Raw genomic sequence first — 57671 nt, 5'->3', positions numbered from 1 at the left:
GTGCCCGGACAGTGGCCGGGCCAGTTCACCCCGCGGCCGCCGACCGGATTCCTCGGAGGGCGGTCGCCCCACGACACGAGAGGACGACTCCGTCGTGAGACGACACCTTGCCCCAGCCTCTGCCGCGACCGCCGCCGCAGCCTGCCTCGCCTTGCTCCTCGCCCCCGGCGTCCAGGCCGCCGGTGCCGGAGCCCCCGGCGTCCGCGCAGCCGAAGCCGCCTCCGCCGGAAACCCCTACGAGCGTGGTCCCGCGCCGACCACCGCGAGCGTCGAGGCGCTGCGCGGCCCCTACGCCGTCGCCGATACCACCGTCTCCTCCCTCGCCGCCACCGGCTTCGGCGGCGGCACCATCTACTACCCGACCTCCACGAGCGACGGCACCTTCGGAGCCGTGGTCATCTCGCCGGGATTCACCGCCAGCCAGTCCTCGATCGCCTGGCTGGGGCCGCGGCTCGCCTCCCAGGGCTTCGTGGTCTTCACCATCGACACGATCACCACGCTCGACCAGCCCGACAGTCGCGGGCGGCAACTCCTCGCCGCACTCGACCATCTGACCCAGCGCAGCACCGTACGGGGCCGCGTCGACCCGGCCCGGCTGGGCGTCATGGGGCACTCCATGGGAGGCGGCGGGACCCTCGAAGCCGCCAAGAGCCGGCCGTCCCTCAAGGCCGCCGTGCCCCTCACCGGATGGAACACGGACAAGACCTGGCCCGAGATCACCACACCCACGCTCGTCATCGGCGCCGACGGCGACACCATCGCGCCCGTCGCCACCCACTCCGAGCCCTTCTACGAGAGCCTCCCCGCCTCGCTCGACAAGGCGTACCTGGAGCTCAACGGCGCCACGCACTTCACCCCGAACGCCTCGAACACGACGATCGCGAAGTACAGCATCGCGTGGCTGAAGCGCTTCATCGACGACGACACCCGCTACGAACAGTTCCTCTGCCCGCTGCCCCGGCCCAGCCTGACCATCGAGGAGTACCGGGGCAGCTGCCCGCTAGGCTCCTGACACCCTGTGCTCCGTCACAGAGCAGGGTTCCCGGGTCTGGGCCACCGTCCAGACCCGGGAACCTTCCACCGTCCCGTACGGGTCGGTAACGTGGCGGGCGTGAGCGGAACGACGCACGCCGCAACCCCGCGCCGACACCCGCGGCTGTACGACAGGGCGGCCGAACTCGCGGCGGTGGCACGCCTGTCGGCGCGGGTCCACGCGGGAGTCGGCGGTGTTCTGTTCGTCACCGGGGACCCGGGCGAGGGACGCACCGCACTGCTCGCTCGGGCGGTCGACGACTTTGCCGAGATTTCCGATACTCCCGCCGTCGTTGCACCTTCCGGCGTTGCCGCTGTTCCCCTTGTGGGACCGACCGCGGCAGCCGGACCTGACACGGGAGCCGAGACGGGAGGCGAGCCGGGAGCCGAGAGGGGAACCGACCCGAGAGCCGAGCCGAGTGCCGAGCCGGGAGCCGAGCGGGCCTCTCGTACGCGGGCCGAGAAGCCGTCCTGTACGGCCTTCCGTGTCGCCGCGCCGCGGCATCGCGGACCGTGGAGCGGCGCGCGAGCCCTGTTCGCCGCCCTCGCTCCCACCCCGGCGGACGCGCGCCGGGCGCTGCGTCTGGCGCGCGGCGAGAAGGGGCTCGGCCCATCGGTGGCCGAGCTCCTCGCCGGCCGTCCGGCGCTGATCTGTCTCGACGACCTGCACCTGTGGGACGCTCATTCGCGCGCCGCGTTGGCCGCGGCCTGGCGGGACTTCGACCGGCGCCCCTTCGGGCATCCGTCTTCGGGCCGCCCCGAATGGGGCGGGGCGGCCCGCCCCGGCTGGCTCGTCTCGGTCGCTCGTCACCACCGGCTGCCGGACGTACCGGTGGCGGAGACCGTGCGGCTGGGCCGGCTGACGCGGGACGGCGCCAGGGCGTTGCTGGCCGACCTGTGCACGGCCCCACCCCCGCCACCGGTCGTTCAACGCCTGCTCGACGAGTCAGATGGACACCCCGGATTCCTCGTCGCCGTCGCACGGCGCCTCACGGCCGCCCAACTCGCCGGTGTCGCGTCGTTGCCGTCACCGGTGGCCGAAGGCACCGTCCTCACCGAGGTGTACGGCGGTCTGCTCGCTCGTCTGCCCGCGGACTCCCGGCGACTGCTCAGCCTGGTGGCCCTGGTCGCCCTGACGGACCGCACAGGGGATACGGCCGGGTGCACGGCGTACGAGGTCGGCATCGAGTCCGTACGCTCCGGCGCGCGGGCGACCCGTACCCCCGTCGAAGCGCTGGACGGCCTCCTCGCTGACGGTCTGCTGAACCGCACAGGCGACGTCCTGCGCTTCGAGGATCCGTTCCTCGCGCGCGCCGCTCGTCTCTCGGCACCGGCGGGCTGGCGGCGCCGGGTCCGTGCGGCCGAGGGGCCCGGCCCGATGCGTACGGCCGTGGCGACGCGGGCGGCGCTCACGCGGGGCGAGAACCATCGCGCCCACCGCCTCGGCCCCGCCCCCACAACACCCGCACTCGCTGCCCCCGCCACACCAACCACACCCGCATCCGCCCCCGCCGGGCGCGCCCCCGCGCCGGTGGTCCGCGGCCGCTCGCAACTCGTGCGAGGGCTGGCCGTCCTTGCCGGGGGCCCGGTCATGGACGCCTTCGAGGCACTTCTGCAGGCGGCCGAGCAGTTACGGGACCGGGCACCGGTCGAGGCATCCGACGCCCGGTTCCTCGCGATGGAGGCCGCCTGGGCCGCGGGCGATGTCGCCGCCTGTCTGACGGCCCTGGACGTCGGAAAGGAAGCCCGCGGTACGGAGCGGGACTTCGCCGACGGGCTGACCGCCGCCCTGACCGTACGTCTGGACCATGCCCGGCCACCTCTGGCGCGGGTGGTCGCGCGGGACGGCGTGAAGGACGACCCGAGGCTGCTCCTGCGGGCGGGATCGGCAGCACTCGTGCTCGGCGACACCACCGCGGCGACCCGGGTCCACGCCCGTGCGCTGGCCCGGGCCCGCGCGGAGCGCCGTACGTCCCTGCTGCCCCGCGTCCTCGAACACCTCGCCTACGCCGAACTCCGGGGCGGCCGGTACAGCCGGGCGGCGCACACCGCACGGGAGGGGCTGCGGGCGGCGGAGCTGGCGGGGCAGCGGAACGTGGCCGCCCACCAGCACGCCGTCCTGGCCCTGGTGGCCTCGGTAGTCGGCGACGAGCGGGCGGTGGTGGAGCATGCCGGACGGGCTCTTGAGACGGCCCGCCCTCATGGCCTCGTACAGGCCGCGACCCTCGCCGAATGGGCGCTGGCCCGGGGAGAGCTGGGGCGTGGTCTGGCCGCACAGGCCGCGGCGCGGCTTGCTCCGCTCGTCCGGACCGGCCCGAGGGGCGGCCACTTCGCGCTGCGGATGCTGGTCGTGCCCTGCTTCGTGGAAGCGGCCGTCGCGGCCGACCGCCGGGCCGAGGCCGCTGCGGCGGCGGAGGAGTACGCCGTCTGGGCCGTCCAGGGCATCGACAACGCGGCGCCCGCGCAGCTGGCCCGCTGCCGGGCGCTGCTCGCGAAGGGCGAGGAACCGGCGTACTGGTTCGGCGAGGCCGTCCGCAGGCACGACCACTGCGCGAACGACTTCGAACGCGCCCGCACCCTGCTCGCCTACGGAACGTGGCTGAGGCGCCGTAGACGCCCCGGCGTCGCGCGCGGCCCGCTGCGCGACGCTCTCGTCACCTTCGAACGTGCGGCCGCGGAGGGCTGGGCCGAGCACGCACGGTCGGAACTGCGTGCCACCGGCGGCACCGCCGGCGGTGCCGTGGCCCCTGTCGCCTGGGGACGGCTGACACCACAGCAGCAGCGGATCGCCCGCCTCGTCGCGGAGGGCGCCACCAACCGGGAGGTCGCCGACCGCCTGACGCTGAGCCCCCGTACGGTCGACCATCACCTGAGGAACGTCTTCGCCAGGCTGGGCATCCGCTCCCGGGTCGAACTCCCCGGCGTCGTGGGCCAGTGGGACGCCGAAGGGTAGCCGGCCGGGGCGCAGGAGACCGGGGCGACGGTCACCTGCTGCGTGAGGGCCACTGCCTCGAGGCGAAGGCCCCCACGTAGGGTTCGCACGTGGTCAGAGGGCGCCGTTCAGGCCCCACCAGCCGCCGGTGATCTCGTCGCCGACTCGCAGGCCGCCCGTACCGGTTCCCCGGTAGTGGGAGAGCCAGTCGCCGTTCGACGCGAGAAGGTCGGGCCGGCCGTCGGCCGACCAGTCACCGACACCGAGGATCGACTCCATGCCGTTCCAGCCGCCACTGCCGACCAGCGCACGTGCGCCGAGGACGCCGGCCCGGCCCGGGTAGAGCCAGAGTTTGCCGGTGGACTTCTCACGGGCGATCACGTCCTCCCGGCCGTCACGGCTGAAGTCGCCGTGCCGGGTGAGGGCGTCGAGGGCGTTCCAGCCGCCGCTGCCGACCAGACGTCCGGTGTCGTCGCCGGGCAGGAACCACAGGCGGCCGACCGTGTCCCTGACGAGGATGTCCGACCTCCGGTCGGCGTTCATGTCGCCGAACCCGGACAGCTTCGGCGCGGTCGCCGCGTACCAGCCGGGGTAGGGGGTCGTCTCGCACTCCCGCGCGGTACGGACGAGCTTCACCGAGCTGAAGTCGCTGTCCGAGCTGAAGTTGGTGGCGATGGGGTCGGGCTCGATGGTGGTGTAGCCCTGTGAGCGTCCGTAATTCGGGTCGTCGTAGAGACAGGCGATCAGGGACGTGCGGTTGACGACCTTGACGAGCTTGTTGTCCCAGGTGCCCAGCGTCGCCTTGCTCGTGTTCGTCTTGAACATCGAGCCGGTGGCGCGGTCGTCCGGCCAGGCGCAGAAGTAGCCCGACGGACAGTCGCTCACCGCGGCCTGCGCGGGCGCAGTGCCCGCACCGGCCAGAGTGAGCGAGGTGAGCCCCAGCGCGGCGGCCGCGGAGGCCATCAGAGGGCATCGCCACCGGCGACCAGGGCGGCTGGACCCACCTGTTCCGGCTGCCGGCCGTCCACAGTTCGTGGTTGCGCGAGATCCTCGAGAACCTCACACGGCACATGCACGCTGGCCTCTTCCAGCGAACTGCCCAAGGTGTCGGTAGCCGGTCTCCGACTTGCTCCGCAATCGAACGGCGCCAGACAGTGGTGCCTCCCGAAGTGGTGAACATCTGCTGTTCGTTCTCATGAACAAAGCCAGGTGGACATCGAACGCGACGAGATCCACGGCCTCAACGGGCTCCGGATCGATGCGCGGACCGAGCGCGGCATCGAGCTCCGCCGGTCGCGGCGATGGGCATGACGTCTCACATTCCCCGTGGGACTACTGCCCTACATGCACCGGTCGTCCAGAAAGGAGGGCATGACGAAGGCGCGCGCTCATGCGAGATTCAGACGGCCGTGGTACCCCGCCGAAGGCATGGGACTGGGGGTTGTGGACCGTGCGCGGCGCGGCGCGGTTGCCCGACGGTGCCCCGCCCTCGAGTGCTCGATCCGGGCACCTGCGGATCCCGCCCCTTGCCCAGGCTGTGCAGCGGCCACGCCGGACGGCGGCGCCCCCTGCGCAGCCTCGTGCTGCTGAGCGGCCTACCTCAAGCCAATGTGTGGGTCCGGCAGACCCTCTGATGATCAGTCGGTGACGACGACATCCTCGACCGGCGGGGCCTTCGCCTCGACCGGCCTGTCGTAGTGCGAGAACGTGGTCGTCCCCGACACCTCGCCGCCCGTCGTGACGATTTTCAGGAGGTACGGCGGGCCCTCAGCGGCGATGTAGACGGTGGTCGTCTCGCCGTCGCTGCCGACCGGCTTCGCCAGCTTCAGCGCTTTCCGCCCCTCAACGGTGGTCACCTCGCCCTTCGCGGAGTCGTCCTCCCAGCCGTTCTCCAACCAGGTAGAGGTTCTCTTCCCGCCGCAGAGCGCCAGTTCGTCCGGAGCGTCGGGGCCGTCGACGGACGGCTTCGTCCAGCGGCCCCTGAGATCGTCGATCAGGGCCTCCAGGTCCTCCGGGCTCCGGTGCCGCTCCTGCATCCGCAGGAGCGACTCGTCGCGGCGCAGGTACACGTCCTTGTCGTCGATCTTGATCACTTCGGCCGTGCCCGCCGGGCCGTAGGACATCTTGGCGGTGCAGTTGCCCCGGTTGTCGCGGGAGACGTAGCCCTTCATCGGTACCGCCATAGAGAGCACGTCGGTGTGAACGGTCACGGACTTCGCCGCCTCTGTCGCCGTGATCGCCCTGCCGAGAATCCCGGGTCTGGTCAGGTCGCCCAGGAACGGACCGCAGGCGGTCGCGGAGAGAATGACGGGCGCGCAGAGCAGGGCGGTGGCGGGGCGGCGGAGTACGGCGGGCATGGTGACAGTGTCTCCGAGGGGGATGAACGGGGAAAGGGCCCTATAAGACCCCCGGCCCCCGGCCCCCGGCCCCGGCCCCCGTCCCGGCACTGCGTGCTGCGGCGCACGCCCACCGCGGCCGACGACCACGGCCGCGCCGTCGACACCGTGCTCTGCGTGGGGAGGGGCGCCTGTGTCACCGAAGACCAAGACCGGGCCGACCGCCCTCTCTCGTCCCGGGCTCGTCCGATTGGTCGGATCCTCAGGTGGTCGTGCTGGGCGCGGCAGAGCTGAGGTTATGGATGTGTCACCGGACATCCATGAGCCTCAACCCTAGGAGCCATTTGATGCGCCCCATCAGAGCAGCTTGTCTCGGAACGGCCACTGCGCTGGTCGCCCTTCTCGCCGGCGTCCCTGTCGCGGCCACCGCTGCGACCGACACCGAAGCGGCCCGCGCCAAGGACAAAGGCAAGGTCATCACACTCATCGGCCGGCTCGCGGAGCAGTCGCGCTTCCCCGTCAACCCCGGCGGCAGCCCCGCCCAGGGCGATCGGACCGTCTTCCGCTCGACTCTCTTCGACCAGGACGGCAAGCAGGTCGGCGAAACCGGCGGCACGTGCGACACCACCCGCGTCGCCAACGGCGGAGCGGAGGTGTGCATCGTGACCTACACCCTCCCGGGCGGCCAGATCTCGGTGCAGGGGATGGTCTTCGGCCATCTCAACCCGGGCCCTCCCCCCGCGTTCGACAACGGGATCACCGGTGGAACCGGGGAATACGACCGGGCTCGTGGCTCGGTCCACGCCGAGACGATCGCTCCGGGTACGAGGCGCTTCACGATCGACCTCGACTGAAAGACGGGCGCCACCGGGCCCGTTCAGGGTGGCATGAGGGAGGGACATGTCTTCGTGGTGAGCTTGTCTCCCCGCGCCCGCCAGTGGCCTCCCGTGGTGAGCCGGGAGGGAGACGCGGCCGTGGACTGCCGCGGGCGACGCCGAGCGGGGCCGGTGGCCGGGGCCGGTGGCCAGGTTTGCAGGGGAGCGGTGCGGATGGCCACGTGCCGTTCACCCTGCCACCCTGCCACCGAGCCACCAGGCCGGTCGGGCACGCCAGAGTCGTACACGAACCGGCCTCCGGCATAGTGCGCAGCGGTCAGCGGCGGCCCACAACTCGTTGGTCGTCGTTCGCCCCGGCCCCCGTGAACACCGCAGCCGGACGCGGCGAGCCGGGCGAGCCGGGCTGTCTGGGTGAGACCGTCTGCAAGCGGGCGATCGATCCCGTGCTGGTTGAGGATCACCGCTCCAGACGGAGCGCGAGGTCCTCGGTCGCTTCGCTGCCCAGCGGGAACGGCATGTGGCCGATGATGGGTCCGGCCACGACCGCAGCCCCGGTGACCGGTTCGAAGCCGTACTCGGCCATGAGACGGCTCGCGCCCGGATTGGGTGTCCGCCCGGCGCCATCGACATGCCAAAGGGTCAGGTCCGTGCCGAGCTTTGTCATCGTGACGTTCTCGGCCCGAAGCAGGCGGCTGATCTCCTGTAGCAGCTCCAGTCCGCGAAACTCCGTCGGTACGCGTTTTACGCGGCCGTTCTTCACGAGGAGCAGACCGCTCGCTCCCCGGCGGTCCGGTGTCGTCCGGGCGGGGGCGGACCAGCCGGCCGGGTACGGCGGCGGCGCGTTGTCCGCGTCGCACGGGATCGGGGCGTGCGGAGCCGGTGATGAAGCCGGCGGCAGGGGGGTACGAGGTCGGCTGAGACTGAGACTGAGCGGCTGAGGAGGCAAGGCTGGGCGCGTGGGTCCGGCTGCGCGCCTCGCGGCTGTGGAGTGAAGTCCAGCAACTCTGCTGCCCGGCGCCCCAGATGGGCCAGTACTGACCCGGGCAGCCATTCCTCGGCCCGGTCCGTAGCGGTGCGCTCGATCACCTGCGCGGGTGTGGGCCGCTGCGCCGGGTCCTTGTTCAGACACGCGCGCACGAGAGCGACGAGTGAATCGGGTACGCCGGTGAGGTCGGCCTCCTCTTCGGCGATCAATGACATTTTCCGCCTGGGCGCGGTCCTCGTCTACGCCGCCACCGGACGCCCTCTCTTCGGCGCAGCGAATCGCCGAGGGTCACGAGGGTGATGGTCTCGAACAGGGCCTGGCCCTCGTCGCGGACGATGCCCAGGCATTGGCGGAATGCTCGTTCGGCACCTGCTGCGTCGCCCGAGCCAAGGAGCAGTGCGCCGAGGGAGTGAAGGTGCGCGACCGGCGGAGGTCCGGTCTCCGAGTGGAGAGCGATCGTGCGCCGTATCGCTGTCAGTCCCTCTTGCATCCGGCCGGCCTGGGTTCAGGCCTGGCTGAAGTTCGCCAGGGATCTGGCGTGTGCCTTGATGTCACCGATCTGCTCGTACAGAGCGGCCCGCCGCTGCGAGGTGGGCGAGGCTGGTCTCGCTGCGGTAGGAGGCTCCGTGTGCCACTCCGAGAAACTGCTCCATCTGGGCTTCACCCCGGAGGTCGCCTGCACGCTGGGCGGCGGCGAGCGCTTCATTGACCGGTTGTCACCGGTACTGGATGGCCCACCAGTTGGCAAGGGTCCAGCCGAAGAGCGTGTCGGCGGTGGGCCAGGCCAGTTCGGGTCGGATGGCGGCGGCGGTTCGGACGGCATTCTGGATGGCGGGCATCTCCGCGGTGATCCAGGCCGGTGCCTGATCCGTGTCGGTGAACTCCGGCAGTGGAGCGCCGGGGTCCGGAGCGGGGTCGATATGCGCTCTGGTGCGGGTGGCCAAGTCGGCCTGTCGGGTTGCTGCCCGGTACCACGCGATGATCCGCAGCAGACCGGCCTGGCGTACGTCGGGACATTCCTCCTGGCCCGCCCGCTCGGCGGCGAACTCACCCAGAAGTTCGTGGAACCGGTAGGCGCCTGGTGTGGGGCTTTGCAGGAGATGAGTGCTGACGAGGATCTCAAGGAGGCCGAGGGTCTGCTCCATCGGGTGATCGAGGAGGGCAGACGCCGCCTCTGTGGAGAAGGGTTGGGCGGGCCACAGGCCCAGGCGGCGGAAGGCCGCGCCCGCCACCCCCTCGCCGACGACCTGCATCGCGCTCCGCCTGGCGCGGGCTGTCACTCAATGCCTGGTAAATCATCAGGAAGACCTCCATGACATCCAGGTGGTCGAGGGTGAGTGCAGTAAGCCGATGTCCGGCCCGGTTGAGGCGGTCGGCGGTGGCGGGGACTGCTCGTCCGCCGTGGGCCAGACGTGCGCCGACGATCCGCAGTGCGAGAGGCAGTCCGGCGCAGGCCGTGAGGATCTGCTCGGTGGCGGTGCATTCGGCGGCGAGCTGTTCGGGGCCGCAGGTCGCGGCGAGCAGCTGGTGCTGCTCGTCCGCCGCGAAGGGCTGGAGCGTGATGTGGGTGGCCGCGGCCAGACCAGTCAGTCTGTGCCGGCTGGTGACGACTACAGCGCCGGGGCCGCTGCCTCTGAGGAGGGGGGGCGAGCTGTGCGGTGTCGCGGGCGTTGTCCAGGAAGACGAGGACGCGGCGCTCGGCGAGGGTGGCCCGGTACAGGGCGGCCCGGTGGTCGGTGTCTTCGGGCAATGAATGGGCTGGGACACCGAGGTCGGTGAGGAAGCGGGCGAGCAGGTCGTGGGCGGTACGGGGGGCACCTGATCCGAAGCCCCCGTAGATCCGCGTAGAGCTGCCCATCGGGGAACGAGCCTCGGATGCCGTGAGCGGCGTGGAGGGCAAGGGTGGTCTTACCGATACCACCCATGCCCGAGATGACGACGACCGAGGGCAGGCCGTCGGCCCCGGACGTCAGCAGACGCTCGCGCAGGGCGGCGAGTTCCCCGTACCTGCCGGTGAAGTCCCCGATGTCACGGGGGATCTGGAACGCTGTCTCGCGGACGAGCTCCGAATCCGCGGCTGCATCGCCGGGGTGGGTGGCATTCGGCTGGTGTGAGGCTGTCGGCTGAGGATCCAGTGCGGGCGAGCTGCCCCGGGCGGCGCGAGGTGAAGCCGGGGCGAGCACCTTGCGGAAGACTTGCTGGGTGGCCGGGGCGGGGTCGACGCCGAGTTCGTCTGCCAGGGAACGGCGCAGGCTGTGGTACGCGGTGATGGCGTCGGCGGTGCGCTCGCCCTGGTGCAGAGCTGTGATCAGCTGACGGTGGAACGGCTCGCGCAGCGGATGCGTGGCGGCATAGTGGGCGATGTCGGCGGTGACCTCTCGGTGGCGGTCTGTGCGGAGGTGAGCCTCGAACCGCATCTCAACTGCCTGCAGATGCTGCTCGACAAGGTGCGCGACCTCCGGCGCACCGTGAAGGGAAGGAAACTCGGCCACCGGCCGGCCACGCCACAGGGACAGTGCCGCGGCGCTCTCCTTCTCGACGGTCTCCCAGTCACGCGCGCGCAGGATGTCCTGAGCACATACGAGGTGCGTGCTGAAGACCTCCGCATCAAGTTCGCCGGGGCAGAGCCGAAGGGAGTAGGAACCCCGGTTCCTCTGCAGCCTGCGGCTCTCTGGGCCGAGCAAAGATCGCAATCGTGCGAAAAGGTTGTGCAGCGAGGCGAGCGCAGTTCGGGGCGGATGGTCGCCCCACACAGCGGCCATGAGGCGATCGACCGACTGCGGCATGCCGGGCTGCAGCAGCATAGTGGCCAGCAATACGCCGGCCTTGGGCCCTGGTATCAGCCGCTCCCTAGAGACTCGCTGTTCCAGGCCGGCATGATGCGCACCGCCCCGCCCCCCATCGTCTGGGCGGTGGTACGGGTTGGAACAGCACGAGAGAACGAAGCGCGCTTGCTTGGGTGTTGGGGCTGCTGCAGGGTGCCGTATCCCATCTCCGCGCGCTCGCGGCCACTACGGCCGCGAGCCCACATGTGCTGCTGGTCTCGAAGCCCATCACCAGCGGTGCCGCCGGTAACTGCCGTAACTCATGGAGACGTTGTAGTTCCTGACCGGTGGTGTCCGCCACGGGGCAATGCGTGATCGCCGGCGCGGTGCACCACTCACGTCAGGCGGCTGCATCGTCAGATAGACAGAGGACCACCGCCTGAGCGACAGCGAGCGTCAGTCCCAGGTCACGCTTGGCCGCCCGTACTGCACGCCAGAACAGGCGACCAGACAGGGTCACCGGCTCATCAGCCCGCCGCCGACGCTACACGCATGTGTACGACAACAACACCTGGTACTACTCCGCTGACAGTGTCGGATAGCCAACTCCGCCGAGTGCCCTCCGCGGAGCACACTCGGTAGCTGGAGTCCGTGCGGCCCGAAGGGCGCACCAGGCCAAGCGACTCGTAGTGCCGTCGCCGGGCCAGGCTCCCTTCTGGGCGCACTCACCCATGTCGCGGACCTGACCGGGGAACAGGTCGCGTCCCTCGTGACCGAGCTCATGCGGGCCGACGTGGCCACGGCGAGCAGCCGGTGACCACGCAACTCGTCCTCGGCATCTACCGCTGCCGCGAGATTCCCGCGAGCGGCGGCGTGGGCCGCCGCTCGCGGGACCTCCTGGACCCCTGGGGCAGAGCGACGAGCAAGGTCAGTAAGAGGCTCGGCACCCATGACGGACACCGTGGCAGGTTCGCGACACGACCGGCAACCGAGGTCCCGAACATGCCCCACAGTTCGATACCAGCCACTTTCGCCTACGGGTCGTCCTCTGGTGCGGATGCCTTGACGGGCCGCAGCTCGCCCGACTCTCCGTTTGCGCCGCTGTTCAGGCGCAGGAACAGCAGTAGCAGTAACACATCAGCGCGCCGTAACGGCCGACCTCGAAGGAGTACTCCGTGCCCGCCGGGATGTACATCCAGTCCCCGGCCGTGAGCTCATGGCCGTTGTAGACGATCGATCCGCCCGCGATGAACCGGATGCCGGCACCGCCGTTGTGCGCGTGCGGGGACGCCTTTGCACCCGGTTCGGCGACCGTGATGTAGAGCTGGGACTCACAGGCCATGTACACCGGAAGTTGCCACTTGCGGAACCCCGGCGGGACATTGTCGACTTCGAGAAGCTTGATCGCTTCATCGACCCCCGCGTCCCTTGACGTGATGATGCGGCCTTCGACGTCGAGTCCGCTCTCGCGGACAGCCTTCTTGATCCGCTCCACTCCCTGCTCGAACGTGAGCCTGTTGGGATCGAAGGTCTGCTGTGCCATGGACTTCTCCTTGTGTGCGACGGTCACGGACCATCTCGTGCGTCCGGTCGAAGGAGTGAGTTCCCCGTCTACTCAAGGCCCCACGGCAGCCAGGGAGGTTTCACTGCGACAGCCGCATCGGGGTAACCGTGTGGCGCAGGCGAGTTCCTGGACATACGACGAGGTCCTCGGTACCGGTTCCCGGTCCGCAGGGCCCCATTCCGATCCTCCCCCGTGGCCGGATCAGAACTGGCGTGGCGGGTCTGGTGGCAGGCCTCGCACATGTCGTCGCCCATGCCCTTGAGAGCGAGTCTCCAACGTGCTGTCAGTAGGCGCACATGCCTCCGTGGCTGCCCCAGCAGCCCGAGCGAATGGAGGAGAACGTGTCTGGCTCGCCCGCGGTGGGGACGCGGGCAACCGACGAGTCGGCGACGCCCTTGTTGCCCCACCGGCCCCGCTCGGCTCCAACGCGCTGCTCGGCGACCTGCAGCGCGGCCAGCGGGGCCTCAGCCCCAATGATCTTCTCGATGCTCGGCGTCACGCCGCGCATGCCCAGGATCATCCGCACCGAGACACCGGGGTTTTGCGGCGGAGCGTCCCCGCCGGTCGCGAATCGATGGGACGGCGTCCAGCAGGGGCAGGAGCTGGGGTGACGGCGTGCCGGTTTCCGCCGGTCAGCGTCACAGCGGGCGGGGTTACGTGGCGGTCGACGATCAGGTGGCGCTTGGAGCGGGGACGGGCCGGTCGACGGGCGAGGGGCCGCCGTGATCCCCCTGATCCAGTGAGTAAGCAGACGGCCCGGGCCCATGCAACGACCCGGGACGATTGCTCGCACAGGACAGCGAATGCCTGGATCCCCCCCCGGGCCGTCAAGGCCGCCTCAAAGAGCGGCATCGCTGTCCGTTGCGGGGCTCGCGGTGATGACGCGGGTGCCGGGCTGATGCCGCTGTGTCCCCGGGCCCTTGAGGCCTCTGTCAAGAGCGGCGCAGCCCGGCGCCTCCGTGACCACCGCGAAACCAGCGACGGCTTGCCAGACGTCGATCGGTACGGCGCGCGCTCCAGGGTCGACCGCTTGTTCATCCGCGAGCCCACGAGCTCTGCCGAAAGATCGAGCCCCTGGAGTGCGCTGGTGTCCCGAACGGCTACTGAGATGGCGGACCAACGAGTCCTGGATCAGGGCGCCGCGTGACCCGCATGCGGTCACGGATCCCACTCAGGTCTTCGAGTGCGATGCCGCGGCCTCGGGAACCTCGCACACCGCGATCAGGGAGAACACGCCGTCGTGTCTGCCCTTGGGGGCGAGCTTTCAGGGCGTCCAGCTCGCCTCACTCACCTGCGGCGGTCACGGGCAGCCCGGACCGTTCGGGTTGACGTTGCAGCTCACCTGCCAATTGCTCCAGGAGCCGTTGGTGTAGCGCTCCCGGAACCAGTAGTTGTCGTCGCTGCCGATGGCAGCGATGGTGAAGTTGTAGGGGCTGTCCCGCAGATAGTCGATGTCGATCCCGCTCTTCACCCACCCGCCCATGGATACCCAGCCGTTCCAGGAGCCGTCGGTGTAGGTCCAGTTCGTCCACACCGCATGATCGGCGCCGACGACGAACTCTTCCTTCGTCCCGTCAGGGAACGTCGTGGTCGAGATGCCGTACTCGCAGAAGAACTTCTGGCTCTTGTTCGTGCAGTAGGTCGCCGCCTGCGCCGGCGTCGCCGCGACACCAACCCCGGCGAAGGCGGCCAGGGCCGCAACTGCCGCGAGGGCACTCTTGAGTCTGCGCATATCCATGTTCCTTTGCATAGTGGCGTGATCGTGCCGGGGACGAGGGTGAGCCAACGCCCCGGCGTCCCCGGTGTGTCAATATCCTCGGCCTCTCCTCTAACGCCACGTTGGCGCTTCGCTTACGTCCATGCGGGACGAGTTCTCGGAGCGGTGGTGGTGGGCATGCCCGGGAGGTGGAGGTCGCGCGCCAGATGGGCCGCGAGCAGCACGTCCGCCCCGGACCCGTTCACCTACCGGCGTCTGGACGCGGTCGTGGCCGGCATGGTCGACAGCGCACGCAAGCTGCCCCAGCGCCGCCAGGCCGGGGCAGGGCGCGGCTTGTCGTGCTGGTGGGGGAGTGGGGGGTACGAATGGTCGAGGCGATGGGCGACACCAACCCGCCGGTGACGCCCGTGATCGCCAGAGGCGACCGGATGGTCGTCCCTCAGGCTTCGGAAGCGACGCACGGCTGGTTCACCGCCTACTTCAACGCGGGCGGCAGCCCGATGGAGGGACTGCTGGGCGACCTGTCACTCTCCCAGGCCCCCGGCGAGGGAGTTCCCGCCCGTGCTGGACGCCTCCGGGATGTGAGGATGTTGCCCTGGAGCCGCTGCCGGCCCTTGCCCTCGCGGAACGGATCCAACGCGTGGCCCGAACCGGCGCGGCTAGCACGGGGTGGTCGAGTACCGCCGCCGGATGCGCGCGGCCGTCCTTCATCCAGCAGTTCCGTCCCCTCAGCGCTTGCCTGCGTCACAGCACTGGGCAACAGCGTCGGCGTGGCGTTCCTCCCCGCAGCGCAATCTGACCAAGCGATCTCGAGTCGTGCACTGTCCCGGCAGGGCAACCGGGTCCATGACTCGGTTGAGGCACGTTCCGGGGGCCGGCCCTACGCCGGGTCAGGGGTGTGGTGGGTGGGAGCGGCGTCGGTCGCTTTCGTCGCGGAGGTCTTCGGTGTGGCGGGTCAGGTTGCCGACGCGCGTGGCCAGGTCGGGATGGCGGGTGAGGTGGGTGTGGGTGCGTGCGAGTGGTTCGAGGAGCAGGGTGGGGTCGCTGTCCGCGAGGGCCGCGGCGAGGTCGGCCCGCGCGTTCGGGGGCAGGGTGTCGAGGGCGGTGATCTGTCCGGCGAGTTGGCGCAGGTCGGCGGCATGTGATCGGGCCCAGGCCGTGACGGTGCGCTCGGCGGCTCGGCGGTCGCGGATCGTCTGGACGCGTTGTTCTCCGGTGGTGCCGGGGTTGCCGGGGCGTACGCGGAGGTAGCGGCGTTCGGCGGCCTGGCGGCTGGTGACGCCGAGGGGGTGGGCGAGGTCGGCCCAGCTGGCGCCGGCGTCCCGGGCCGCCTCGATGAATCCGGGTTCCCACGCGGCGAGCTGTTCGCGCAGCTCACGGAGGAGGAGGAGGGCGGCGAGCGCTTCCTCCGAGGAGCCGTGGGGTGTCGGGTCGGTGGCGGTCGCGGACCGGGCTGCCCGTACCGCATCGTCGATCGCGGCCAGGGCGACGAGCGCCGCAGGAAAAGTGACCGGCTGGTCGGCTCCTGTCACAGGATCACGTCCTCTTCATCATGTCATCCATCCGTTGACAGTCGGCTTGTCGTCGTTTCGATGACATGCTACAACGGAGGCAGATGAAGCGCATTGGCAGTCACTGCCTGATCCCACTGGAGGTGTTTCGCGATGTTGATGCGCACCGACCCGTTCCGCGAGCTCGACCGTCTTGCCCAGCAGATGCTGGGGACGACCGGCACCTGGTCACGGCCTTCCGCGGTTCCCATGGACGCCTACCGTGAGGGTGACGTCTACGTCATCGCCCTCGACCTGCCCGGTGTCGCGCTGGACGCGATCGACATCGACGTCGAGCGGAACATGCTGACGGTCAAGGCCGAGCGCCGCCCCGTCGCGAAGGCCGACGACGTGCAGATGGAGCTGTCCGAGCGGCCCCTCGGCGTCTTCTTCCGGCAGCTGATGCTGGCCGACACCCTCGACACCGAGAAGATCACGGCCGACTACGAGGCGGGCGTGCTCACGCTGCGCATCCCGATCGCCGAGCGCGCCAAGCCCCGCAAGATCACCATCGGCCGGGGCGACGACCGCAAGCAGATCAGCGGCTGAACCGCGGTAAAGACCGGGAGCGGAGGGCGGAAGCCTCTCCACCGCCTCCGTCCTCCGCTCCCCGCATCCACGTGTGCAAGGGGGTCGTGATGAGACTGCGATGGCAGACGTTCCTCGACGAGGTCCAGGAGCGCGGCGACTACAACTCGCCGCAGGAGGCCGAACGCGCCGCCCGCACCGTGCTGGCGCTGCTCGGCGCCCATCTGGTCGGTGACGTGCGGGCCGCACTCGCCGCCCGCCTGCCGGAGACCTTCGCCCTGGTGCTCCTCAACCCGCTCCAGGCCACCGAGCCTCTCTCACCGGAACGCTTCGTACGTGCGACGGCTGCCTGGATCGAGGGAGCCACCGAGCGGACCGCGGCCTGGGACGTCAGCGCCGTCCTCAGCGTCGCCGCCGACGCGGCCGGCGAGGAACTGACCGCCCGGATACTCCTGCAGCTCCCACCCGGCTACGACCTCCTCTTCGGCCGGCCGCACCACCCCCGGTGAGCCGGCACCCCTGAAACGTGTTCGCCCCGCCCGGTCCACGGACCGGGCCCGAAGAGAACGGCGATCTCCACCGGCATGACTCTTCAGACCGAGACCACGACAGCCCCCGCCCACGGGAGCATCACCAGCGCGGCGCCCTACTCCCAGATGCTCGAGCGCGTGCGCTACGAGGGCGCCTACCCGACCCTCGAACGCGCCGACGAAGCCGTCCACCACGTCCTTACCGCGCTGGGACGACAGCTCGTCGGCGACGAACGCGTCGACCTCGCCGCCCGCCTCCCCGTCGAGGCCGCCCTCGTCCTCACCGCCCAGGTCCCCGCCGTCACACCCCTCACCGGGTGGGAGTTCGTCAAGGACCTCGCCCAGCGCACCGGCAGCACACCCGCCACCACCCGCTGGAACGTCGGCGCCGTCCTCGCCGCCGTATCCCAGCTCGCCGGACCCGAACTCCTCGACCGCATCATCAACCAGCTCCCCTCCGGCTACGCCCTCCTCTTCGGCAGAGCCGAACTCCACCAGCCCCGGCGCAGGACCACCCCCTTCTGACCCCCCATGCGCCTCGGACCGCGACAGCAGCGACGCAGATTCCGGCTGGCCCATGATCAACACACTCGCCAGAGCGACTTCGCTCACGCGGTGTACTTCTGGTGGCCAGGCGGTGACGGCCCTTCTCGCCCGGTGGCACGACCAGTTGAGGGGACGGGACGACCCGTGAATAGGATCGGCTCTCATGTCGAAGCTTGACGAGCTGCTCGTTGACGTTGCCACGCTGGTGGAGTCCGGGCAGAGCAATCAGATGTCCCTGACGGTGGTCACCGGTGGCGCGGTCATCACCGGCCGGCTGGCGCCCGAAGCGGTGTGGAGGCAGCGGGTCTCGGAGGTCCTGGCGGACTCTGACCGCCTGGGAGAGTTCTCCGCCGTCTTCACCGCACCGACCCGGAGGGACGGGCCGCCCGCGTATCTACACTTCCACATGGCGCGGATCCTTCAGGGCACGGTCGGGATCCCGGAGACGGGCGGGATGTACCGCGTCTCGATCGCGGACGTCAGCGCCTGGACCATGGGCGACTTCAGCTACACCGATCACTGACCCCCCGCCGCGTCCGAACCGTATGCCAGGATCTGGCGAGCGCTGTTCCTGGAGCGCCGGCTCAATCTGTCCGACGCCCACGCCGAGGAATGGGCTGGTCGGGGGCGCCACCGTGCCCTGCCGTCCTGACCCGCTGTGGCAGCGTCTGGCTTCTTCCGAACATCTCGGGCAGGACGCAGACCGCACCTTGCGCCAGCTCCACCTGGCAAGAGAGCCCGGCGTTCGACCCCCGAACCATGCCTGAAACCCCATGCCACGGGGGAGGGGCCTGACCGGCGCACGCGCCGGTCAGGCCCCTCCCCCGTCAAGCCGGTGCCGGCGCCCGCTGATCCCCGGTCAGACGGCCGGGGAGCCGAGCACCGCGGAAGCATGCTGAAGGGGGTCGAGGCCGCGGGCGGGCGCGGTGTTCTGGGGGAGGCTGCGGCAGGTGAAGCCGAGCTTGGCCATGGCGCGGAGGACTTCACCGGCGCTGAAGTCGCGGCGGTCCTGACGGGTGATGACCTGGCCGACCTGCTTGGCGGGGTAGGTGCGGCGGCCGATGATCACGGACTCGCCGCCAGCCGGCTCGGGCTTGACACCCTGCATGGACTGCAGGACGCCGCTCTTGGTGAGGTCGAAGGGGAAGCGGGCGATGACACAGCGCATGATGCCTCACAGGAAGAAGAAGGAGGGAAGGTTCTGCCGTGGTGAGGCAGTTCAGAGGGCCAGGGCGAGGACGCCCAGGGCGCTGCCTTGTTCGTCGATGACGGGCAGCACGTCGAGCCGGCGGTGGCGCATCGCGTGTTCGGCTTCGGCCGTCGTGGTCAGGGGCGAGGTGAACAGCCCGCGGTCGCCGGGTACGGCGCGCAACCGGATCTGGTCGTTGTAGGCGGCGCTGTCGCGGACGGCGGTGAGCTGGGCCCGGGTGACCAACCCGGTGCACAGGCCGTCCTCGTCGCAGACGAGGAGATGCCCGGTGCGCGCACTGGTCATCACGGCCAGGGCCACTTCGACCGTCATGTCATCGCAGACCTGTGGTCCGGCCACCTCCATGACGTCGTTGACCGTCTGGGGCCCAGACCTGGTGTTCACCGAGCTGGGCTGCATCCGGACCAGCGTCACAATATGCCTCCTGCGTAGATGGGCGAGTTTTCGGCGCACGTGGTTCTCAGGCCGCCGCCGCGGCGAAGGCGGGCCGGCGGGCGCCGGCGCGCCGGGCGGCCGAGGCGGTGCCGCGGCGGCCGCGGGAGGAGGATGTGCTGCGCTTGGGGCGCTCGGGCGCCGGTGCCGTGATGGTGACCGGGATGCCGGAGGGGACTTGGGCGCCGGTGATCCGGGTCAGCGCCTCCTCGCCGGAGCGGACCTGGGTGGTCTCGGGCACGATGCCGGCGTCCTGCATGAGACGGTTCATGCCACGGCGCTGCTGGGGCGTGACGAGGGTGACGACGCTGCCGGACTCGCCGGCCCGCGCGGTCCGGCCGCCGCGGTGGAGATAGTCCTTGTGATCGGTCGGCGGGTCCACGTTGACCACGAGGTCGAGGTTGTCGACGTGGATCCCGCGCGCCGCCACGTTCGTGGCGACCAGAACCGTGACGTGCCCGGTTTTGAACTGCGCCAGGGTGCGGGTGCGCTGCGGCTGCGTCTTCCCCCCGTGCAGAGCCGCCGCCCGTACCCCGGAGTTGAGGAGGTCCTGGGTGAGGCGGTCCACGGCGTGCTTGGTGTCCAGGAACATGATCACCCGGCCGTCGCGCGCGGCGATCTCCGTCGTCAGCCGCTGCTTGTCGGCGCCGTGCACGTGCAGGACGTGGTGCTCCATCGTGGTGACCGCGCCCTGGGAGGGGTCCACCGAGTGGACGACGGGGTCGGTGAGGTAGCGGCGGACCAGGAGGTCGACGTTGCGGTCCAGGGTCGCGGAGAACAGCATGCGCTGGCCCTCGGGGCGTACCTGGTTCAGGAGCGCGGTGACCTGCGGCATGAATCCCATGTCGGCCATCTGGTCGGCCTCGTCCAGGACGGTGATCGCGACCTGGCTCAGTCGGCAGTCGCCGCGGTCGATCAGGTCCTTGAGGCGGCCGGGGGTCGCCACGACGACCTCGACGCCGCTCCGCAGCGCGTTCGCCTGACGGCCGATCGGCATGCCGCCGACGACGGTGGCCAGGCGCAGCTTGACGGCGCGGGCGTACGGCGTGAGCGCGTCGGTGACCTGCTGCGCGAGTTCCCGGGTGGGGACCAGGACCAGAGCGAGCGGCTGGCGGGGCTCGGCGAGCTGTCCGGCGGTGCGAGCGAGGAGTGCCAGGCCGAAGGCGAGGGTCTTGCCCGAGCCGGTCCGGCCGCGGCCCAGGACGTCACGGCCCGCCAGCGAGTTCGGCAGCGTCGCGCCCTGGATCGGGAACGGGACGGACACGCCCTGCGCGGTGAGCGCGGCCAGCAGGGTCCTCGGCATGTCGAGATCGGCGAACGCCTCGACGGCGGGCAGCGCCGGAGTGATCGTTTTCGGCAGGGCGAACTCCCCCTGCACCGGGGTGGGCCGCCGGCCCTGACCTCCCGAGCGGCGGGGAGCACCCGAACGGCTCGGGGCGGACGACGCACCGAAGCGGCTGCCCCGGGTCGAACCGGCGGCTGAGCCGAAAGCGGGAGCGCTGGTGCGGCGGGTTCGGGAAGAGCGGCTGTTCGTACGTGTGGGGTTCATAGAGAACCTTCCTTGATACGGCACGTATCGAGGAGTTCCGCAGCGTAAGAGCGGCATGCGGAATCACAGGTACGGACCGAATGGAATTCGAGAAGCGAAAGCGAACGTGGCGCACGGAAAATTCGTGGCGACGCAGGCGGAAAGTAAATGTGCGCGGAAGTGAATCCGGGGCATCGAGGGGTGCGGCTCCGAAGTGGGGGCTGCGTACCTTGAGGTGGTGTTCCGGCAGGAGAAATCACTGCGCGGAAATAGATGCAGCTGGGGCCCGCACCCCGAGGGATGCGGGCCCCAGCTGCAAGATGCGCGTCAGCGTCAGACGGTGACGATGTTCTCGGCCGTCGGGCCCTTCTGGCCCTGCGCGATGTCGAAGGTGACCTTCTGGCCCTCCTGCAGTTCGCGGAAACCCTGGGCGGCGATGTTCGAGAAGTGGGCGAACACGTCAGCGCCGCCACCGTCCTGCTCGATGAAGCCGAAACCCTTTTCCGCGTTGAACCACTTCACGGTGCCGGCAGCCATGTCGTATCTCCTTGGGGCAGTACACCGGCATCCGTACCGTACGGACGCCGTGTCGCCGCGATGATGCCCTGCCCGGAAAATACCGGAAATATAAAGCACTTCCGAGCGGCATGCGGCCGACGGGAGTACTCGAAGTTTTTGGGTACCAAAACTGCAACTGAGATAGACACTAGCACGTCCCCGTAGTCTTTGTGCGTCGAATATTTCCCCTGGGTGTCGCTGGCAAAAACCCTCTACGCGATGGTCGTCAAAATCTCAGGTCGCGAACACAGGTATTCATGCACCGAATGCGGCGTTTCGGGAGAGAGACGGTCGGCAGGTCGGACGGTGACCGGCTGGTGTACGGAGCCGTCGAGGTACTGACGAGTCTCGGGCGGGGAGTGGCCGTCGGCGAGGGTAGAGCGCGGAGCACGAGCATGCGCAGGACCTCGCGGGTGGTGGCGTCCTCGCCTGCGAGGGCGTTGTGCTTGAAGGAGTCGGCCTTCTGCGTCGTATCACCTTTGAGGCCGGTGACCTTCAGGGCCCGTTGGTCCTCGCCCGCTATATCAGCTTCCATCTTGTGGAGACCCGGTGCCGCACTGCCGACTCGACTGGCTGGGCAGCGAGGTGAGCGCCCCAGTTGGCGAAGTCCGCCTACGGGGGTGCTCAGTCACGCCCCTGGGCTCCGGCCCCACGGCCGTATCCCAGCCCTGTTGTATCGCGGCGCTGCTTCCCGCTCCGCGGCCGTATCCCAGCCCTGTTGCACCGGGCGCTGCTTCCCGTGCCACCGCTGTGTTCCGTCGCAGCCCTGACCGCCGGGCGCTGCTGTCTTGGCCTGCTCAGCCATACGCCCCGGCCGTAGCTCCGCCGCCGGTGCCGCCGCGGTCTTCGGCGCACCCTTCCGTGCCTGCTGCCTGCTGCCGGCTGCCGTCGGGTTCGCCCCCCGTGCGGATCTGCCTTCATCCGTTGTCGGTCCATCCGCGAGGGGGCCGGCGTCCCGTCCATGGCCGGGCATCGTTGCCGTAATTCCGGGCCTGGGCGGAACTCACTCTTGCCGCGCTGCGCTGGGCGCGCGCCAGTGACCCGGAGTTCCCGGCCTTGACCGGCCAGTACGGTGTCCAGCCCCCGGATGTGCCTTGCCGGCTTCGGGCGGAAGGTCCTGGTCGTGGCCTGCTCGCTTGCTGGTCTGCTCGGCGGTCTTCAGCGCGGTGCCGAGGAGAGGTGATCACCACTCACCCCGCAATGGCACCAACTGCTGCTATTCGTCCTTTCGTTCGTGCTCGCGGACGCAGGCCGGTAGTAGCCTGATGGGACGAGTCGGTGAGACATGGGGGTGGGGTGTGCAGGCGCCTGGGACGGTCGTGCAGCTCGTTCTGCTCGTCCTTCTGGTGCTGCCCGGGGTCACCTATCAGTTCGTCCGGGAACGCCGCCGTGGGCCGGTGCCCGGTGAGCGTGATCTGGGTGAGCGGGTGCTGCGGGCGATCGTCGCGTCGATCGCACTGGATGCTCTGTACGCCGTGGTGGCGGGGCCGGCGCTGGTTCGCCTGGCTCAAGGCACCGGCGGCGGCTGGGACGGCTTCGTGGAGCGGCCGCGAGTGGTCGGTTTCGTCGCCGTGGTGCTGTTCCTCGTCGTGCCGGCCGTGGCGGCGGCCACTGTTTCCCTGGTGGACCGGCAGCGGCGCAAGGCCCATTTCCTGCCCACGCCCAGCGCCTGGGACCACGCGTTCCGCGACCGCGAACCGTGCTTCGTGCGCGTGCGGCTCAAGGACGGCAACTGGGCGGGCGGCTGGTACGGCGACCGGTCGTATGCCTCCTCCTACCCCCACCCGGCCGAGCTGTACCTGCAATCGGCACGCGTGATGGGTGCCGACGGGTCGTTCGGCGCGCGCGTCCACGGGACGGCGGGCCTGCGGCTGCGGGCAGAAGACTTCGACGTGCTGGAGTTCGTCGAACCCGGAGAACCGGCGGCCGTGCCGGGGGAGGAGCGATAAATGGCGCACGAACCCGAGCTCTCGCCCGAGGAGGCGGCGCTGCTTCAGGAGGCCACGGAACGCGGCTACACCCCGAAACGCACGGTCACCGAACCGGACGAGGCGCCCAGCGGCCCGGCCGGCACCTCGAACGGCAGCGAGGACTGACGCGTGGCTGTTGTCGGGCCCTTGAACGGCAGCGAGGACTGACGCGTGGACGTGGATGGCGGGCCCTCGAGTGGCAGTGAGGACTTACGCGTGGGTGGCGGGCCCGCGAACGGCCTGGCCGAGCGGTTCTGGGAGGCGTTCCACGTGGCCCGGCACAGCGCGGACCCCGCGTCGGTCGAGAAGGCGATCGACCTCGGCCAGGCGCTGCTGGCCGCCGAGGACGGGGCCGAGCGCCGCACGGTCCTGTCGAATCTCGGAGGCCTGCTGCATACCCGCTACCACCAGACCGGTGACTTCGCGTTCCTGCAGGAAGCCGTCCGGGCTGTCACGCAGGCCTACCTCCTGGCGTACGGAAGCCCGGAGGATTCGGCGAGCTACGCCAACAACATCGGCATGCTGCTGCACACCGCGTTCCAACAGAACCAGGACCGCGCAACCCTCGCCGACGCGCTGGAGTGGAGCCGGGCGGCCGTCGAGGAGGAACCGTCTACGAAGAAGGCGTTCTACCTGGGTAACCTCGTTGTCGCGCTGCGGACAGAGTTCACCGTGACACAAGACCTCGCCGCCCTGGCGGAAGCCGCCGAGCACGCGCGGGCCGCCGTCGCATGCTCCCCCGACGACGTGTCCACCGCCAGGAGTCTGCACTTCCTCGCCGTCGTCCTGCGCGACTGGTTCCATGAGACGGGGGAGGGCGGTGTCGTGGAGGAAGCCATCGACGCCGCCCGGCGAGCGGTTCAGCTCACGCCGGCCGGGTCGTCCGACGTGCTCGACCGGCTGAAGAACCTCGCCTACCTTCTCCACGACCGCTACCGGGCTCACGGAGCGCGCGATGATCTGGCCGAACTGCTTCGGGTCCGCCAGACGCTGGTGGCCCACACCCCGGTCACCCATCCATGGCACTCGCAGAACCTCTTGGAGCTGACGGCCACCGAACGGGACTGGGCTGCGCTCACCGGCGAGCCCCCGGCATCGGACTGTGACTGGGAACGCGCCGATTCCGAAGCCGATGTGTGCGGCCGGTACGCCGCTGAGTTCAAGCAGACCCGGGACGTGGCCCGGCTCGACCGGGCGATCGAGCTCGGGCGTTCGGCGGCGGCGGCGACCCCCGTCGGCCATCCCCGTCGGGGCGTGCGGCTGGACCACTTCGCCACGGCGCTGGCCACCCGGGGTGAAGAGTTCGGGGACCACGCCGCGCTCGCGGAGGCCGTCGGCATCGGGCGGGAGGCGGTCGCGTGCACGCCGGCGGGCCATCCGCGGCGGGTCCAGTTCATGGGCAACCTCGCTGTCAACCTGAACGCGTTGTTCCACGCGACGGGAGACCTGGCCCACGTCATGGACGCGATCGACGTCGCCCGCCGCGCCGCCGAGGCCACGGCCGGGCAGGGCGACCACCCGCGTTCGCTCGGGATCCTCGCCGTCGTGCTGCACAACCGGTACCGGGTGACCGGCGAGCTGCAGGTGCTGTCGGAGGCGGTGGACCGTGCGCGGGAGTCCGTCCGTCTCGGCGCGAACCTGGTCGCCCAGCAGGCCCAGCGGCTTTCCAACCTCGGCACCATGCTGTCCGACTGGTTCACCAGGACGGGCGAGGCGAGCGTCCTCGACGAGGCGATCGCCGCCCACCGAGCGGCCGCGGATGTGACGGCGGACGACGACCCGGGCCGGGCCGTGCGGCTCGCCAATCTCGGCGGTGTGCTGGGGACGGCGTACGAGAAGTTCGGCGACCGGAACGCGCTGCGGGACGCGATCGCCGCGCGTCGCGCGTCCGTGGCCGCGACTGCGCAGGACAGCCCGCACTGGCCCGGGTACACCGCAAGCCTGGCCGCCGCGCTCGGCGACTGGTGCACGGACCCCGCCGCAGCCGCAGCCGTCGCGCGACAAGAGCCGCCGGATCCGCACCTCCTTGCCGAGGCGGTCGACCTGGCCCGCAGCGCGGTGCGGAGGCCCGAGCCGGACGCCTATGCGCGGGCGGGTTTGCTGACCCGCGTCGCCAACGTCCTGGCGCTCGGCTTCCGGCACCTCGGCGATGACGACGCGCTGACCGAGGCGCTCGGCTACTACCGGCAAGCCGCGGCGTCTGCCGGATCACCGACGCAGAGCCGGGCGGAAGCGGCGGACCGGTGGGGCGATCTGGCCGCCGAGACCGGGCAGTTCGACGTGGCCGCCGAGGGGTACGCCGCCGCGGTCCGGCTGCTGCCCCGGCTCGCCGGGCGCCGCCTGGGCCGCGAGGACGCCCAGTACTGGCTCGGCCGGTTCGCCGGGCTCGCCGCCGACGCGGCCGCGTGCGCGCTGGCCGCCGGCGACGAGGTGAGCGCGGTGACCCTCCTCGAATCCGGACGCTGCGTCCTGGCCGCCCAGGCACTCGACAGCCGCGGCGATCTCTCCGACCTGCACGAGCGGGCACCCGAGCTGGCCGAACGCTTCCAGACGCTCACCGCGGAGTTCGAAACCGACACCACGAGCGACCGCGTGGCCCTCGCGGACGACCTCGACACGCTGACCGACCGGATCCGCGCACTGCCCGGGATGGAACGGTTCCTGCGGCCCCCGCTGCTCACCGACCTCACCGCGCAGGCGCACGAGGGACCGATCGTGTACGTCAACGTCAGCCGGCACCGGTGCGACGCACTGATCATCACCCCGGACGGGGTCCGCTCACGCGCGCTGGACCGGCTGAGCGAAGAGACCGTGAGTCACCGCGTACGCGCTCTGCACACCGCGTTCACGCAAGCGCGGCCGGCCGCCGAGCAGACGATCCACGACACCCTCGAGTGGCTGTGGGACACCGTCGTGGACCCTGTGCTCGGCGAACTGGGACTGACAGCACAACCAGCGGCGGACGGTCCGTGGCCCAGGATCTGGTGGGCCCCGGTCGGGCCGCTCAGCCTGCTCCCCCTGCACGCGGCCGGCCACCACCGCGACGGCGGACCCGCGCTCCTCGACCGCGCCGTCTCCTCGACGACACCGACGATCCGCGCTCTGGGCCACGCCCGCGCGGCCCGCCGCGACGACCGGAACGAGCCGCGGCTGCTGGTGGTCGCGATGCCGCACACTCCCGACGCCCCGGACCTGCCCGGCGCACAGATCGAAGCCGACCACCTGGCCGCTCTCATACCCGGCGCCACGGTCCTGATCGGCGCGGACGCGACGCGCGACACCGTTCTCGACGCCCTGCCGGCCAGCGGCTGGGCGCACTTCGCCTGCCATGGATACAGCGACCCGGACAACCCGTCGGACAGCCACCTCGCCCTGCACGACCACGACCGCACGCCGTTTCGGGTGCTGGACCTCTCCCGGCTGCGCCTGCGGAACGCAACGTTCGCGTTCCTGTCGGCCTGCGACACGGCCCGCACCACCGCCCGCCTGTCCGACGAGGCGATCCACCCGTTGGCGGCATTCCAGATAGCCGGGTTCTCCCAGGTCGTCGGCACGCTCTGGCGCGTCGACGACGTCGTGGCACCAGCCTTCAGCCAGCGGATCTACAGCGAGCTGACCGCGGACCGATCCGGTGCGTTGTGCGCGTCGGCGGCAGTCCATCACACAGTCAGACAGCTCAGGACGAAGTACCCCAACCTGCCGTCGGTGTGGGCCGCACACGTCCACGCGGGCGCCTGACGACGCGCACTGCGCCGTATCGGAGGCTGCCCCCCCCAGCCGACCCAGCCGACCCGGCCGGCCGCGCCGGCAGCCGCCATCGAGTCGTTGACCGGAGTACGCAAGGACACACCGGACGAGTACGCATCCCTTGCGCCACACCCGTACGGCTTCCGCCGGACGTCCGCCACCGAAGCTGTCACCGGCGGCCTGCCCGTCCACATCGCCGCGCGAACCCTCGGCCCCAAGACGCCGGCGACCACCCAGACATACCGTCTTCCAGAACGACCTGGTGCGGACCTACCGCAGCCTTGGGGACCGGCGCAGGGCTGACCGGCCCCAGGAGGAGTACCGCGAGCCCTCCGACCAGGAGTGGCAGGACTTCCAGCAGCACGTCGACCTACGCAAGGTCTCCCTTGGCGCCGGTGGACGGCCTCACGCCACTCCCCGCAAGCACGAGCACGCCTGCATCCGCTGCCCTGTCCTCCCCATCGCCCCGCCAACGGGGCCGCCTCATCGAGATCACCCAGGACCATCGCGAACACACCCGCGAAGTCCGCGGCAACGGCCGGCTCGGCGAAGCCGAAGGCTCCAGGTCAGTCTCGACACCGCCACCGCCAAGCTCAACAGCCTCAGCCGGGCCCCGGCCCCCGGCCCCCGGCCGACCCCCACTGGTCAACCCCGACTGGTCGACCTCGGCATGCCCGTCTTCACCGGCCCACCCGCCACTCCCACACCCCCAGGAGAGTCCCCGCACGCACCCGAAACGCCTGATCTCGTTCGGCTGCCCGCACCTGCCCGCGGGCCCGGGAGGCAGGCCGGTCCCGCCGGCCGCTGACCGCGTCGAGGGTGAGACCACAAGAGCCGGTGGCGGTCGACGGGCCTGGTCAGCGCCCCGGAATCGCGGTTGTCGACCAGATCACTCCGTTACGGGCAGGCACTCGGCGAGCAGGTCGACGACGTCGCGCCAGGCTCGCTGCGCGTGCCGTGGGTGGTAGCCGACGCCGGGGACCGTGGGGTGGTCGACCGGCGGGTGGTGGAAGGCGTGCAAGGCGCCGCCGTAGACCACGAGCCGCCAGTCGACGCCCGCGGCCTGCATCTCGGCGGTGAACGCGTCCCGTTGCGCGGGCGGCATGATCGGGTCTTCCGACCCGACCCCGGCCCACACCGGGCAGCGAATGCGCGCCGCCTCACCCGGCCGGCCCGTGGTCAGCGCGTTGACTGTCCCGATCGCGCGCAGGTTGACGCCGTCGCGCCCGAGTTCCAGCCCGACGGCGCCCCCGGTGCCGTAGCCGACGGCAGCGATCCGGTCGGGGTCGGTCCGCGGCTCGGCGCGCAACACGTCGAGCGCCGCATGACCGATGGCCCGCATCCGGTCGGGATCAGCGAGCAGCGGCATGCAACGGGCCAGCATCTCCTCGGGATCACCTAAATAGCGCCCGCCGTGAAGGTCGAAGGCAAGCGCCACGTACCCCAGCTCGGCGAGCGCATCGGCCCGGCGGCGCTCGACGTCGCTGAGCCCTGTACCCTCCGGCCCGAGCAGCACCGCGGGCCGGCGATCGACACCGGCCGGAAGCGCGAGATGCCCGATCATCGTCAGACCGTCGGCCGGATACTCGACCGTGTGCGTCGTAATCGTCGTCATGCGACGGGACTGTAGTGATCGTCGAGCCCGGTCGGGCGGCTGTTCCGCCGCTGGCAGAACAGCGCGGGTGTCCCTCTGCGATACGGCGATGGCTCACGATCCGCCACGAACCCCGTTCCTGCGGCAGCGGACTCGGACCACCCGCCCTGGCCGCGGTGCTGGAGGCGGACCTGCCGATACTTCCGCCGGATGCACACCCCGCGCCGGACGAGCAGCCATCGGATATGCCTTCGGGCCTCGGCTGCGATCGGCGGTAGGACGCGGTCGAGGAAGTCCCGGGCGCTCTCGCGGGCGTCGGCGACGGAGGCCGTGGAGCGGGCAGCTGCGACGCTGACGCTCATCGTGTCCATCAGCTTCCCCTGGTCTCTGGCTCGCCTAATGCCCGGTCCGTCCCGGCCGTCCGGTGCGTGTGCCCGGCCTGTGGCGGGCAGCCCGGCGCCGGCCGTCTTCGCGCCGGCCCACGTCTCTGTTCGAGGTCGATTACCTCACCGTCGAACATGCGGAAATCTATGTCGGCCGGAGTAGACATTGGGTGGTGTCGTGGTTATGGTTTCTCTCGTAGCCCAGAGAGACCGCAGGGCCTGGCAGAGACGAACTGCCGGTCAGCAGTACCCGCAGTACAGGTAGTTGCAGTGTGCAGGACGGTGCGGTGGTGGAGTTCCGAAGCCAGGGTTGTTGCAGGACGGCGACGGGACTGACGACCGGACCGGGTGGCCCGCAGTGATCAGGGGCTGCCGTGAGCAGTACCGCAGTGGCAGTACCCGTAGTAAATGCAGTTGGCAGTACCCAGCAGTGAAGTCGGTTGGCAGTACCCCTGGTGAAGGCGTCGGCTGCGGGCGCGCGCACCGGGAAGTTCGGCAGTGGGGTTCTAAGCCGGAGCAGACGCAGGACGGGCGACGGGGCTGGCTGCCGAAGTGGCGCTGTGGGAGGCCACCAGCAGTAACGCAACACCAGCGGTACAAGCAGTTCGCAGTAACAGCAGTACGCAGTTCCCGATTGGTAGTGATTGATCCAGAGGGAAGAACGGAGGAGCCAAGCACCATCAGGATCGCCCGGGCGGAAGTCGTGAGCCCGGGTACCGCAGGACATCGATAGTGAGGTGGTCTCCGGTCAAGCAACCGCGATCCCCGCAGCCCCGACAGCGTTCAGGTCGGGCACGCGGACACAGAAGGCCGGCGCGGCATCAGGGCCGGCAGATGGTGTAGTAGTTCCTTCGGGGCCCGGGTGCCAGTACGGCACCCGGGCCCCTCCACGCGTTCCACAGAGAGGTGCAATGACCGCAGACGACACCTACGGCCGTCTCGACGACGACGACTACCCCGCCTACACCATGGGCAGAGCCGCCGAAATGCTCGGCACCACCCAAGGCTTCCTCCGCGCCATCGGCGAAGCCCGCCTCATCACCCCGCTCCGCTCCGCCGGCGGACATCGCCGGTACTCCCGGTACCAGCTGCGCATCGCCGCCCGCGCCCGGGAACTCGTCGACCAGGGCACCCCCATCGAGGCCGCCTGCCGCATCGTCATCCTCGAAGACCAGCTCGAGGAAGCCCAGCGCATCAACGCCGAGTACCGCCGTGCCGCAGAATCAGCGAACCCAACGGCCGCGGCTTGAGCCGGGGCGTGCCCGTCGGCCCTCGGCGGGCCTGCGCGCACTCGGTCCGAGGCATGACGTGTACTCATTTCCTGTGGTGAGCATGTGCGGGCGTGTACCGTCTGCGTCAGCTGTCGTGGTTCGGAAGTTCCCTTTGCCCACGCCTTGAGCGTGGGCGTTTTGCTGTGCTGTGCCGCAGGAACCAGGGCGATCACCTCCGCCTTCCGCACGGTGCGGGAGGCGTTCATCGACTGGAAGGCATGAGACATGGCTACCGGAACTGTGAAGTGGTTCAACGCGGAGAAGGGCTTCGGCTTCATCGCCCAGGACGGCGGCGGCCCGGACGTCTTCGCCCACTACTCGGCGATCAACTCCTCGGGCTTCCGTGAGCTCCAGGAAGGCCAGACCGTGACGTTCGACGTCACGCAGGGGCAGAAGGGCCCCCAGGCCGAGAACATCAACCCCGCCTGACCTTCCCCCGCATCGCATCGAGTTACCGGGGGCACTGGCAAGGGGCGCTGATGCTTTCGCGCTCCCTGGCCGGTGCCCCCGGGATGTCCCAGGATCGGGTGCACCATCGAGCGCCGGCCCTACGGAGTTCCCCCACCCCGCCCAGACCTCGGCCGGATTTACGGCCAGTCCCGCGCCGGTTTGCCCGTAAGGAGGCCGGCACCGACCAGGCCAGGACCGAGGTAGGGGCCGGCCAGTGCCCTGATCCTCCAGCCGTAGATCGTGATCTCGATGATGAGGGGCGTCGAGGCGGCAGGTGTCCGGCGTGGATCATCTCGCCCGAGATCGCCCATGCCGTCGCGGGCGTCGGCTCCTTCTCCGTCTACCAGAGTTCGCCGCGACGGAGGGCGTCCCTTATCTCGCTGAGCTTCGCGGTCGTTGCCAAGGTCCGCTCCTGTGCTTGTTCAGCGAGTCGGAGGGCATCGTCGATCTCGCTGAGCTTCCTGGAGGACAGGGTGGCCGCCCGCTCTATCAGGTCGTCCCGGGACACGGTGGTCAGCCACGTGCACGGGGTGAAGCCTGGACGCGGGAACGCGAGCCGCAGCACGCCTTCGAGCGGCAGCCCTTCACCGGCGCCGACCGTCACTTCGATGCCCAGGCCGCTGATGTCGAGGCCCGCCGGAGCGACGACCTGCATCACCTGGAACCCGGACGCGTCGTCTCCTGACAGCAGTACGACCAACCTCCGCTCGTCGAACTGGACCCACCAGACTTCGCCACGTTGCACAAGCCCTCCGATACACAGGACGGCAGGCAGACGCTGCGCGACCTGACGCGGTGTGGAGACGGGTGGCGGCCACCGTTGATCATCGGTGTGTGAAGACAAACGATCATGCGGTGGCCGCAGGTCACAGCGTAGACCCTGCTTGCTGGCCGGAGGCGTTCGAGGGCCTGATGAGCCGGATAGCGGGACGCTTCACACGGGTCGAATCCCGACGCCGGGCCCGGAAGTTGGTACTCGGCTTGTTGTCGGACCTGCCGTGCAAGAACTGCTGGACCATCGCCGAGTGGGCCGGGGACAGGCCCCCGGAAGGGCATGCAGCACCTGCTCGGGAGGGCGAAGTGGGGTGCCGAACAGGTCCGCGTCGAGGTGGGTGACGACGTGGTGGAGAGCATCTGCACGACGACGAGGCGGTGCTGGTGGTCGACGAGACCGGCGACGTGAAGAACGGAACCGACACTGTTGGAGTCCAGCTGGCAGTACACCGGCACCGCGGGCAGGATCGAGAACGCCCAGGTCGCCGTCTACCTGGTCTACGCCGGCCGCCGCGGGCACACCACAGTGGACCGGGAACTCTATGTTCCGCGTTCCTGGACCTCCGATCCCGACCGCTGCCGGGCCGCCGGCCTCGGTGACAATACGGAGTTCGCGACCAAGCCGGAGCTGCCCGCTCGCAGGGTCACCCGATTCCTCGACGCCGGCCATCGGGCCGCCTGGGTCGCGGGAGAGCAGGGCTACGGCGGCAACCCGAGGCTGCGCACCGCGCTGGAGGAACGCAGCACCGGTTACGTCCTCGCGGTGGCCTGCTCGCACGAAGTCACCACAGGCGCCGGGAGGTTTCGCGCCGACATGTTGGCCAGGAGGGTGCCCAAGAGGGCCTGGCAGAAGCTGTCCGCAGGGGCCGGAGCCAAGGGCCACCGCTTCTACGACTGGGCCGTCATCGACCTCGCCGGTCCCCGGCCCGGGAGCCGGCAGCTGCTGATCCGCCGCAACCGCAGCACCGGCGAACGTGCCTACTACCGCTGCTGCCCGCCTGCCGCAGTGCCGCTGACCACCCTGGTGCGCGTCGCTGGATCAAGGTGGCGGGTCGAGGAGTCTTTCCAGTCCGGCAAGGGCCTGGCGGCCCTGGACGAGCACCAGGTCCGCCGCTACCTGTCCTGGTCCCGCTGGGTCACCCTGGTCATGCTCGCGCATGCCTTCCTCGCTGTCCTCCGCGCGAACGAATACGAGGGTCATCCCTCGTCCGACGAGCACTCGTCAACCGGACCGTCTTTGACCCTGTGTCGAGTCCACGCTCGACGTGATCGCCGACTGCATCGAGGCATATCCCTTGGTGGGGGCGGCCGCGAAGCGCCCGGCCGCCGGCAGAGGGTGACCCGGTGCCGCGGCTGTTCCTTGGCAGGTCAGCATGTTGAGAGCACCGCGAGGGAACCGTGGTGCAACACCCGGGCCGTTCATGTCGTACGAGAACACCCTGACGGAGTGGGTACTGGCGTCGCAGCCGCTGCTCCACCCGTAGCTGATGCTTTGTCGCCACTGGAGGGAGCTGACGCTGGGCAGGACCTGGGACGGGTCGAACCGGGGGCGGTGAAGGTGACGCACCCACTCTCCCGTGCCCAGGCACGTGTCCTTCTCGACGCCCTTCGAGTTCTGGATGCCTCCGCTGCTGTTGACGGTCGCGCTGGCTTCGGCGTAAGGGGCGCGGACGTTGTCGGCGACAGCGACGGCTGCTCCGGCCGTCGCGACCTCCACCGCCGCCGTCCCGGACGTCGAGCAGCGTGTCCTTGACTTCCGCAGGGCCGAGTGTGCCTTCTCCCGGCGTGCCGAATCCTTTCGCTCACGGACGGTCAAGCCGGGCGTAGTTTTGGTCCGGTTTGGGAGCGGCAGAGTGGGCATGGAAGTCGTCCGACCTCACGGAGAGAAACACTTTGAAGAACAACAGGAAGGCGGGCGTCGCTGTGCGTGCCGCCCTCGCCGTGTCCGCAGCCTTTGCCCTCGCTCTGTCCGTCGCGGCGCCCGCCGCGGGGGCCGCCCCCGCCGCGGACCCTCACGGGCTCTCGTGCGAGAAGGGCAAGCACAACATCGATGACTACACCGGCTGGGCGCTGTGCACCAACGTCGGGAGCGAGCCCATCACCTTCTGGGTCCACCTGATCTGTGGCTGGTCGCCCGACGCGGACGGTGAACACATCCGCCTCGAGCCGGGCGACTCCGGCCAGTCGACCGCGCACTGCTCAAGCCTTGGCTCGGGGATCGGTGAGATCCAGGTCCGCTCCTCCTGACAGCAGGCGCCGCAGAGAGGCGTACCCCCGGCCTGTTGCCCGGGGGGTACGCCTTTCCGCCGTGCCCGCAGCGCGCGGCACAGGCCTGGCGGGCGCCTCCAGATCCGGGTGCGAGTAGTTGCGTACAGGAATCCCGATGAGAACGATCATGGTCCGGTCGGCGCGAGCGTGCTGACGCGGTTCTCGTACTCGCGGCGGGCCTTGCGCTGGGCAGGGGCGTCTTGGAGACCGTTGACGGCGGGCGGTGCACGGCAGGGACAACACTGAAGCGGAGGGTGTAGCCCTGGCTGCGCCGTACGGTCACCCCCTGGTCGAGCGCGGTTCGACGGCAGGAAGGTATCGGCGCGCGACTGCCCGAACCCTGTGGTCCTGGGGCTGCTCCTGCCGTAGGGCACCGCCGGCGTAGACGCTGTCGGTGTCCACGTCGAAGGCGCGCAGCGCCTCGGCAGCGTGTCGACCGGCGCAGGGCAAGCTGTACGGCGCTCTGGTGGTGGTTCCGGAGGACTTCACGGCCTCGGTCGCCGGCTTGACCGCTCCGGGCGCCGGAGTTCGGTTCGGCCGGTGCTGACGGTTCTGACGAATCAGTCGGCGGGCAGTCTGGGGTCCTCCATGGCCAGTCGGACGTCGCAGAAGGCGGCGTACGCGGCTTCCTCGGCGTCGGGGCAGCAGCTGACGCGCGCTGGTGCCGGGCAGCCTTCCGCCAGTGCGGCGGAGCGACTGCTGCTGGCCGATCCGGTCAGCGTCCAGGTGGAGGACGGCCACCCGCTCGGCAGCAACAGTGGCATGGGGCTGACGGCCTTCTACTACGCCTTGATCCTCGTCGTCTCGGGAATGCTCGGGGCCGACGTGCTGCACAGCCAGGTGGACGCCGCGCTCGGGTACGGGCACAGCGACGTCGGGCCGTGGCGCCGCCAGCGGCGTCTCGTGGCGGCCTCGCGGGCCCGCACCTTCGCCGTGGCCGCCACGCTGATGCTCGGGCTTTCTCTGGTGATGGGCAGTCTGATCATGGGCGCCGCCGTGGGGCTCCTGGGTATGGACGCGGCGCATCTGCCTCAGCTGTGGCTGCTGTCGGTGTCCGCGGTCGCCGCAGTGGGTGTCGGCGCCCTGGCCCTGCTCGCCGCCTACGGTTCGCCGGGGATGCTGCTCGTCACGATGGTGTTCATCGCGATGGCGGTCCCGTCGGCCGGCGCCACCACCCCCGTTGAAGCGCTCCCCGGTTTCTACCGCGGGCTGGCGCAGTTCGAGCCGCTGCGGCAGATCACCGGCGGTGTCCGGTCGATCCTCTACTTCGACGCGCGAGGGGCGGCCGGGCTGACCCGGGCCTGGGTCATGACCGGCGCGGCACTCGCCGCCGGGCTGGGCTTCGGGTTCGGTGTGACCTGGTTGTACGACCGCCGTGGCTTGCATCGCCACCGTGTCCCGCGACGCGGCTGCTTTCCGGATTGACGTGCTGTGGCATGTGATGACCCCGCGCGCAGTCTGGGGTGGGCGCCTGGCGGGGGAGGCCGGGCATCGGAAGGGGGTTCAGATGTCGAGTTCGACGTCGGTGAGCGGGTAGGCGACGCAGGAGTGGGTGTAGCCGAACTTCTCGTCGGACAGCCGCAGCCGGGCCTCCTCGGCGGTGTGGACGGTGCCCTTGACGACCCGGACACGGCACAGGCTGCACTCGCCGGAGCGGCAGGCGGCCTCGGGGCGGATGCCTTCGTCCTCCAGGGCGTCGAGGAGCGGCCGGTCGCGGCGGGTGCGGAAGCTTTGCCCGCGGGCGGTGACGGTGACCGCGGTGTCCGGTGGCGTGTCCGTGGGCCAGTGCGGCTGGGCGGTCGGGTCGGCGGGGGCGCCGTTGGCCTCGAGGCGGATCCGGCGGGGTGGGTGGCCGAGTTCGGCGAGCTGGGTGAGTGCGTACGGGTAGAGGGCCTGGGGCCCGCACACGTACACCATCCGTCGGTCGAGCGGCCCGGCCAGAGTCTTGATCAGGCTCGCGGTGAGGAATCCGGTGGGCCCCGCCCACTGCGGTCCGGGCTCGGCGACGACGTGGTCGACGCGGATGTTCGGATGGTCCGCGGCGAGCGCGTCGAGCTCCTCGCGGAAGAGGATGTCGTCGGCGGAGCGTGAGCCGTAGACGAGGTGGAAGCGGCGGTCGAGTCCGTGGTCGACGATGTCGCGGATCATGCTCATCGCCGGTGCGACGCCGGAGCCTCCGGCGAGGAAGACGACGTCGTCGCCGTGGAAGAGCTGGTTGTGGTGGAACGTGCCCATCGGGCCGGTGGTGACGAGGGTGTCGCCGGCCTTCACGGTGTCGACCAGGTGGTTGCTGATCCGGCCGCCGGGGACCCGCCGGACGGTCAGGTCCCAGTGGTCGGGGCGGGCGGGGCCGGAGGAGATGGCGTACGGGCGGCTGGTGCCGTCCGTGTGTACGGCTACGTACTGACCGGCCAGGAACGGCGGCAGGTCGGCGCCGTCGGGGCGCCGCAGCCGGAGTGTGACGGTGCTCGGGGTCTCGCTGACCACGGCGGCGACGGTGAGGGTCAGCCGGCCGGGGTGGTAGGCGTCCAGGATGCGGCGGGTCGCGGCGGCGTGGTCGGCGGTGTCCGCGGGACGCCGGTCGATTTCCGCCTGGATGTCGTCGTGCCCGTCGAAGAGCGGCGCGAGAGGGTGCTTCACAGGTGTCTCCTGGAGGGTTCAGGCGGCGGTCTGGGCGCGCAGGAGGCGGCGGGCGACGCGGTGGCCGGCCTCAAGGGTGGGCTGGAATCCGCCGAACCCCGCCCAGGAACCGGCCAGATGGAGCCCTGGCACGCCCGGGTCACGCAGGCTGTCGCGGAAGAGCCAGTTCTCGGTGCGGTCCTGGTCGTAGCCGTAGATCGCGCCGCCCGGGTGGCCGAGGTAGCGGGCCATGGTGAGCGGAGTGGCGACGTCGACCTCGTCGATCGCGTCACGAATCCGAGGGGCGACGGCCTCGACCCGGTCGAGGAGGCTCTCGGCGTAGGCGAACTTGGCCTTCGCGTACTCGACGGGCGGGACCTTCTCCCACACGTCGCCGTACTGCAGGGTCATGAGGCTCACGTGGGTGGCCCCGGAGGGGGCGAATCCGATCGGGGCGACGTCGTAGGAGGAGACGCAGATGCCGCGGGCGGGCTCCAGGGTGCGCCAGGAGGCGTATGTGCGCTCGTCGTCGAGGTCGGCGTTGACGAAGGTGGTGCTGGTGGTGAAGCCGAGTTCCGCCGGGGCGGCGTCGAGCCCCATGTGCAGGACGAAGCCCGAGACGCCGACACGGCGGGTGGCGAGGTCGGTGCGGACGCGGTGCGGGACGACGGAGTCGTCGAGCATCCCGTACGTGACGGGCAGTGAGGCGTTCGAGACGACGTCCCGGGCCGAGACCTCCTCGCCGTCGTCGAGGCGCACCCCGACGACCCGGCCGCGCTCGGTGAGGATCCCGGTGACCGCCGTGTTGAACCGGACCTCGCCGCCGGCGGCGAGGAAGGATTCGAGGATCGCGGTGGACATCGCCTGTGAACCGCCCCTGACGTGCCAGGGCTTGAATTCCAGGTAGGCGAAGAGCGTCAGCGCGAGGTCCTGGAAGGCGAGCCGGGACGGCGGCTGGCCGAGGTAGGTCCAGTACGTGGCGAGCACCGACTTGAGGCCAGGATCATCGAAGTGCTCGTCGAGGACGTCGGCGAGCGGCCGCAGGCCCTGCCGGAAGAGGAGCGGGTCGATCTCGGCGCCCGGCATCCCGCGCATGGCGGCGATCTGCCAGAACGCGACGTCCCGCAGGAGCTGGAAGAATCGCTCGATACGGTCCCGGTTGCCGGGGAACGCCTCCTCCAGGGCGTCGGCGGCCCCGGCCCAGTCGGCCGGCACGGTCACGTCGTGGCGCCCGGGAACGACGGCCCGGTACAGGTCCTCCTCCTGCACGAAGTCGATCCGGTCGGACACGCCCAGCTTGTCGAACAGGCCCCGCAGGGTGAATCCCTGGCCTTCGAGCCCGACCCCGGACAGCTGGTGCAGCGCGACCTCGAACTCGTACCGGCCGCGCCGGAAGGAGGTGGCGCAGCCGCCGGGGACGTTGTGCCGCTCGACCAGCAGGGTGCGCAGCCCGGCGAGCTGGAGGGTGGTGGCGGCGGTCAGGCCGGCGTTGCCGGCACCGATGACCACGGCGTCGACGTCGGTCATGCCCCGGCCGCCCCGGCCGCCCCGGACGCCTCGCGCGCGATCCGGTCGAACTGGGCACCCATCGCGGCGGCGAGGGCCTGGGCGGCGGAGAGCGGCCGGACCATGACGGTGAAGTCGTCGATCTTTCCTTCCTCGTCGAAGTGGAGGAAGTCGCAGCCCTGGATCTGCCGCCCGTCGACGGTGGCGGTGAAGACGAAGGCGTGGTCGCGGCCGTCCGGGTTCGCGATCTCGCGGACGTAGGTGAAGTCCTCGAAGACCCGCATGACCCCGCGAAGGATCGCGGCGGTGATCGCCTTGCCCGGGTACGGCTTGAAGGCAACGGGGCTGGTGAAGACGACATTCTCGGCGAGGAGCGCCTCGATGGCGGCCTCGTCGCGGTTCTCGACAGCCTGGCGGAACGGATGCACGACATCACCTTTAGTCAATTAGTTGATTAGGTGCGTCGGAGGTTAGGGCCGCATCGCGCGGGTTGTCCACCCCCATGCCGAGATGATGGCGAACTGGAATAGTCACCTCCATGACTATTCAATGATGCGATAGTCTGGTCTCATGGCATTGCGCAACGCGGTGATGGCCGCGCTCCTCGAAGGGGAGGCGTCCGGCTACGACCTGGCCAAGGGCTTCGACGCCTCCGTCGCGAATTTCTGGATGGCCGCCCCTCAGCAGCTCTACCGGGAGCTCGACCGCCTGGAGCGCGAGGGGCTCATCGCCGCACGGATCGTCGAGCAGGAGCGCCGGCCGAACAAGCGGCTCTTCTCGCTCACCGAAGCCGGCATGTCAGCCGTGCGTGCCTACGTCGCCGAACCGCCGGGCAAGCCGACGGCCATCCGCGACGAGCTCCTGGTCAAGGTGCAGTGCGCGGACGTCGGCGACATCGAGGCCGTACGAGCGGCGATCACCGAACGCGTGGAGTGGGCCACCGCCAAGCTCGCCCGGTACGAACGACTCAAGGAGCGCCTCCTGAAGGGGTGCACGGAGGACGAGTACTGCGCACAGGTCGAACGGATCGGTCCGTACCTGACACTGCTGCGCGGCATGGCGTTCGAGCGGGAGAACATCCAGTGGGGCGAGACCGTGCTCCGCATACTCGAACGACGCACCACGACGGCCCGCGATCAGGAACACGCCACACCGCAGACGTGAACCCTTCGGCAGCGTCCCCATACCGACTCACCGAACAGAGGCCCCCATGCCCGGCGCGCAGATTCCCTTCTCGCGGTACGTGGCCCTCGGCGACAGTCAGACCGAAGGCGTCGGCGACGGCGATGACCTGACGGGACTGCGCGGTTGGGCCGACCGCCTCGCCGAGCACCTGGCCCGCCACAACCCCGATCTGCTGTACGCCAACCTCGCTGTCCGAGGCCGCCTCGCCGGCCAGGTCCACGCCGGACAACTCGACGCCGCGCTCGCCATGCGACCGGATCTGGCAACGGTGGTGGCCGGCGTCAACGACCTGCTGCGGCCCCGGTTCGACGCCGACGAGGTGGCCGGCCACCTGGAGGCGATGTTCGCCGCGCTCACCGCGCAGGGGACCCGCGTCGCCACGCTCACCTTCCCCGACGTCGCCCGCATCACCCCCCTCGCCCGGCCTGTCCGCCACCGCGTCACTGCCTTCAACGAGCGCATCCGCGAGGCCGCGCATCGGCACGGCGTCGTCGTCGCCGAGACCAGCCACCACGCCGTCGTCACCGACCCCCGCCTGTGGAGCACGGACCGCCTGCACGCCAGCCCCCTCGGCCACCAGCGCATCGCCGCGGCCATCGCCCACACTCTCGCCCTGCCCGACAGCGACGACTCCTGGACCCACCCCCTGCCCGCCCTCGCCACCCCGCAGCCCGCCGGCCGGCGCACCGGCGCCGCCGATCTGCGCTGGGCCGCCGAGTTCCTCGGCCCCTGGATCACCCGCCGCCTGCGCGGCCGATCCTCAGGCGACGGCCGCACCGCCAAGCGCCCACACCTCACATCCCCGGATGCCGCGCCCGCCCACGAGACGTGACCTCGACAGGCCGACAGGGCGTAGGAACCGAACGGTCAGCACCCAGCAAGTCGACGGTCTCGGGCGGGAGCGAGATCTCCTCCCGCGGGACGGGATGGCCGGTGACGTCGATGGCCACGCTGGAAGCCCAGCGGCTCCTGGCCCACACCGACCTGCCGATCGGGCAGGTCTCGGACCGGCTCGGCTTCACCGGCCAAGCGGTGTTCGCCCGCTTCTTCCAGCAGCAGACAGGAAAGACCCCCTCGGACTTCCGCCCCGCGCAGCGATGACCACCTGCGATGTCAACCGCCCCGGGGGCGGCTCGCAGGCTGGACAAAGGCGTGCGCCGGCACGACCGGCCGAAGCAAGACCCACCTCGGCCAAGGCCGCCCGCAGCCGCTCAGTTCGTTGAGCGTGTCGGCGGGTCGGTCCAGGTACGTGTTCAACGAAGGTCTGTCGCCGACAGGAGGTGTCCGCGCAGGTGAAGCGGCGGACTCGCAGGCACAGCATCACACGTCTTCCAACGCTCGGTAGGTCAGCGGGGAAACGCAGGTAGGACCCATGAATGCGGTTCGACCACCTTCCGCAGCCCGGACACTCAGCACCAGCCGACCTACGTGTGATCCCAATCCAGATCGCCTCGCCGTCATCCTCCACCGACACCACCAGGCCGCCTCCTCCGACCGGTCCGCAATGGCCGTACGCGCCCCGGGCATGAAGACGCTCGACGGTACGGAGCTCCTGATCGGGCGCGCCCTGCGCCCCCTGCGACAGCTCCGTCCCGACGCGCTGCGCACCGAACTTGACGTCGACGCGACAGTCGACGCCATGGCCGAGACCGGCCTCCCCGACGCCGTGCTCCGCCCCGTGCGGACCCGCTGGCTCGACCTGGCGGTCCTCGTCGACGACGGCGTCTCGATGCTCCTGTGGCAGCGGCTCGCGGGCGAGGTCCGTGCCCTGATGGAGCGGTGCGGCGCCTTCCGGGACGTACGCCTCCACGGCCTCGACAGCCGCACGCCCGGTGGTCCCCGGTTGACCGGCCGCCCCTACGGAAGGCGAGGCCGGGCGCGTCCGATGTCCACGGTTCTCGACCCCTCCGGTAACACCCTGCTCCTCGTCGTGAGCGACGGCGTCGGACGGGCATGGCGGGACGGGACGATGCACCGGGAGCTCGACCGCGTCGCGTCGACGGGACCCGTGGCCGTCCTCCACGCGCTCCCGCCGCGGCTCTGGGCGGGCTCGGGCATTGACGCGCGGCCCTGGCGCGTGACGACCCGCCGCAGGGGAGCGGCCAACCGGTCCTGGCACGTCGAGGATCCCGTCCTGCCGCCGGAACTGGCCCCCTACGACGGCGTCCCGGTCCCAGTGCTCTCCGCAGAGGGGAGCCACATTGGCACCTGGGCCCAGCTCATCGGCTCCCACGGAGAGACCGTGGTACTGCCGCTCCTGACCGGCCCGGACACGACTGCCCCCGCCGTCGGCGCACGGGCGTGCACCCGACCTGCCGGGGCCGTCGCGGCCGAGGACGCCGTGCTGCGGTTCAAGACCTCGGCGTCCTCGGAGGCGTACCGCCTCGCGGCACACCTGGCGGCCGTGGCACCGCTCCCCGTCCCGGCGATGCGGCTCGTCCAGCACGCCCTGCAGCCGTCCGTCGACACGGCCCACCTGGCGGAGGTCTTCCTAGGCGGCCTCATGCACGGCGTTGACGGCTCCGACGACCTCCCGCACCACAAGACCTTCGACTTCACCGAAGGCATCCGCACGGTTCTGCTCGGCACGGTCCCGCCCTCCGCACTGATCAGGACGGCACGGGAGGTCACGGACCATCTCCACGGGCTTCCGAACGCGTCGACGGGATTCCCGGCCTGGCTTCCTCACAACGAAGGCCCGCAGCGGGTCAGGTCGGGCAGCCGCAGGCCCTTCGGTTGGGTCGATGAGGCCCTCCGGCGCAGACTCGGCATCGCACCGCCAGCCCCGCCGGAACCCGAATCCGCACCCGAACCGCTTAGCCCGCACGCCGAGCTGCGGGAGCTCCCTCACGGCTTCGTCCTCAACGAGGAGCTGACGGGATGGCGCCGGCTATCCGCCGCCGACAACCGCTTCGAAGGCCCAAACGGCCTGCTGTACGAGGTGCTCGCCGAGTACGAGGGGGGCTGGTCGGACATCGGGCTGCTCCTGGCCCACGACGGAGAGGGCCGTGTGCTCGTCATCCGCACACCCGAAGTGCGCCAACCCCGCCATGCTGTCGACCTCGTGATGACCGAAGTGACGGCGCTAGAGCGGCTGAACGGCTTCCTCGCGCCGCGGCTCCTGGCCTGGGACGCCCACCGCCTTCGGCCCTGGATCGCCGTCGAATGCGCGCTGGACGACGCCTCGGAACCGGCACCCAACCTGCATGAATTCCTAGGCCAGGAGGGCCCCCTCCACCGAGCGCGCCTGCTGGAGGTAGCTCGCCAGCTCGCGGCAAGCCTTGCCAACGCCCACGAGAACGGCCTGGTCCACGGCTCGCTCACCCCCCCCGTCGTGTGCTGGTGGCCGGGCGGCAGATGCAGATCACCGGGTGGATGACCGCTTCCGTGGACGGCAGGACCAGCCCGCACTGCGACGCGTACGGGCCCCGCCCTCGGCACCGTGCCCCGGAGCTGATCACGCCCGGCGTCGAACCGACCCGCGAGTCTGACGTGTACGCGCTCGGTGTCGTCCTTATGGACGCGGCGACGGGGGAGGGACAGGGGGACTATCTCTCCGAAACGTTGGCCCTGCCCGCTGGCTTGCTTTCCATCGAATGGGTGGCGATTCTGGAGGCATGCACCCGGACGGAACCCGCGCACCGGCCGTCTGCAGCCAGGCTGCAGCGTGCCCTCGACTCCCTCGAGTTCCAGAGGTCCGGGGACAGCCAGCCGATGCGGGTCTCCCTCGGGTTCGATCCCGGTCTGGATCCAGTGGGACTGGACCTGGAGAGCGAGCATCGCGGTGGCCAGGGCCCCCACCTCGTGCTCTGCGGGCGTCCGGCCGAAATCCGAAGGAGCGTCCTGCGACGCGTGCTGGATCAGCTGACGCGGCAGAACCCGACAGGTCTCGAACTGATCTGCGCTGACTACGACGGACGCAGCGGACTTACCCGCTTCGAGGACGTCGTACGGGGTGCCTCGTTCCTCCGCCTGCGCGGCGACGATCCGGCGCATGCCCTCTCGTTCTGCGAGAAGCTTCGACAGGAAGTTTCGAAACGCTGGAACATGCTCGGGAGGAACGTCAACGACTCGGACTTCGGGGCGCTCGCACACGACGCGGACGAGTACGGCATTCCACACGTTCTGCGGCGTCTCATCGTCGTTGTGGACGACTTCCAGAAGGTGCTGCTGGCGCGGGAAGTGGTCACGGTGCTGAGACAGGTTGCGGTGGAAGGGCCACGGCTCGGCATACATCTCATCGTCAGCACTGACGGCACGGCCGAAACCATGATTACGCGGGTATTCGGGGCACGGCAGCCGGTGCGCATCGATCTGCGAGCCCAGCGGTGGGGGCACGAACCCCTGACTGAGTCTTTGATGGTGGAGGCAACCCTGCAGGTTCCGTCGGCGGACGGGCCGGTGTTCTTCCCTGCGGGAGTGGAGGGTGCCTTCGAACCGTCGCCAGGAAACTGATGCCGAACGTAAGAAAGTCGGTGATCGACCCCAGGGGACCCGCACTATCCCCGTCCGCGGCCAGCACGCCGACGGCTACCCCGTCCTGTCCGAGGAACTCCGCGGCCTGCTCCATGCCACCGCTGGCCAGGGCCGCACCGAACTCATCACCCCGCCCCGGGTACCGGACAAGCTGCCGGCCCTAACCGAGTACGACCGCACCTTCGCCTACGCCAAGCACACCTGGAAGTCACCTGTCGGCACCCTCAAGCGGATCACCGCGGCCACTGGCACGTCCGTGTCACCGTCCCTGACACCTGGAACCACGTCGGGATCCTCCCCGCCCCCCCCGCTCCCGGCGACCAGGCCTGGCACCACCCCGCCACGCCCGGCGCCACCTTCACCACCTGGGCCGGCGGACCCGAGATCCACACCGCCCTGGCCAACCCGATCCAGTCCTGGCGTATCGAGATCCTCGACGGCCTGTTGTGCGACGACGGCAAACCGCTCGACGACTGGTCGAAAAAACTCAAGGAAGCCTGGTCCGCCCTCGCCGCCCAGGCCGGCCTCCACGGCGACCCCAACCAGCGCCAGGCCGCCCGCCTTGCGCGCCGTACGCTCCCTCCTCCTCTACGGCATCGGCTCCTTCGCCCAGCGCCTCCGCATGGTCACCGGCACCACCCTCCGCACCATGGAACGCGACGTCCCCGCGGACGCCGAGACCATCGGCTTCACCGATGAGCAGATCACCTGGCAGCGCCCCACCGGCTTTACCCGCGACCCCAACGCCCACCCCGAATGGGCCGCCACGATCTGGTCCGGCGCCCGCGCCGCCTTGGTCTCCCAGCGCCACCGCGACGACAGCACCTACGCCGGAGCCCTCCACGCCCCGCCCGGCAGCGTCGTCGCCTTCCGCACCGACGCCGTCTACCTCACCGAACCCCAGGCCTGGCCCTATCACGGCCAGCCCGGCGACTACCTCCACAAGGGCCACCTCACCGGCCCCCTGCCCGCGCCCGCCACCGAGGACGAACTCCTCGCCTGTGGACGATCGCGTTATTCCCCAGGGTTAAGTTCACGTAATTCCCCAGGTGCTGGGCTTGGAAGGGCTAGCTTGCGCCGGGTAGTCCCAGGGCGATCATGAGGGCTGACGAGAGCTGTTCCGCGAACAGAGCCGACCCGGTGAGCGTCTGCCGGATGGTCTCCTCGTCGGGTGTCAGCCCGGCGGCGGCCGACCAGGCGAGTGCGCCGGCGATGGCGGGTTCGATGGGGAAGTGCTCCAGAGGGATCTCGTAGCTCTTCGCCATCTCGCGGTTGAGCAGGCCCTCCCAGCTGCTGCCGTCCGGCGTGAGGGCCTCGACGAACCCGACGTCGCTGTCCAGGAAGGACACCATGATGGCCGGTGTCCCTGTGCTCTGGACGAGGTTCGCCAGGCTGCGCCGTCCGGCCTCGGCGAAGTCCGTCACCTGCCAGCCCTCCGCCAACGCCTGCGTGTCTTCAATGCCCGTGAACCCGGCTGCCCGCATGAGCTGGTGCAGTTCCCCCGTGGACCGGGTCGTCAATGATCCGCCTGAGTTTCCCATGGTCAGGAAGCTAGCGGATGCCTCTGACAAGCCCGCTCGCGGCACTGAGACGGCACCATGGGAAGCCGCGACAGCGGGACCCTAGTGCACCTTGTCGGCCGTGTTCCTGGGCCGCTTGTTCGGGCGGTAGCTGGGGCCGTTCATGATCACCTGATGGCTGGTGTTGATGAGCCGGTCCAGGAGCGACTCGGCGACGACGGGGTTGGGGAAGAGGGGATACCAGTCGCTGGGCGCCCGGTTGCTGGTGATGATCAGAGACCGGCCCTGCCGTTCGGAGACGAGCTCGTAGAGGTCGTCCGCCTGGGCCGCGGACAGCTGGCGCATGGCGAAGTCGTCGAGGATGAGGACGTCGGGCCGGATGAGTTCGCGGATCCGTTTGTCCCAGGTGCGGTCCGCGTGGCCGCCGGCGAGGTCGGTGAGGATGCGGCTGGTCTTGGCGAAGCGGACGTGGGCGCCCTGGCGGACGGCGAGGTGGCCGAGGGCCTGGGCGATGTGAGTCTTGCCGACGCCGACGGGGCCGAAGAGGATGACCGACTCGCCGGCGTGGAGCCAGCGCAGGGCTCCCAGGTCACGGATCTGTGCGGCGGGGAGTTTCGAGGAGGCGGTGAAGTCGAACTCCTCCAGGGTGACCTGCTGCTCGAACTTCGCCCGTTGCAGGCGCCGTTGGAAGGCGACGGTCTCGCGGCGGGTGATCTCGTCCTGGCTTGAACGTCGACATCGCCCTGCGCGACGCCGGCCGCGCCGCCCTCCAGAAGAGCGCTTCCGCCGCGCCCGGGAGGCTTGATGCCCCCGCGCAACCGCCGCCCTGCCTCCGATCCGCAACTGAATGAGCCAGCCAGGAGGGGCCCAGGCCGGGAGGTCCAGTGTTTCGTACGTGTCGCCGGCGTCCCCTGCGGAGAGTGCCCCCAGGGCGGCCACGGCGTAGCAGACCGCCAGCAGGCGAGCAGGAGGATCGGCCGGAGGTTGCGCCGCTGGGCTTGACCCCGTTGAGGTCTCATCGGCACCGTGCCTGGTCGGTCCTTCGGATTCCGGTGCCGCTCTTGTGCCCTCGGTTCGGGGATGTCACACCACGTCGGTGGCCCGCCGCGGCGCCCGTGGGCGGTGGCCGGGCTGGCGTGGCGCCGGCTCCGCGGCGGTGGGTGCGGAGCCGGCGGTAGGGGTGGGGCTCAGGGGGCCAGGGGGGTGGTGATCTGCCAGCTGGAGGCCTGGCGGGCGTCGTCGGTGGTGTAGTGCTGCGCGACGTAGAGCTCGCCGGACATGTGGCGCAGCGAGCGCTCCTCGGGGCCGACGCCCCACTTGAAGGAGGTGCCGGAGCCGTTCTGGCCCTTGGTCGCGCACCACGTGGCGCTCTGCCGGAAGGCCGCGCTGCGGTCGTCGGCGGCGATCCGTACGCGCAGCGACGGCTTGTCAGCCTTCAGGTAGTGGCCCGGCTTGCCGACCGACTCGAAGGAGTAGCAGCCGGGCATGCCGGCGAGGGAGGGGACGACGACCCAGGTCGCGTCCTCGCGGTCGGACTGCTTGCTCTGGGCGTTGAGGGGTCCGAGGAACCCGTCTGCGCCGTCCGGGCTCGACCGGCGGGCGAACCAGCCGGTCAGCTTCTTGTCGCCCGCCTGGAGGGACTGGCGCTTGAGCCGGTACTGGGTGTCCTCCTTGAGGAAATCGGCCACGGCGGCGTCGTCGGTGCCGGCGAGCACCTTCTTCGCGGCGGCGACCAGGTGGGGGTTGACGCCGCTGTTCTCGGCGGCGGCCTGGACCTGGCGGGCGAGCGTGCGGTTGGCCTCGGCGAGCTTCTTGCGGCGGTTCTCGTCGTCCTGCTTGTACGCGGCTTCGGCGCCGGTATGGAGGAAGGCCTTCCAGTCCGCGGCGTCGGCACTCAGGACGGCCCGCTGCGCGGCCGCGAGGAGTTCGGAGCCCTTGAGGTCGGCCGGGGCCAGGCGCAGGAGTTCGCGGATGAAATTGTCGTCGCTCAGCGTGAGCATGGCCGGGGAGGGCGTGAGGCGGAAGAGGGCCGCGGTGTTGGTGCGGGCGGCGAGTTCCTTGCGGCGCTCGGCCTCCTTGCGGTTCTGCTCCTCCAGCTCTTCCAGTTCCTTGGCCACGTCGCGCTTGTGGGCCTCGCGGGCGCCGTTGACGATGAACTCGCGCCAGTCCGCCGCCTCGCCGACCAGGGCCTTCAGCGCCGCGGCGCGGACCTCGGGGCCGGACGCGGGGTGCCTGGCGACGGCGCGGACGAAGTTGTCGTCCGTCAGGGCGAGCAGGTCGGGGTTGCTGGGGATGCCGATGGCCAGCAGTACCTGCGACCTGGCGAGCCGGGCGACGCGCTCGGCCTCGGCCTTCTCGCGCTCGCGCTGCTGGTCGAGGCGGTACGCCTCGTGGACGCCGGTGACGATGAACCGCACGTGGTCCTCGGCCGCCGTGCCGGACATGGCCTGCTCCGCGGCCGTCCGTACCGCGTCGAGCTTCTCGCCCGCGTCGCGGGCCTTCTGCCACAGCGCGTGCACGAAGTCGTAGTCGCTGAGCAGGAGCACGTCCGCCGTCGGGTCGAGTCGGACCACGGCCGCGGCCTCCACGCGCTGGGTCTCGGTCGTGCCGATGCCGGCGGCGCGGGCCGTGACGTCCCGCGCCGCGGCGGGGCCGTCGGCGTGGGCCGTGCCGGGCACGACCGTGCCGGTGACCGCTGCCAGCGCGGTGGCGGTGACCAGGCCTCGGGAGACGGTGCGCCGCATCCACGCGGGCGTGAGGTGAGGGGTGTTCATGCTGATGTCGGTACTCCTCCGTCGCCGTGGTCCGGCGACACGATGGGTGCGAGAGGTGAGGGAGCTGAGCCGTCGGGAGGCGTCAGTTGACGAAGGCGAGGCGCCATTCCTGGCTGGGCAGGTTGGTGAAGCAGTCCACGACGTAGGCCGTCGGCTCCTCCCCCGCCGGGGTTCCTCCCATGGACAGGCACTCGCCGGGGGCGTCGACGGGGCGCAGCTGGAAGAGGTTCAGCTCGGCGCCTTCCAGGAACTGCATCGTCCAGCGCTGGGCGGGGGAGCCGTTGCACCAGTCCTGCACGACGGCGGCCGTCGACGAGGCCCGGTGGGTGAGGCACCGGCCGCTGTGGGCGGCGACGATCTCCCAGCCCGTCGTCTCGCCCGGGCGCACGGTGAAGACCTGGTGGAGTGCGGTGGTGTCGCAGGTGCCTTCGATGGCGTGGGCTCCGTTGCGCAGGCTTCCGCCGGCGATCGTGAGGCACTTGCTGCCGTACTTCACCTGGAGCTGGGCGTCCATGGCGCCGCCGGCCGCGGCGGGAGCGGGTGAGGGCGTGGTGGGGGCCGCGTGGGCGGTGCCGGTGGCCGCGAGGAGGGCGGTCGCGGTGGCGGCGACCGCCAGGGCGGAGCGGAGTGTCTGGGACTTCATGGGATCCGTTCTCTTTATGTCTCTTCGTGCGGGGATGTGCGACGCAGACGCAACGGGGCGCACCGGGACCGCCGGGACTCGTCGGGGCTCGTCGGTGGAGGAGGCGCCGCGTGGGGTCACCGGTACGGACGGGCGGGGGCGCGGGCAGGCTCAGGTGCGCCTACGGACGTGCTCGGCGCGTGCGTCCCGGGGATGTGGCCGGAGCCGGGCTCTCAGCGGGTGCGGAGGCTCGCGGGTACGGAGGTGCCGGTCTCCCGCCAGTGGGACGGGAAGGCGACGGATTGGATCGTCGTGCGCTTCGCGCGCACCGAATCACGGTTCATGGTTCCCCCGGAATGCGAACGTGCCCGGGGGCCGGTCCGGCCCGGCGAAGTGCGGTCAACACCTCGCCGATCCCCTCCGGCGCCTGCCCCCGTCAAATGATCATCGGAACCGTAACCGGCGGGTGCCGAAGGAAGCAAAGGGCTATTTTTCGCCACTCCCCTGGGGTGCGCCGGTGGCCGGGATGCGTCTGCCGCGTACGCTCCGTGTGGTCCGGATTCCTTTCGGGCGGCGGGAGTTGTCCGCGTTCCCGGTCGCCGTCCGGCGCCTCCGGGCGGCTCGTCGGTGCCGTGTCGTCGTGGGTCGTGGGGGCGGCGGGAGGGGTGAGTTCGACCGATTCCGAGCGGCGGTCCCGGGCTCCCCCTTGCCGGGCAGCCCGGGAGGGCCGTCATGTCGAGGTGAAGCTCCGCATCAGGTCGGCGGCGACGCTCATGGCGATCGTGGCCGGTTCCTTGCCAGTGATCTCGGCGATGCCGATGGGGCTCTTGATCCGGCCGATGGTGGCGGCGTCGTGACCGCCCTCGGTGGCCGGGCGCCGCCGGAACCGCGTCCATTTTGGCGGCCGAGCCGATCAGTCCGATCGAGCCGAGGCCGGAGGCGCGCAGGGCGGCGTCGCACAGGGCGGCGTCCTCGGCACGGTCATGGGTCATGATCAGGACGTGGGTGCCGGCCGGCAGCTCCGCGAGCACCTCCTCGGGGAGCAGCGGGGTGTGGTGGACGTGGATCTGTGCCACCGCGTCCACGAGCACGCCGAGCCGTTCGTCGGTGAGCATGTCGGGGCGGGAGTCGGTCAGGTGCAGGTCGATGTCGTGGCGGGCCAGGATGCGCGCCAGTTCCAGGCCGACGTGTCCGACGCCGAAGACCGCCACCGCCTGGACGACCGGGAGCGGTTCGAGCAGCACGGTGACGGTTCCGCCGCAGCACTGCACGCCGTGCCGGGAGGTGACCTTGTCGTTGAGGGCGAACTCCATCAGCTCGGGCTCCGGCGCGGCGGCGGCGATGAGTTCGCGGACCCGGTCGATCGCGACGGCTTCTATGTTGCCGCCGCCGATCGATCCCCGGGTCTCCGTCCGTCCGACCACGAGTTTGGCTCCGGCCCGGCGGGGCGCGTGGCCCCGCACGGTCGCGAGCACGCCGGGCTCCCGGCGGGCCCGCAACCGCGCGACGGCGGTGACCCAGGTGGTCGTGTCAGGCATGGACGGGTGAGCTGGCGTCGACGGGGACGGTGGCGCCGTCGCGGGTGTGGTGCCCGTCCCGCCCACCGGCGCCCCGGGCGGTTTAGATCGCCCGGTACACCGCTTCCGGTGTGGCGGGCGAGGCGAGTTCGACGCTGACTCCGGCGGGCCCGAACGCCGCCGCGGCCTGCCGCAGCGCTTCGCGCACCGAGAACGCGAGCATGAGTGGTGGCTCGCCCACGGCCTTGGAGCCGTAGACCGCTCCCTCCTCGGTGGCGTCCTCCAGGAGCCGGACGTGGAACTCCTCCGGCATCTCGGAGAAGCTCGGCAGCTTGTACGTGCTCGCGGCCACCCGTGAGCGGGCACGCCGGAAGAGGGGTGTTCAGCAGCCGTGCGCTATGAGACCCGGAGTCCACGCGGTCCGGTGGGAGGAGTGGGACAGCTCGGAGAAGAGGGTCATCCGGCGTCGTCTCCTTTCAGTGGCTCGCGGATCGGTGCGCCGAACCCACGGTGCCGGGGTGGCCCGGTCAAGCCCATCGGCCGCCCTTCGCCGTGGCCTGCGGACGCCGTCGGCGCGGATGTTCCGGCGGGGTGGGCGGCCGTGTTCCGGGGCTTCCCCGGTCGGCCGCGATCGATGAATTCAGGTCGAACGGGCTGGTGGGAGGAGGGTGCTCCGTCTTCCGCTCCGCTGGTACGGGGAGGTCGCGGGTGCGGGGCGGAGATCGCTCCGGCCGTGCCCGTGCCCCATGGGGGAACGGGTGTACGGGCCTGCCGCACGCGGGCCGGAGGTGGGTCGGCGGACGGGTGGACGGGTGTCCGGTCTGCTTGTCCACCGGCTATTTCGGGCCACTGCCGACCCTTATTCGTTGATCATTCCGAAAGTGCCGTTGGTAGGGTTCTGGAGCTGGTTTGACCAATGCTTGACCAGGCGTTCGGTCGTGACGGGGTGTCACCGGGCGCATCCCGTGGCGTGGACCAGCACAACAGCGGGTTCCGGGGGGAAACGGCCCGTGGGGGAAGTGTGCCGTTCCGCGGTCGTCGCGGGGCGGTGGTCTCCCGGCGGTCCCCCCTGCCCGCGCGACCTCTATCACGGCTGAGGGCCGGGCCCATTTCTTGTTCCCAGGGGGATTCACCACACCATGCACCGAGGCACACCCGGACCAGGAGTCCGTCGTACCGTCACCCGCGCGGTGGTCGGTACCACCGCTGTCGCCGCCGTCCTCGCGGCGGGCGCCGCGCCCGCCGCGTTCGCGGCTCCGGCGCCGCCGCACCAGGCGGCGCGCGCGGTCGGCATCGGCACCACCGAGACCCAGCGCGTCGACGCCGCCGCCGTGGTCAGGCTCGACCCCGCGGCGGACGTCCTGCTGCTGAGCGACCACGACTTCGTCCACGCCCTGTGGCAGAAGGCCAGGGAGGGCGGCGAGGCGTACGACGCGGTGCGCACGGCGGCCGAGAAGGCCATGGCGAGCACGCTGGCCGAGGACCACGTCGCGTACATTGTCACCGGCGTCCACGAGGCGTACCGACAGGACCAGGCGCGCGAGCGCGAGAAGGCCGAGGCCGCGCGCCTCGCCCGGGCCGCGCGGCAGCAGGTCATGACGGTCATCGGCATCACGGGCGCCCCGGAGATGCTGGAGCTCAACGACGAGAACTTCGCCCGCGCGGTCCTGCGCCACCCGGCCTCAGGGCCGGAGGTGCGCGCCTCCGCCACGGCCGCGCTGACCGGCACCGCGGACGCCCGGCAGGAGTTCATCGCCAACGGCGCGCGCGAGGCCCACAACAGGGACGTCGCCAGGGAGCTCAGAGAACTCGCCGAGAAGGACCGCAAGGAGGCGGAGCTCCGCAGGAACCAGGCGGCGGTCAACCAGCGCAAGGAGCTGTCCCTGACGGCGCGCTGGGGCGACGACATCGACCTGAGGGCCCACCCCGCGTGGCAGGTCGTCCCTCCGCTGGCGCCGTGATGGGGGCCGGCCACCGTCCTTCCCCGCGAAGGACGTTCCGTACGGTCCTGACCGTCTCCACCCTGGTGGCGGCGGTGGCGGGAACCGTGGCGGGCACCGCCGTCGACGCCCGGGCCCTCCCGGCCGGCCACGTCCTCGCGCAGGCGTCCCCGGACACCCCGCAGCCCTCCGAGGAGGTACGGGCGGCGCTGGCCGCCGCCGCGGCCGGGGCGCGGGAACAGGTCCGGCGGGTCGCCCTGTCGAGCCTCCCGGCGGAGCTGCGCACCTCCGCGTGGAACGCGCTGCGCCACACCTCCGGAGACGCCGCCATCACCGCCTGGCTGGCGCCCGGCGGCGGCTACGACGCCGCCCGGCAGCGGCTGCGGGACACCCGTACCCGCAACCGCCTGTTCTGCGAGCGGGTCGTCCGGACCCACCCGGCCTCGTTCGCTCCGCAGACGCGGGCGGCGGCGGAGCGTGCCCTCAAGGGCACCGACGCCGAACGGGCCGCCTTCGTCAAGACCGGCTATGCCCAGGCCCAGCTGAGCGACCGGGCGGTGCGCGAGGCGGTGGCCGAGGAGCAGCGGGCGGTGCTGGAGCGGGACCGGGAGTTCGTCCGGACGCTCGTCGTGCGCGATCCCGGCGAGCAGGTCCGGGTGTCGGCGCAGTGGGCCCTGCGGCCCGGCACGACCGACGAGGACGTCCGCGAGTTCTACGCGTACGGCTGGATGACCGGCGCCGCCGTCGACCTGGAGGGGTACCAGCTGCGCACCTCGGAGTCCGAGGCGCTGCGCCACCGGACGCTGACGCTGCTGCTCGAGGCGGCGGCCGAGGCGGAGGACGCGCTGCGCACGGCGGCCGACGTCGCCGCCGCCCGTGCCGAGGCCGAGCGAGCCTGGCAGGCCGTGGCCCGGCACGCCGGTGACGCCGGCACCGCGTGGCAGGCGGAACGGGAGCACGCGGCGCGCCAGGCGGAGACCTGGCGGGGCGTTCAGGAACTCGCCCAGGGCGCCGCCGAGGAGATGTGGAAGAGCATCGCGGGCGCCGCCGGGGCGAACCGGCAGTCCTGGTCGCAGGAGGAGCAGGCCGCCGGCGGGGTCGCGGCGTTCTGGCAGGAGATCCTCCGGCAGGCCCGGGACGGCGAGACGCGTGTGAGGGGCTGACCACCTCTCCACGGGTGCGCGCGGGGGCGGTCGGCCGCTTCCGGCCGGAGGCCCGCGCCGTACCGCCGGGTGCTCCGCCCTCCTTGTACGGACGTCGAGGGCGAAGCACCCGTTTCTCTGTGTTCATACAGTGGATTTCATATATTTCGGGGGGATTTTCCTCATGGGAGAGATATTCCGGCCAGGGGCCGGGAGACGGACCGGTCGGGTCCGGGCCGTAGCGGCGAGGGCGGTGTCGGGGGCGCTGGCCACGGTGCTGCTCGTCGGTCTGACCGGGCAGGCGTCCGCGACAGCCGCCGGGCCGCCGGCCGGCGCGGCTCTGGACGCCCGTGCCCTGGAACTCGTACAGCGGGGGAACGCGGTCCTGGCCGCCCTGCGCGCCGCGCCGGCGCCGGACGCCCGCACCGAGCTGGACCGGCTCAGTGACCAGCACGACCGTCAACTGGTCGAGGACTACGCGGAGTTCGATGAGGAGGAGGAAGTCCGCGAGGCCGCGCGCAAGGCTCTGGAGAGCACCGATCCGCACGCGATCCGGGACTTCCTGGAGCGGGGTGAGGCCGAGGCCCGCCAGCGCGCCCGCGACAAGCGGAACGCGACGGACGTCGGGAACCGGCAGAAGATCGAGGCGATGCGGGGCACGGGCGGCCCGTACTTCAACGCCGAGGCCGAGCGGGTCCTCGCCGGCACCGCCCAGGACCGCGCGGACTTCCTGGCCTTCGGCGCCGAGATCGCCCGGCAGCGGGACAAGGCCACCGAGCAGAACGAGCAGCAGCGCGCGGCCGAGAACCGCAAGCGCGTGGAGATGCTCGCCGCGATGGGCGGCCCCGAGGTCAAGCGGGCCGCCCAGGTGGCTCTGGCCACCGGTGACGCCAAGGTGATCGCCGAGTTCCTGGAGAAGGGCTACCTGGTCGCGGCGCAGCGGGACGCCGACGACCGGGCCGCGCACGAGAAGGCGCAGAAGGAGGCCCTGGAGGCGGCGGAGCGACTGCGCAAGCTGGCCGAGAACTCCGCGCGGGCCGCCGAGGCCCGTACGAAGCTGATCGCCGTCCACGGGGACGCCGTCCGGGCCCTGAAGAACTCCTCCAACGCCATGAGCCTGGCGGCCGCCGCCTCGCGCACCGCCGACCGGATGCTCGCGGCGGACCGGGCGGGCAAGCGCCTGTCCGACTACTCGGAGGTGAAGAAGGACGTAGCCCGCCAGGTGGGCTTCGCCGACACCGCCGCCAAGCAGGCCCAGGTCGCGGCGGGGCAGGCGAGGGTGCAGGCCGAGATCCTGGTGGAGACCGGGCTGACGTACGGCACCCAGTGGTCCGACGTCGCCACCGGCATCCAGGCTGCGGCCGACGCCGCCTGGCAGGCCGCGCAGACCGCCCAGCACGCGGTCGACGCCACGGCGGCCGACGCCGCGGGCCTGAACTCCCAGCACCAGGCCGAGCTGAACGAGAAGCAGGCCAAGGCGTGGCGCGCCAACGCCGAGCAGCACGCCAAGGCGGCGGCCGGTCTCGCGGCCTCGGCCGCCAAGCAGGCGAAGATCGCGGCGGACGCGGCGGCCAAGAGCCGTCAGGCCCGCATCGACGCCGAGAAGGCGGAGAAGACGGCCTGGGAGCACGCGCAGCGGACCCGGGACGCTCGGGTCGAGGCGCAGCGCCAGGCCAGGATCGCCGACGAGCAGCGTCGGATCGCCGAGCGCGAGCAGAAGCTGGCGGCGGCCGCGCGCGAGCGTGCCGAGCGGGAGCAGCAGGTCGCCGCCCAGGCACGCGCCCGGGCCGAGGCCGAGGCGCGCACCGCGTCGGCCAAGCGAGCCGAGGCGCAGGCGGCCGCGGCCACCGCGGCCGAGATGCGCGCGCGGGCCGCCACGCAGGAGGGCACCGCCGCCACGGCGGACAGGAACGCCAAGGCGGAGGAGAATAAGGCCCGCGACGCGCGCAACGCCGCCTTCGAGGCGGAGCGGCAGCACGACGCCGACGAGGCCCGTGCCAAGGCCACCGAGGCCCTGGCCGCCGCGGCGAGCGGCACCTCGGACTCGCAGCTGGCGCGACAGGCAGCCGACCAGGCGCGTCGGGACGCCGACGAGTCCCGCAAGGCCGCCGTGGCCTCGCGCGGCGCGGCCAACGCGGCCACGGACGCGGCGACGCGGTCCCGGTCCGCCGCCATCGAGGCCTCCGGCGCCGCCGCCCGCGCCCGGGCCGCCGCCAGTGAGGCCACCGCGCACGCCTCGCGTGCCAACGCCGCCGCGAACAAGGCGGAGGCCGCCGCCTTCGCGGCGGACGCCGCCGCGGGCAAGGCCGAGCGCGAGGCGGCCCTCACGCACGCCTCCGCCCAGCGGGCGAACACCAAGGCGGCCGAGGCCACCGCGCAGGAGGGTCGGGCGGGCGTCGCCGCGCACGAGGCCTCCCGGCTGGCCGGTCTCGCCGCCATCCACGCCAACCAGGCGCTCCAGGCCGCCAACCGGACGAGGGAGGAGGCCGACGGGGCCGTCCGCGAGGCGGCCATGGCCCAGATCCAGGCCGGGGTCGCGGTATCGGCCGCCGCCTCGGCCCGCACCACGGCGGCGGGCATCGCCGACCCGGCGAACACCGCCATCACTCTCGCCGCGCCCTTCGCGGGTACGGACATCGGTGCCGACTTCGCGGTGACGGTGGACAACGCGGCCCTGAAGATGGGCAAGGAGCAGGCCGACGCGGCGGAGGCGAAGGCCATCGAGGCGGTCAAGGCCGCGGAGGCCGCCGAGGCCGCCGCGAAGCGGGCGAACGCCCAGGTGGCTCCCGCGTTCAAGGCCGCCGCGGCGGCGGCCCGGTCGACCGCGGACGCGGCACGGTCCTCGGCGGCGGCGACGGTCTCGGCGGCCCAGGCGGCCGAGGACGGAGCCAAGGCCAGGGCAGCCGGAGCGCGGGCCGACCAGGCCGACGCCCAGGCGCAGGCCGACGCGCAGCAGGCCCGCCAGGCGGCGAACGCCGCCGCCGCGGACGCGGTGGCCGCCCGCAACGCCGCCACCCGGGCCGAGGCCGAGGCGGAACGCGCGCGGGCCGCCGCGACCGACGCGGAGAACCAGGCGGCGGCCGCGCTCAGCGCCGCGACCCTGGCAGAGAAGGAGGCGAGCACCGCACAGGCCGCCGCCACCCGCGCCGAGAAGGACGCCGCCGACGCCGCCGAGTTCGCCGAGTCCGCCGAGCGGCACGCCAAGTCGGCGGAGACGGCCGCGGCCAACGCCGGCCAACACGCCCGCGAGGCCGACGAGGCCGCCAAGCGCGCCGAGGAGTACCAGCGCGAACTGCGCCGCAAGGAGCGCGAGGAGGCTGCCAAGGAGAAGGAGAAGGGCGACGACAAGCCCGTCAGCCTGGAGGACGCAGAGCGCAAGGCCCTCGAAGCGGCGGGCATCACGCCCGAGGAGTACGCGGCGGCCCGCGCGCTCGCCGAGGACGACCTCATCGACTACCTGCTGGAGAACGGCGGGGAGATCCTGGTCGAACTCTTCCTGGAGGACATCAAGGCCTGCATCGATGACCCGGACATCCCGACCTGCCTCTGGGCCATCGTCCAGAACCTGGGTCCGATGAAGGTCCTCAAGATCGCCAGCAAGATCCCCCGGATCGCGAAGGCCATCGCCGGCATCAACACCTTCCTCGACAAGTCCGCCAAGGCGAAGAAGGTCGTCGAGAAGGCCGAGAAGGTCATCGAGCGGGCGAAGGCCGTCCTCTGCCCGACCAAGCCGAAACCGAAGTCCGCCCCGCAGAGGTCCGCGCCGAAGGCACAGGCCGGAGCGGTGGGCCTGCGGTTCCTCTCGGCCGCGTCCTCCGGCGGCGGCTTCGACGGGTGGGACGGCTGGGACGGCTGGGACGACTGCGAGTTCATCCCCCTCGGCCAGAATCTCCCCGAAGGAGGTTACGAGGTGGCTCTCGACACGCTCGCGCTGCGGAACCTGCGGGACTTCCACTTCGAAGGCGGAAGCAAGGTCACGAGACAGAAGGGCCTGTTCAACTCCGACCTGACGCTCGGAGACCTGAAGGACGTCTTCCTCGGCGCCATCACGGACCAGGGAGCGTGGAAGCAGGCGAGCGGCGGTAGCGCCTACCGCGAGCGGAACGTCTGCCTCGATCCGAAGAAGAAGTTCGGCAGGTCCTCCCGGGACAGTGGAGAGGTGGAGACCCACTGCCTCACCATTGTGGTGAGCGTGCACGGTGACCTGGTGACGATGTATCCGATCCGTCCGACGGACGCCTGAGACGGAGGGAAGAGGAAGATGGGTCTGGGAATTCGGAAGTTGAACCGCGTGCAGGACGTGGTCGAGGAGTTCGGTGACGACGTCGAGGGCTCGTTCCTCGCGATGTGCGCACGGGCTCCCCGTGACAGCCTGCGGCACGGCGTCTCGCCGTACGACCTGACGATGTTCAACACGCCCCAGCTGGAGCGTCTCGTCGTCGAGCTGGAGGAGCTGCCCGAGGAGGAGAAGACACCCGTCGTGCGGCGTGTCATCGAGGAGGCCCATCAGGCGGTCCGTCGCTCGGGCTACCTCCTCTTCATCGGGGACTGACCCGGACCCGGGCCGTCCCCGGCGCGCGACAGGCGCCCGGCGACCGGGATCCCGGGCACGACATGGCGAGGGCGGACCCCCATCGGGGGTCCGCCCTCGCCGTACCCGGGAAGGGGTTCGCCGTAGGGCTACCAGCGGCACCAGCGGCCGCTGCCGCCCTTCGGACGGGCTACGAACCCGATCAGCCACAGGACCAGGACCGCGAGGGCGATCCACCAGAGGCCTTCAGCGCGAAGCCGGCGCCGAACAGGACGAGAACGAGCAGAAGAACGAGAATCAGGGCGCCTGCCAGCCACGCGACGCTCCAGGGGA

46 protein-coding genes and 7 pseudogenes are annotated in these 57671 nt (G+C 70.9%); 26 read left to right on the top strand and 27 right to left on the bottom strand.

The genetic code is table 11. The features are described 5' to 3' along the window. The first annotated feature begins 94 nt into the window (after window positions 1–94). Both N5875_RS00265 and N5875_RS00260 read left to right on the top strand, forming a co-directional pair. Window positions 95–1012: a dienelactone hydrolase family protein gene (locus N5875_RS00265; protein WP_338490984.1), complete on the top strand. Its 918-nt coding sequence runs from the start codon at window positions 95–97 to the stop codon at window positions 1010–1012. Between the two features lie 99 nt (window positions 1013–1111). Next, window positions 1112–3985, top strand: a complete 2874-nt coding sequence (locus N5875_RS00260; protein WP_338490982.1) for a helix-turn-helix transcriptional regulator — start codon at window positions 1112–1114, stop codon at window positions 3983–3985. Window positions 3986–4078: 93 nt separating this feature from the next. Here the strand turns inward: N5875_RS00260 and N5875_RS00255 are convergent, their stop codons facing one another. Both N5875_RS00255 and N5875_RS00250 read right to left on the bottom strand, forming a co-directional pair. Further along, complete coding sequence (locus tag N5875_RS00255) at window positions 4079–4927, bottom strand: peptidase inhibitor family I36 protein (protein WP_338490979.1); 849 nt, start codon at window positions 4925–4927, stop codon at window positions 4079–4081. A 674-nt stretch (window positions 4928–5601) separates the two neighbouring features. Further along, on the bottom strand, window positions 5602–6321 hold the full coding sequence (locus N5875_RS00250; RefSeq protein ID WP_338490977.1) for a hypothetical protein: 720 nt from the start codon (window positions 6319–6321) through the stop codon (window positions 5602–5604). 326 nt (window positions 6322–6647) lie between these two features. Here N5875_RS00250 and N5875_RS00245 point away from each other — a divergent pair, with 326 nt between their 5' ends. After that, on the top strand, window positions 6648–7154 hold the full coding sequence (locus tag N5875_RS00245; RefSeq protein WP_318212455.1) for a hypothetical protein: 507 nt from the start codon (window positions 6648–6650) through the stop codon (window positions 7152–7154). Between the two features lie 439 nt (window positions 7155–7593). On the opposite strand, the gene N5875_RS00240 is transcribed toward N5875_RS00245, so the two are convergent. Together N5875_RS00240 and N5875_RS00235 are read right to left on the bottom strand one after the other, a co-directional pair. Continuing rightward, window positions 7594–7896, bottom strand: coding sequence for a hypothetical protein (locus tag N5875_RS00240; protein ID WP_338490974.1), 303 nt, complete (start codon window positions 7894–7896; stop codon window positions 7594–7596). Window positions 7897–8837: 941 nt separating this feature from the next. After that, window positions 8838–9374, bottom strand: coding sequence for a hypothetical protein (locus tag N5875_RS00235; protein WP_338490972.1), 537 nt, complete (start codon window positions 9372–9374; stop codon window positions 8838–8840). 627 nt (window positions 9375–10001) lie between these two features. Between N5875_RS00235 and N5875_RS00230 the strand changes: the two genes are divergently transcribed. Next, window positions 10002–10235 (top strand): hypothetical protein, encoded by a 234-nt coding sequence (locus tag N5875_RS00230; RefSeq protein WP_338490969.1) that lies wholly within the window; start codon window positions 10002–10004, stop codon window positions 10233–10235. Window positions 10236–11494: 1259 nt separating this feature from the next. Here N5875_RS00230 and N5875_RS00225 read toward each other — a convergent pair. The 6 genes and pseudogenes from N5875_RS00225 to N5875_RS00200 form a co-directional block, all read right to left on the bottom strand. Continuing rightward, window positions 11495–11611 (bottom strand): annotated as a pseudogene (locus N5875_RS00225) (MerR family transcriptional regulator); the annotation flags it as partial. A gap of 380 nt (window positions 11612–11991) precedes the next feature. Then, complete coding sequence (locus N5875_RS00220; RefSeq protein ID WP_318212451.1) at window positions 11992–12429, bottom strand: cupin domain-containing protein; 438 nt, start codon at window positions 12427–12429, stop codon at window positions 11992–11994. Between the two features lie 304 nt (window positions 12430–12733). Continuing rightward, window positions 12734–12958, bottom strand: coding sequence for a hypothetical protein (locus N5875_RS00215; protein WP_318212515.1), 225 nt, complete (start codon window positions 12956–12958; stop codon window positions 12734–12736). A 10-nt stretch (window positions 12959–12968) separates the two neighbouring features. Next, window positions 12969–13193 (bottom strand): annotated as a pseudogene (locus N5875_RS00210) (IS5/IS1182 family transposase); the annotation flags it as partial. Window positions 13194–13750: 557 nt separating this feature from the next. Beyond that, window positions 13751–14182 carry a hypothetical protein gene (locus tag N5875_RS00205; RefSeq protein ID WP_318212450.1) on the bottom strand — a complete coding sequence of 144 codons (432 nt, stop codon included), beginning with the start codon at window positions 14180–14182 and terminating at the stop codon, window positions 13751–13753. An 875-nt stretch (window positions 14183–15057) separates the two neighbouring features. Beyond that, window positions 15058–15699: a type III effector protein gene (locus tag N5875_RS00200; protein ID WP_338490967.1), complete on the bottom strand. Its 642-nt coding sequence runs from the start codon at window positions 15697–15699 to the stop codon at window positions 15058–15060. A 132-nt stretch (window positions 15700–15831) separates the two neighbouring features. Here N5875_RS00200 and N5875_RS00195 point away from each other — a divergent pair, with 132 nt between their 5' ends. From N5875_RS00195 to N5875_RS00180, 4 genes are all read left to right on the top strand, one after another. Further along, complete coding sequence (locus N5875_RS00195) at window positions 15832–16266, top strand: Hsp20/alpha crystallin family protein (RefSeq protein ID WP_338490965.1); 435 nt, start codon at window positions 15832–15834, stop codon at window positions 16264–16266. An 89-nt stretch (window positions 16267–16355) separates the two neighbouring features. Further along, window positions 16356–16754, top strand: coding sequence for a DUF2267 domain-containing protein (locus N5875_RS00190; RefSeq protein WP_318212445.1), 399 nt, complete (start codon window positions 16356–16358; stop codon window positions 16752–16754). A 147-nt stretch (window positions 16755–16901) separates the two neighbouring features. Continuing rightward, window positions 16902–17300, top strand: a complete 399-nt coding sequence (locus tag N5875_RS00185) for a DUF2267 domain-containing protein (RefSeq protein WP_318212510.1) — start codon at window positions 16902–16904, stop codon at window positions 17298–17300. A gap of 184 nt (window positions 17301–17484) precedes the next feature. Further along, complete coding sequence (locus N5875_RS00180) at window positions 17485–17844, top strand: hypothetical protein (protein WP_318212444.1); 360 nt, start codon at window positions 17485–17487, stop codon at window positions 17842–17844. Between the two features lie 336 nt (window positions 17845–18180). Here the strand turns inward: N5875_RS00180 and N5875_RS00175 are convergent, their stop codons facing one another. The 4 genes from N5875_RS00175 to N5875_RS00160 all read right to left on the bottom strand — a co-directional run bounded on the left by N5875_RS00175 (window position 18181) and on the right by N5875_RS00160 (window position 21028). Then, window positions 18181–18489, bottom strand: a complete 309-nt coding sequence (locus N5875_RS00175) for an SCO5918 family protein (RefSeq protein ID WP_318212443.1) — start codon at window positions 18487–18489, stop codon at window positions 18181–18183. 51 nt (window positions 18490–18540) lie between these two features. Continuing rightward, a complete protein-coding gene (locus tag N5875_RS00170) occupies window positions 18541–18945 on the bottom strand; it encodes a CBS domain-containing protein (protein ID WP_318212442.1) in 405 nt (134 codons plus the stop codon). Between the two features lie 46 nt (window positions 18946–18991). Next, window positions 18992–20512: a DEAD/DEAH box helicase gene (locus N5875_RS00165; RefSeq protein ID WP_338490960.1), complete on the bottom strand. Its 1521-nt coding sequence runs from the start codon at window positions 20510–20512 to the stop codon at window positions 18992–18994. A 312-nt stretch (window positions 20513–20824) separates the two neighbouring features. After that, window positions 20825–21028: a cold-shock protein gene (locus N5875_RS00160; protein ID WP_200430022.1), complete on the bottom strand. Its 204-nt coding sequence runs from the start codon at window positions 21026–21028 to the stop codon at window positions 20825–20827. 1340 nt (window positions 21029–22368) lie between these two features. On the opposite strand from N5875_RS00160, the gene N5875_RS00155 reads away from it, so the two are divergent. The 3 genes from N5875_RS00155 (at window position 22369) to N5875_RS00145 (ending at window position 26757) form a co-directional block, all read left to right on the top strand. After that, window positions 22369–22998, top strand: a complete 630-nt coding sequence (locus tag N5875_RS00155) for a DUF6338 family protein (RefSeq protein WP_338490955.1) — start codon at window positions 22369–22371, stop codon at window positions 22996–22998. Continuing rightward, window positions 22999–23145, top strand: a complete 147-nt coding sequence (locus tag N5875_RS00150; protein ID WP_318212439.1) for a hypothetical protein — start codon at window positions 22999–23001, stop codon at window positions 23143–23145. It begins immediately after the preceding gene. A gap of 90 nt (window positions 23146–23235) precedes the next feature. Beyond that, window positions 23236–26757 (top strand): CHAT domain-containing protein, encoded by a 3522-nt coding sequence (locus N5875_RS00145; protein WP_338490953.1) that lies wholly within the window; start codon window positions 23236–23238, stop codon window positions 26755–26757. Between the two features lie 898 nt (window positions 26758–27655). Here the strand turns inward: N5875_RS00145 and N5875_RS00140 are convergent. Next, on the bottom strand, window positions 27656–28381 hold the full coding sequence (locus N5875_RS00140) for a dienelactone hydrolase family protein (RefSeq protein WP_318212437.1): 726 nt from the start codon (window positions 28379–28381) through the stop codon (window positions 27656–27658). 1273 nt (window positions 28382–29654) lie between these two features. Between N5875_RS00140 and N5875_RS00135 the strand changes: the two genes are divergently transcribed. Both N5875_RS00135 and N5875_RS00130 read left to right on the top strand, forming a co-directional pair. Further along, window positions 29655–29993: a MerR family transcriptional regulator gene (locus N5875_RS00135; RefSeq protein ID WP_318212435.1), complete on the top strand. Its 339-nt coding sequence runs from the start codon at window positions 29655–29657 to the stop codon at window positions 29991–29993. A 246-nt stretch (window positions 29994–30239) separates the two neighbouring features. Continuing rightward, on the top strand, window positions 30240–30443 hold the full coding sequence (locus N5875_RS00130) for a cold-shock protein (RefSeq protein ID WP_030224583.1): 204 nt from the start codon (window positions 30240–30242) through the stop codon (window positions 30441–30443). Between the two features lie 361 nt (window positions 30444–30804). Here the strand turns inward: N5875_RS00130 and N5875_RS00125 are convergent, their stop codons facing one another. Next, window positions 30805–31209: a type II toxin-antitoxin system PemK/MazF family toxin gene (locus tag N5875_RS00125; protein ID WP_338490941.1), complete on the bottom strand. Its 405-nt coding sequence runs from the start codon at window positions 31207–31209 to the stop codon at window positions 30805–30807. 167 nt (window positions 31210–31376) lie between these two features. Between N5875_RS00125 and N5875_RS00120 the strand changes: the two are divergent. The 3 genes and pseudogenes from N5875_RS00120 to N5875_RS00110 all read left to right on the top strand — a co-directional run. Beyond that, window positions 31377–32454 (top strand): annotated as a pseudogene (locus N5875_RS00120) (IS701 family transposase); the annotation flags it as partial. Between the two features lie 725 nt (window positions 32455–33179). Next, window positions 33180–33485 (top strand): hypothetical protein, encoded by a 306-nt coding sequence (locus N5875_RS00115; protein WP_318212509.1) that lies wholly within the window; start codon window positions 33180–33182, stop codon window positions 33483–33485. Window positions 33486–34046: 561 nt separating this feature from the next. Continuing rightward, window positions 34047–34931, top strand: a complete 885-nt coding sequence (locus N5875_RS00110; RefSeq protein WP_338490939.1) for a DUF3533 domain-containing protein — start codon at window positions 34047–34049, stop codon at window positions 34929–34931. Window positions 34932–35009: 78 nt separating this feature from the next. Here N5875_RS00110 and N5875_RS00105 read toward each other — a convergent pair whose 3' ends face one another. From N5875_RS00105 to N5875_RS00095, 3 genes are read right to left on the bottom strand one after another with little or no spacing between them, the layout of a single operon-like run. Beyond that, window positions 35010–36146 carry an FAD-binding oxidoreductase gene (locus N5875_RS00105; RefSeq protein ID WP_338490936.1) on the bottom strand — a complete coding sequence of 379 codons (1137 nt, stop codon included), beginning with the start codon at window positions 36144–36146 and terminating at the stop codon, window positions 35010–35012. Between the two features lie 18 nt (window positions 36147–36164). Beyond that, on the bottom strand, window positions 36165–37652 hold the full coding sequence (locus N5875_RS00100; protein ID WP_338490933.1) for an NAD(P)/FAD-dependent oxidoreductase: 1488 nt from the start codon (window positions 37650–37652) through the stop codon (window positions 36165–36167). Next, window positions 37649–38059: a nuclear transport factor 2 family protein gene (locus N5875_RS00095; protein WP_338490930.1), complete on the bottom strand. Its 411-nt coding sequence runs from the start codon at window positions 38057–38059 to the stop codon at window positions 37649–37651. Before N5875_RS00095 ends, N5875_RS00100 begins: the two co-directional genes overlap by 4 nt. 142 nt (window positions 38060–38201) lie before the next feature. Between N5875_RS00095 and N5875_RS00090 the strand changes: the two genes are divergently transcribed. The 3 genes from N5875_RS00090 to N5875_RS00080 all read left to right on the top strand — a co-directional run bounded on the left by N5875_RS00090 (window position 38202) and on the right by N5875_RS00080 (window position 39917). After that, window positions 38202–38795, top strand: coding sequence for a PadR family transcriptional regulator (locus tag N5875_RS00090; RefSeq protein WP_338490928.1), 594 nt, complete (start codon window positions 38202–38204; stop codon window positions 38793–38795). A 46-nt stretch (window positions 38796–38841) separates the two neighbouring features. Beyond that, window positions 38842–39648 (top strand): SGNH/GDSL hydrolase family protein, encoded by an 807-nt coding sequence (locus N5875_RS00085; RefSeq protein ID WP_338490926.1) that lies wholly within the window; start codon window positions 38842–38844, stop codon window positions 39646–39648. Window positions 39649–39758: 110 nt separating this feature from the next. Then, a complete protein-coding gene (locus tag N5875_RS00080) occupies window positions 39759–39917 on the top strand; it encodes a helix-turn-helix domain-containing protein (protein WP_338499040.1) in 159 nt (52 codons plus the stop codon). Window positions 39918–40110: 193 nt separating this feature from the next. On the opposite strand, the pseudogene N5875_RS00075 reads toward N5875_RS00080, so the two are convergent. Beyond that, window positions 40111–40251, bottom strand: a pseudogene (locus tag N5875_RS00075) (transposase family protein); the annotation flags it as partial. Here N5875_RS00075 and N5875_RS00070 point away from each other — a divergent pair. The 3 genes from N5875_RS00070 to N5875_RS00060 all read left to right on the top strand — a co-directional run bounded on the left by N5875_RS00070 (window position 40189) and on the right by N5875_RS00060 (window position 44394). Beyond that, the gene (locus N5875_RS00070) at window positions 40189–42195 is read left to right on the top strand and encodes an SAV_2336 N-terminal domain-related protein (RefSeq protein WP_338490924.1); all 2007 of its coding nucleotides are present in this window, start codon (window positions 40189–40191) and stop codon (window positions 42193–42195) included. The pseudogene N5875_RS00075 and the gene N5875_RS00070 overlap by 63 nt on opposite strands. Next, the gene (locus N5875_RS00065) at window positions 42192–43271 is read left to right on the top strand and encodes a hypothetical protein (protein WP_338490921.1); all 1080 of its coding nucleotides are present in this window, start codon (window positions 42192–42194) and stop codon (window positions 43269–43271) included. The genes N5875_RS00070 and N5875_RS00065 overlap by 4 nt, the downstream gene beginning before the upstream one ends. 583 nt (window positions 43272–43854) lie before the next feature. After that, on the top strand, window positions 43855–44394 hold the full coding sequence (locus N5875_RS00060) for a hypothetical protein (protein WP_338490918.1): 540 nt from the start codon (window positions 43855–43857) through the stop codon (window positions 44392–44394). On the opposite strand, the gene N5875_RS00055 is transcribed toward N5875_RS00060, so the two are convergent. The 6 genes and pseudogenes from N5875_RS00055 to N5875_RS00030 form a co-directional block, all read right to left on the bottom strand. Next, window positions 44360–44833 (bottom strand): hypothetical protein, encoded by a 474-nt coding sequence (locus N5875_RS00055; protein WP_338490915.1) that lies wholly within the window; start codon window positions 44831–44833, stop codon window positions 44360–44362. The genes N5875_RS00060 and N5875_RS00055 overlap by 35 nt on opposite strands. An 81-nt stretch (window positions 44834–44914) precedes the next feature. Continuing rightward, the gene (gene istB, locus N5875_RS00050; protein ID WP_338490912.1) at window positions 44915–45655 is read right to left on the bottom strand and encodes an IS21-like element helper ATPase IstB; all 741 of its coding nucleotides are present in this window, start codon (window positions 45653–45655) and stop codon (window positions 44915–44917) included. Window positions 45656–45999: 344 nt separating this feature from the next. Next, the gene (locus N5875_RS00045) at window positions 46000–47586 is read right to left on the bottom strand and encodes an AbfB domain-containing protein (protein ID WP_318212420.1); all 1587 of its coding nucleotides are present in this window, start codon (window positions 47584–47586) and stop codon (window positions 46000–46002) included. Between the two features lie 82 nt (window positions 47587–47668). Then, a complete protein-coding gene (locus tag N5875_RS00040) occupies window positions 47669–48229 on the bottom strand; it encodes an RICIN domain-containing protein (protein WP_318212419.1) in 561 nt (186 codons plus the stop codon). A 709-nt stretch (window positions 48230–48938) separates the two neighbouring features. Further along, window positions 48939–49746, bottom strand: a pseudogene (gene xdhC, locus N5875_RS00035) (xanthine dehydrogenase accessory protein XdhC). An 85-nt stretch (window positions 49747–49831) separates the two neighbouring features. Further along, window positions 49832–50083: pseudogene (locus N5875_RS00030) on the bottom strand (xanthine dehydrogenase molybdopterin binding subunit); the annotation flags it as partial. Between the two features lie 832 nt (window positions 50084–50915). Here N5875_RS00030 and N5875_RS00025 point away from each other — a divergent pair. The 4 genes from N5875_RS00025 (at window position 50916) to N5875_RS00010 (ending at window position 57359) form a co-directional block, all read left to right on the top strand. Beyond that, complete coding sequence (locus N5875_RS00025) at window positions 50916–51686, top strand: ALF repeat-containing protein (protein WP_318212417.1); 771 nt, start codon at window positions 50916–50918, stop codon at window positions 51684–51686. Then, window positions 51686–52828: a hypothetical protein gene (locus N5875_RS00020; RefSeq protein ID WP_338499038.1), complete on the top strand. Its 1143-nt coding sequence runs from the start codon at window positions 51686–51688 to the stop codon at window positions 52826–52828. Before N5875_RS00025 ends, N5875_RS00020 begins: the two co-directional genes overlap by 1 nt. Window positions 52829–53060: 232 nt before the next feature. Then, window positions 53061–57050, top strand: a complete 3990-nt coding sequence (locus tag N5875_RS00015; RefSeq protein ID WP_338490901.1) for a hypothetical protein — start codon at window positions 53061–53063, stop codon at window positions 57048–57050. Window positions 57051–57098: 48 nt separating this feature from the next. Next, on the top strand, window positions 57099–57359 hold the full coding sequence (locus N5875_RS00010; protein ID WP_338499036.1) for a hypothetical protein: 261 nt from the start codon (window positions 57099–57101) through the stop codon (window positions 57357–57359). A gap of 128 nt (window positions 57360–57487) precedes the next feature. On the opposite strand, the pseudogene N5875_RS00005 reads toward N5875_RS00010, so the two are convergent. After that, window positions 57488–57639, bottom strand: a pseudogene (locus N5875_RS00005) (hydrophobic protein). Window positions 57640–57671: the final 32 nt, after the last annotated feature.

The organism is Streptomyces sp. SJL17-4, assembly GCF_036826855.1.
GTDB lineage: Bacteria > Actinomycetota > Actinomycetes > Streptomycetales > Streptomycetaceae > Streptomyces.
This window is presented reverse-complemented; position numbering and strand designations above follow the sequence as displayed.

Bases quoted from the DNA above. Each gene is read 5' to 3' on its own strand.
- N5875_RS00255 (WP_338490979.1), bottom strand. From the start codon at position 4,927: ATGGCCTCCGCGGCCGCCGCGCTGGGGCTCACCTCGCTCACTCTGGCC.
- N5875_RS00250 (WP_338490977.1), bottom strand. From the start codon at position 6,321: ATGCCCGCCGTACTCCGCCGCCCCGCCACCGCCCTGCTCTGCGCGCCC.
- N5875_RS00245 (WP_318212455.1), top strand. From the start codon at position 6,648: ATGCGCCCCATCAGAGCAGCTTGTCTCGGAACGGCCACTGCGCTGGTC.
- N5875_RS00235 (WP_338490972.1), bottom strand. From the start codon at position 9,374: ATGCAGGTCGTCGGCGAGGGGGTGGCGGGCGCGGCCTTCCGCCGCCTG.
- N5875_RS00220 (WP_318212451.1), bottom strand. From the start codon at position 12,429: ATGGCACAGCAGACCTTCGATCCCAACAGGCTCACGTTCGAGCAGGGA.
- N5875_RS00215 (WP_318212515.1), bottom strand. From the start codon at position 12,958: ATGCGCGGCGTGACGCCGAGCATCGAGAAGATCATTGGGGCTGAGGCC.
- N5875_RS00205 (WP_318212450.1), bottom strand. From the start codon at position 14,182: ATGCGCAGACTCAAGAGTGCCCTCGCGGCAGTTGCGGCCCTGGCCGCC.
- N5875_RS00195 (WP_338490965.1), top strand. From the start codon at position 15,832: ATGTTGATGCGCACCGACCCGTTCCGCGAGCTCGACCGTCTTGCCCAG.
- N5875_RS00190 (WP_318212445.1), top strand. From the start codon at position 16,356: ATGAGACTGCGATGGCAGACGTTCCTCGACGAGGTCCAGGAGCGCGGC.
- N5875_RS00185 (WP_318212510.1), top strand. From the start codon at position 16,902: ATGCTCGAGCGCGTGCGCTACGAGGGCGCCTACCCGACCCTCGAACGC.
- N5875_RS00180 (WP_318212444.1), top strand. From the start codon at position 17,485: ATGTCGAAGCTTGACGAGCTGCTCGTTGACGTTGCCACGCTGGTGGAG.
- N5875_RS00175 (WP_318212443.1), bottom strand. From the start codon at position 18,489: ATGCGCTGTGTCATCGCCCGCTTCCCCTTCGACCTCACCAAGAGCGGC.
- N5875_RS00165 (WP_338490960.1), bottom strand. From the start codon at position 20,512: ATGAACCCCACACGTACGAACAGCCGCTCTTCCCGAACCCGCCGCACC.
- N5875_RS00160 (WP_200430022.1), bottom strand. From the start codon at position 21,028: ATGGCTGCCGGCACCGTGAAGTGGTTCAACGCGGAAAAGGGTTTCGGC.
- N5875_RS00150 (WP_318212439.1), top strand. From the start codon at position 22,999: ATGGCGCACGAACCCGAGCTCTCGCCCGAGGAGGCGGCGCTGCTTCAG.
- N5875_RS00140 (WP_318212437.1), bottom strand. From the start codon at position 28,381: ATGACGACGATTACGACGCACACGGTCGAGTATCCGGCCGACGGTCTG.
- N5875_RS00135 (WP_318212435.1), top strand. From the start codon at position 29,655: ATGACCGCAGACGACACCTACGGCCGTCTCGACGACGACGACTACCCC.
- N5875_RS00130 (WP_030224583.1), top strand. From the start codon at position 30,240: ATGGCTACCGGAACTGTGAAGTGGTTCAACGCGGAGAAGGGCTTCGGC.
- N5875_RS00100 (WP_338490933.1), bottom strand. From the start codon at position 37,652: ATGACCGACGTCGACGCCGTGGTCATCGGTGCCGGCAACGCCGGCCTG.
- N5875_RS00090 (WP_338490928.1), top strand. From the start codon at position 38,202: ATGGCATTGCGCAACGCGGTGATGGCCGCGCTCCTCGAAGGGGAGGCG.
- N5875_RS00085 (WP_338490926.1), top strand. From the start codon at position 38,842: ATGCCCGGCGCGCAGATTCCCTTCTCGCGGTACGTGGCCCTCGGCGAC.
- N5875_RS00080 (WP_338499040.1), top strand. From the start codon at position 39,759: ATGGCCACGCTGGAAGCCCAGCGGCTCCTGGCCCACACCGACCTGCCG.
- N5875_RS00070 (WP_338490924.1), top strand. From the start codon at position 40,189: ATGAATGCGGTTCGACCACCTTCCGCAGCCCGGACACTCAGCACCAGC.
- N5875_RS00065 (WP_338490921.1), top strand. From the start codon at position 42,192: ATGACCGCTTCCGTGGACGGCAGGACCAGCCCGCACTGCGACGCGTAC.
- N5875_RS00055 (WP_338490915.1), bottom strand. From the start codon at position 44,833: ATGGGAAACTCAGGCGGATCATTGACGACCCGGTCCACGGGGGAACTG.
- N5875_RS00045 (WP_318212420.1), bottom strand. From the start codon at position 47,586: ATGAACACCCCTCACCTCACGCCCGCGTGGATGCGGCGCACCGTCTCC.
- N5875_RS00040 (WP_318212419.1), bottom strand. From the start codon at position 48,229: ATGAAGTCCCAGACACTCCGCTCCGCCCTGGCGGTCGCCGCCACCGCG.
- N5875_RS00020 (WP_338499038.1), top strand. From the start codon at position 51,686: ATGGGGGCCGGCCACCGTCCTTCCCCGCGAAGGACGTTCCGTACGGTC.